Source organism: Chitinophaga sp. NPDC101104, from assembly GCF_050277495.1.
Lineage (GTDB): Bacteria > Bacteroidota > Bacteroidia > Chitinophagales > Chitinophagaceae > Chitinophaga.
Genome location: NZ_JBNNSF010000002.1, coordinates 113,452 through 168,465, shown reverse-complemented (window position 1 = coordinate 168,465; position 55,014 = coordinate 113,452). Strand labels below are relative to the sequence as shown.

The following is a 55,014-nucleotide window of genomic DNA, read 5'->3' as shown; positions in this document are numbered from 1 at the left end:
GGATCGGCCGGCAAAGGAAATTAACAATTTAACAATGCAGATGCCTAATTTTGTAGCCATTATGATCCGGAATCAATCATCAACCATCATTGTTCTGTGCGCCATGCTGGCCGCCTGCCAGCAGCCCGTGGCCAAACAGCCGGGCCGGGCCGCAGTGCCACCTGCCGTAGACAAACTCAATCCCATGGTACTGATCCCCGGTGGAACGTTCCGGATGGGGGCCGACGACGACAGCGGCATGCCCGACGAATATCCCGCGCACACCGTTACGCTCGATTCCTTTTACCTGGACGCCCACGAAGTCACCAATGCGGAATTCGCGGCATTCGTGGCAGCCACCGGGTATGTGACCGTCGCCGAGCGACCAATTTCCAAAGAGGAGCTCATGGCTTCGCTGCCTCCCGGCGCCGAAGAGCCGGACAGTACCATGCTGCTCCCCGGCTCGCTCGTTTTCGTGCCCACGAAAGGGCCCGTAGACCTCCGCGACGTGACGCAATGGTGGAGCTTTGAGCATTATGCAGATTGGAAGCATCCCAAGGGACCAGGTAGTGACATCAAGGGACTGGAGAACCATCCGGTGGTACATGTCTCGTGGGACGATGCGCAGGCATACGCCAAATGGGCGGGCAAGCGGCTCCCGACGGAGGCCGAATGGGAATATGCGGCACGCGGCGGCAAGAGCGGGGCTCCTTATCCCTGGGGGACGGAAGCTCCCCAGACCGGCAAACCCAAAGCCAACATCTGGAACGGACATTTTCCGTACGAGAACACCGAAACCGATGGATTCTACGGGACTTCTCCCGTCAAATCGTTTCAGGCCAATGGCTATCAGCTGTTTGACATGTCCGGCAACGTTTGGGAATGGACGGCCGACTGGTACGATGCGCGCCATTACGCGTCCGAGCCTGCCGAAACGCACAATCCAATGGGCGCCAATGCTCCCCATGATCCCGACGATCCGGCCAACCCGAAGCGCGTGATCCGCGGAGGGTCTTTCATGTGCAGCGATGAATATTGCCGCGGTTACCGGGTTACCGCCCGAATGAAAACCACGCCATCGTCGGGCCTCGAGAATTTGGGGTTCCGTTGTGCACGGAGTATCAGGTGAAGTAGCGTTGATATTGGGATAAAGGCATTAACGTAAACCTGCATCCATAAAGGCGTTGGAGAATACACGACTTCAGATTCCATGAAGGCGTTTGGGAATGTATTACTTCAGTATCCATGAAGGCGTTTGGGAATACACGACTTCAGATTCCATGAAGGCGTTTGGGAATGTACTACTTCAGAATCCATGAAGACGTTTGGGAATACACGACTTCAATAAAAAAAGCAGCCCGCAGGCTGCCTTCTGTCAGATATGCAAAAGCAGGCTTCCGGCTAACCGGAAGCTTGCTTTTTTTATTGTTTCACGATACGGGATGTCATGGTAGCGCGATCGTGTGTCAGCGTTATGATGTAGGTACCAGCGGGTTTGCCTGAAAGGTTGATCTGTTCTTTCTGACTGCCGCTCAAACCGTCGATGGATTTGCGGTAGATTTCGCGGCCGTTGATGTCGGTCACCCGGATATTACCTTTGCCTGGCTTGCTGAGGCTGTAGGCGAAAGTTACGATACCGTCTGTCGGGTTCGGGTAATGCTCGGTTTGAATGGATGCTGCGGCAGGTACCGCGCTAGTCACCCCCTTTGAATACGTGTCTAAGACAAGCCTATAAACACTGTCTTTGACGTTGCCGCTGCGGATCCGATTATTCGGGTCATTCTTTTGTTCCAACGCCCGCATGGCTGCTACGGTCCGCCTGCGGCGGTCGCTGCTGTCTGGAGAAACGGCAAGTAAATAGCCGTTAACTGTTATTTCCGGAACTTCTTTTACCGTCTGCGCAGCATCTGTTTTCGATACCATGGCTTGTGGGCGGCGGGTGCCCGTTACCGTAATGACGGTATTCCTTTTTCCGGTTACGGAGTCGACCCACACTCTTTCTTCACGCACTTCGTCAAATTCACTTTTAGGAACGGTGGTAGACAAAGGCCTGCCTTTAATGCTACGGGGTTGCTTGGTGGTGATGATAATTACGCCTTCTTTGCCGGCGGGTCCATAAATAGCCGATGCTGCGGCATCTTTGAGCACGGTGACAGATTCGATATTATTAGCATCGATACTTTTCAGCGGATTCCCGGACGCATCGGATTTTTGGGGCACACCGTCCACTACGATGAGCGGCTCTTTCCCATCGCCCGGAGGGCCGATGATCAGTACTCCATTAACGTTCTTACCGGATGCGGGCTTGCCTTCCAGGACGTTTGGCCGCACTTGTACACCGGTTTCGGTGCCTGCAAGTTTAGGCCGCTCAACTACCCGGCCCGTGCGGGGAGCAACCGTGTCTTTTATGGATTTGCCTTTCACGGTGATGCTATTATCGGCCGCAGTCCCGAAATTGCCATTAATAGTTTTATACGTGTCTCCTGCACTAACAGCCGAAACTACATCGTCTTTCTCTGCCGCGCCGGGAACAAGCGCCGTTTTCACTTCCTGGAAGGCATCATGCACTACGGCGCCGGCTTTGGTATAGTTAAGCGTCAGCAGCGCTCCGCACACGATGCAGCCCAACACGCCGTAGCGGTAAAGCTGGATGCCGGAGGTACGGGATTTGTTCATCATAAAAATGCGGTTTTTAATGTGGGATAAATTGAAACTGTTGGTGATACCGGCCGCGTACTGCGATGCGTTCACCTGTATAAGACTATACTGATACTCTTTCCGGTTGATACCGCTGCGGAGGATCGCCCTGTCTGCCAGGAACTCCAGGTTCTCGCGGATCGCGCTCTTCATCAGCCAGGCGCCCGGATTGAACCAGTAAAAAACATTATTGACCTCGCCCATCAAGATATCGGCTGTATGCCACTCCTTCACATGCACCTGTTCATGCTTTACGATCGAGAACAATTCGGTTTCCGTATGCAATTCGGGATTCACGTAGATCTTGCGGAAGAAGGAAAACGGCGTCACTGAGCCCTTCATCCTGCGCACTTCCTGGCCGAACAACCGGTCCGGCTCCGTACGAAGGTGCAACACCAGCAACGACCCCATCTGCACCAGGAGCCTGAAAGCCATCACGGCCACGCCCGCCCAGAAAGTATATTCCAGCAAAGTCCACACCGTGAAGGATTCCACCTTTTGCAGGGTAGTCCAGTCGGGCACATGATAAGTCACCTGCGCCGCGAGGGTCACATTCCGCGAAAAGAAATCGTTGACGTCTACCAGCGGGAACATCGACGAAAAGGCGATACCTCCCAGGAGGAAAAAGCGGTTCAGCGTGTAAAACGTCATCCTCCGCAACCCCAGCCGGTACGCCAGGTAGAACAAACAAAGCGCGATATTGGCTTTGAGCAGATAAATAAATAGAGCCGACATGCTAGCGGTTTATAGGTACTGCAATTATTTCGATTCGATCATGCGGATGATCTCCTTCAGATCGTCCGGACTGATCTTTTTATCTTTCGCGAAAAACGTTACGAGATCTTTATAGGAATTCTCGAAATAGTCTTTCACGAAACTGTTCATAAATTTCTTCGCGTATTCGTCTTCCGCGATGGCGGGAGCATATTCATACACGTTACCGATCTTCTTCGCCTCCACGAACCCTTTCTTTTCCAGGTTCTTGATCGTGGATGCCAGCGTGGTGTAAGGCGGAATGGGATCCGCATGCGATTCCAGGAAATCCTTCACGAAACCCTTCCCCGCTTTCCAGATCGCCTGCATCGCGGCTTCTTCCTGTTTAGTCAGTTTATCCATACATTTTCCATTTGGCGCGACGCTCATTTGCTTCTTTGACTTCGGCGTCGCTATGATGAGATTTCAAAGCCGGTAATCCAGCGGCAGCATCACCGCCAGTTTTTCCCAGGCCCAATAATTTTCGAATATCACGTCCATGGGCGCTTCCAGGTTGCCGTTCCCGTCCATCCGCACTTCCGGCGCCAGCAATTTCATGATGGACACCTGCGGCCCGGGCTTATCGTTACTGCGGAGGTACTTTTCGATATATAGCCTTTCTTCCTTTTCCTTCCCGTAAACAACATACAAATGATCGCTGAACCGCAGCACATAATCCCGCCCGCTTTTCTGCAACACACTGTCTACCGGCAACTCCTTCCTCCCCAGGTAACTCACAGACCGCGAGAACATCGGGCTTCGCATGATCCCCGCCACCGAATCCGGCGGCGCCTGTACCACCTGCCCCTGCTCCTTCTGCCTGCGCACCAGCTTCCGCATCGTAAAACCCTCGTCCCGGTAACTCCCCGCGATCAGGCTACGGCAAAAATGCAGCGCCGACCCACGGTATGCCTTTTCCCGGTTCTTCTCCCACCGCTTCTGCTGCGCCTTGCTGCGCGGCTTCATTGGCTCGAACAACGGATTACCATAATACATCGAATAACCCGTACCTGGACTATGCTCAAAATGGATCAACAAAAAACGGATGTGATATCCTAACGAGGGGTTCGATACTTCCAGGAAATCATCGGCCTTCGCCTTCAGTTCCATCGTGCCCCGGTCATATTCAAACTCCACCCGGTCCGGGTTGAGCAGTTTACATTGCTGCGCTGCCGCCCCTTCACCGATAAATACCTTTTTGAACAGCTGCATATAGTACTCCCGGTCCTTGTCCGGCCGCACCACCAACTCTTTCAACACGCCCGGCTTCTCCTTCAGCACAATGTCCAGCGTCCTGTTCTCCACCAGCTCCAGGGGCAAGATCTGCGGCTCATACCCTAAATACGATGCGATCACTTCATATCGCCCCGATGGTACCCCGCCGATCTCGTAATTGCCCGACTCCGTCGTTCTCGCTCCCATCGTTGTCTGGTTCAGGAACACACTGGCGAATGGAAGCGGCTTCCCACCGGCGTCTTTCACCGTCCCCCGCAACGTCACCACCGTTTGCGCATATACGTTGGCAATCAGTAAGAAAAAGGCGGTCAGCAGGAAATACAACTTCATAACTACGATACTATCGTAAATCTACGAATTATTCGTAGAACGCCAAATTTATTTTGAGGAAAGGCATAAAAAAAGGGCGGCCGTTCACCGGTCACCCTTTCATATCCTTTAATATCTATTTTATTCCTTAGGCAGCAACTCTTCCAGCTTCCGGCCCAGCTCTTCCGCCCGGAGGTTCCGCGCGATGATCTTGCCCTGCGGGTCGATCAGCAGGTTCTGCGGAATGGCGCGGATGCCATACAGCTTACCCACTTCGTTCTTCCAGCCCTTGAGGTCGGAAACATGCGTCCAGGTCAGGTTATCGGTACGGATGGCCTGCTTCCAGCGGTCCTGCTTCTCGTCGAACGAAACGCCGAGGATCGTGAAACCTTTGTCCTTATACTGCTGGAAAGCCTTCACCACATTGGGATTCTCCGCCCGGCAAGGCCCGCACCAGCTGGCCCAGAAGTCCACCAGCACGTATTTTCCCCGGAAAGATGCCAGGGTCACCGGCGCGCCGGTAGTGTCGTTCTGCGTGAACTCGATGGCCGGCTGGCCGATCGCGATCTTTTTCGCCAATTCTATCCGGTAAGCAAATTCCTTGGCGGAAGGATAACGGCGAACGGTTTTGGACAACGATTTAAACAACGGCTCCGCCACGTCCACATCCAGCTCATACCCCACCACCTGGTTGAGCACGAACATCCCGATCGGGCTGGAGGGATTATCTTTCAAATACTTCTGCATAATAGCCGTTTTTGATGCGTCGATCTGCTCGATGCGCGTTTCGGCCTTTTGCTTCCTGGCATCGTTCTTCGATTCCCAGGCTTTACGGTATTCTTTCTCCGCCGCTTCCATGTCTTTATCCACGGCGCGGGTGAGGTCGTTGAGCTGATTGAACGCATCCTGGACGGCCGTCCCGTCTGCCGACGCTTTCTGGTCGGGAGCAGGAACATGCACGCGGGTGGTGCCTTTCCCGATGAAAAGCAACGCCACTTCCTTCCGGCCGCCCGGCGCTTCCTTCGAAACGGGGATCACGGAAAAAAGCTGTGCCTGCTGCGGCTCGGGGATTTTTCCCTTAAAGGAAAATTTGCCATCGTTGGCCACGGCGCTGTCGATCACGAACTGACCGCCAATGCGCATCCGGAGGTAAAATTTGGTGGGGGAAGACTGCTCTCCCACTGTGCCTGAAACGGTAAACGGAATTAGTTTGATCTTTTCGTCGGGCTTATCCTGTGCAAACAACATTGCCGCCGGGCTGAAAAGCATGGCTGCAAGTATCCAATTCTTCATGATGTGACTGTTTAGATTCTACCGCAAATTTCTCCAATCCGGGCCCGAAAAGCAAGCCCAATTTGATAAGCGGTCACTTGAGGACTTCCGCCAGCTTCTGTTCCAAAGCCGGTCCGCGCAGGTTGGCGGCGATGATGTTGCCCTGCGGGTCGAGGAGGAAGTTCTGGGGGATGCCGCGTACGCCGTACATGGCGGCCGCTTCGTTGCCCCAGCCTTTCAGATCGGAAACCTGCGTCCAGCTGAGGTTATCCTGTTTGATCGCACGCAGCCAGTCGGATTTCTCCTTGTCCAGGCTCACGCCGAAAACGGTGAAGTTCTTGTTCTTGAATTTGTTGTACGCCGCCACCACATTCGGGTTCTCCTGGCGGCAAGGCCCGCACCAGCTGGCCCAGAAATCGATCAGCACATATTTCCCGCGGAAGGAGGAAAGGCTGACCATTTTACCTTCCGGATCGGCCTGCGAAAAATCGGGCGCCGCCACCGGGCCGGACGTTTTCCCTTCAGACGCGAGGCTCATGGCTACGGTTTTGCCCAGTTTGGACATTTTCACTTTCGGATCGAGCGACTCGAAAATGCCGGCGAATTCGGATTTGGGAAGCCGGCTCTGTAGATCGCCGTACAGGAGGAACAGGCTGGCCATCGCCTGCGGGCGTTCCTTGATGAACTGCCTGGCCGTATTTTGCAGTTTTTTATCGAAAGCATCGGCCTTCGCGCGGAAAGCTGCCTGTTTTTCGGATTCGTCCTGCCCGATGGAACGGGCTTCGTTGTTCAGCGCGATCGCCTCGTTCTGGAGGGGCCGCATGGTTTTATGGTAGTCCTGCATCCAGCGGGTTTGCTGGCCGGCTTTGACGGACTGCGCAACAGGAAAATCCTTCGCGTCCAGATCGATCGTAATTTCCGGCTGATCGCTCACGAGGAGCGACGGAAAGTCGACCCCGGCCAGGAACAACGCGTACATGGCGTCTGCAGCGGGTTTCACGTTCGTCACGAATGCGAATTTACCATCCGCCTTCAACTCGGTAGAATCGGCCCAGTTGCCGTCTTCGCTGACGAAGTAGAGCTTCTGTCCCGGTGCGCCTTTCAGCGTCCCGTTCACTTTCATTTGCGCCTGTGCCGCCGTTGCCGCCGTTACCGACAGCAGGAATACGATCTTTTTCATTTTTTATGTCTTTCTTTCAATATCGAAGTTACGTCTTCGAGGGTAAAACCTTTGGCCTGCAGCAGGATCATGTAGTGGAAAAGCAGGTCAGCCGCTTCGCCGAGGAACAGCTCCCGGTTATCGTCTTTCGCCTCGATCACCAGTTCCACCGCTTCTTCCCCTACTTTCTGTGCTACTTTATTGATGCCTTTGGCGAACAGCGAAGCCGTGTAGGATTTCTCCGTGGGATTTTCCTTCCGGTCGCGGATCACCTGTTCCAGCCGGTTGAGGAAATGGCCGTCGTCTTCATTGGCTTCGTTCCAGCAGGTATCGGCGCCGGTGTGGCAAACGGGCCCGACGGGATTGGCTTTGACGAGGACCGTGTCCTGGTCGCAATCCACCGCCACGCTCACCAGGTGCAGGAAATTCCCGCTTTCCTCGCCTTTCGTCCACAACCGGTTTTTGGAACGGCTGAAAAAGGTCACTTTCTTGTCGGCCAGCGTTTTATCCAGCGCCTCGCGGTTCATGTACCCGAGCATCAACACCTTCCGGGTGATGGCGTCCTGCACGATGGCGGGAACCAGTCCGTCGGGAGATTTCGAAAAATTCACCTCCATGGGTAAATCGTGTTTAAAAATAATAAAAATTTATAATACTAAAACCGGATCTGCACGCCTCTTTGATAGAGGTAATTTTTCAGATCGGGGATTTCCATTTCCTTGTAGTGGAAGATGCTGGCGGCGAGCGCGGCGTCTGCCCCGGCTTTTTCGAACACATCGGCGAAATGCTCCATGGTCCCCGCGCCGCCGGAAGCGATCACGGGCACGTTGAGATCCCGGGAGAGGCGGCCGGTGATATCCAGCGCAAATCCCTGTTTGGTGCCGTCGTTGTTCATGGACGTGAGCAGGATCTCCCCCGCCCCGCGCTCCACGGCTTCGCGCGCCCAGTCTTCGGTGCGGACGTCGGTTTTCACGCGGCCTCCGTTGAGGTACACGAACCAGTCGCCGTCTTCGAAACGGGTGTCGATGGCCAGTACCACGCACTGGGAACCGAATTCCTTCGACAGGTCGTTGAGCAGTTGGGGGTTGCGGAACGCCGCGGTGTTGACGGACACTTTATCTGCCCCGGCGCCCAGCAGCACGCTCACGTCGTCTACGGCTGCGATGCCGCCGCCTACGGTGAACGGGATGTTGATGTGCCGCGCGATGTCGGTCACGAGGGCGTGGAGGGTTTTGCGGCGCTCGTTGGTGGCGGTGATGTCGAGGAACACGAGCTCATCGGCGCTCTGGGCGGCGTAGAGGGCGCCCAGTTCAACGGGGTCGCCCGCGTCGCGGATGTTTTCGAAATTAACGCCCTTCACGGTGCGCCCGTCCTTGATGTCGAGACAGGGTATGATTCTTTTCGTGAGCATAGCTACAGCAGTTTCTTCAGTTCAGACATTTGAATGCGGCCTTCGTAAATGGCCTTGCCGATGATGACGCCGGCGAGCCCCGCGGCGCGGAGCTCTTCCACATCGCCCATATGGCTCACACCGCCGCTGGCCGTGAGGCGGATGCCCGGCAACTCAGCGATGATCTTTTTATACAGTTCGGTGCTGGGGCCTTGCAGCAGCCCGTCTTTGGCGATATCGGTACAGAAAATTTCCTTCACGCCCTTTTCCATGTTGCCGCGGAGGAAGTCGAATACGCTGACGCCCGTGGTTTCCAGCCATCCGCCCACGGCAATTTTCTCATCCTTCACATCGGCCCCGAGAAAAATTTTCTCCGCGCCGTATTGCTCCACCCAGCCGAAAAACAGTTCCGGCTGCTTCACGGCCACACTGCCGATGGTCGCCAGTTTCGCGCCGGCTTCGAACACCACGCGGATATCTTCGTCCCGCTTGATGCCGCCTCCAAAATCCACGACCAGTCCCGTTTTCCCGGCAACGGCCTCCAATACTTTCCAGTTCACGACCTGGCCTTTTTTCGCCCCGTCGAGATCTACCAGGTGCAGGCGCTTCACGCCCGCGTCTTCGAATTCCTTCGCTACTTCGAGCGGATTTTCGTTGTAGATTTTCTTTTGATCGTAATCGCCCTGAGTCAGCCTTACGCATTTCCCGTCGATGATATCGATAGCCGGAATGATGGTAAAAGTGTCTACGGATGCGGATTTCAGTTCTATTTCCATTTTGTAGAATGCGATATTGTCTTTATAAAACAGGCCACCGGAGATATGGTACCCCAATGCTTCGTAAAACCCGGTGGCGGATGCGCGTGCATTGCACCAGAGGCGGGAAACGCCATGATCGCGGCATACTTTTTCGAGATGCGCCATCATGATCTTCCCGAATCCTTTCCCCTGCTGGTCATTGGCGGTGGCGAGCTTGCGGAACTGCGCGCTGCGGCCGTCGATGAAAAGGGAAACGACGGTCACCTGCCGGGCGCCGTCGTACAAGCCGAAATGCAGGCCGTCCGCGTCGTGCGGAAGCGTCACCCGGTCCAGCGGCCAATCCGGGTACATCACGTCGCGCCGCAGCTGCAGCGTGTCTTCCGTGGTGATATTCCTGATCGTTACGCTCACAGTTTCAGGAAGCTTTCGATGAGGCTTTGGCCTGCGTCGGCCGACTTTTCCGGGTGAAACTGCACGGCGTAGAAATTATCTTTCTGCAACGCGGCGCTGTAATTGATCACGTAATTGGCGATGGCGGTCGTATCCGGCCCCAGTTCCACGAAATAACTGTGCACGAAATACATATAAGCGTTCTGCGGCACATGTTCGAAAATCACGGAGTGCAGGCCGGTGATATTGTTCCAGCCGATTTGCGGGATTTTCAGCAGGTTGCCCGCCGGCGATTCGAATTTCTTCACATCGAGGTCGAACACCCCGATGCAATCCGTATCGTTTTCTTCCGAATGGCGGCACAGCAGCTGCATGCCCAGGCAAATACCCAGCACGGGCTGCCTGAGGTCTTTGAGCACCTGGTCCAGCTGCCGGTCGCGCAGGTACTTCATGGCGGTGCTGGCTTCGCCCACGCCGGGGAAGATCACTTTATCGGCCGAGCGGAGCGTTTCCGGATCGTCTGTCACCACGGCTTCCGCGCCCAGCCTTTCGAGGGCGAAGAGGACGGACTGCGTATTGCCGGCGTTATATTTCAGGATGGCAGTTTTCATGGCTATTGTTTGATGTTGCGGACGAACGTCTGAACGGTTTCCTGCAAGTTAGCACTGTTTTCGATGGCTTTCACGAATGCGCTGCCGATAATGGCGCCGTTGCTGTATTGGCAAGCCGTCAGGAAAGTGGCTTTGTCGCGGATGCCGAAGCCCACCAGCACGGGGTTCTGCAGTTTCATCGACTGCAACTTCTCGAAATAAGATGCCTGCAGTTTCATGTCTTTGTCTTTCCCCGTGGTGGAGGAAGACGATACGGCGTAGACGAATCCCCGGCTCAGGGAGTCGATCTTGCGGATGCGGGCTTCGCTGGTTTCGGGCGTTACGAGGAAAATGAGGTGCTGGCCGTATTTTTCGAAAAGCGGTTTGTATTCGGTTTCGTATTCATCCATGGGCAGATCGGGAAGGATAAGCCCGTCCACGCCTGCTTCCTGGCAACTGCGCAGGAAATTCTCCACGCCGTATTGCAACACGGGATTGATGTATCCCATGAGCACCACGGGTATCCGGATTGTGTCGCGGAAGCCTTTGAGCTGTTGGAAAAGGACGGCGAGCTTCATCCCGTTCGCGATGGCGCGGGTGCTGCTGTCCTGGATAACGGGCCCGTCTGCCAGGGGGTCGGAGAAGGGCATGCCGATCTCCGCCATGTCTGCCCCCCCGTCTTGCAGCGCCTGCAGCACGGTGAGCGTATCGCCGATCTGCGGGAAACCGGCGGTGAAATATATGTTGAGCACTTCTTTGGGCTTTTGCTGGAAGAGCTGGTCGATGCGGTTCATGTTGCCGTTATTTCAGGTGTTTGATATAAGTTTCGAGGTCCTTGTCGCCGCGGCCGCTGAGGCACACTACGGTTACATCGTTGGGCTGAAGGCCGAGATCCTTCAACTTGGCGAGGGCGTGGGCCGATTCGAGGGCGGGGATGATGCCTTCGAGGAGACTGAGCTCATAAGCGGCAGCCAGGGCCTCGTCGTCGGTGGCGTTGAGGAATTTCCCCCGGCCGGAGGCGTACAGGTGCGCATGCATAGGGCCAACGCCCGGGTAGTCGAGCCCGGCGGAGATGGAATGCGGTTCCACGATCTGGCCGTCGTCTGTCTGCATCAGCAATGTTTTGCTGGCGTGGATGACGCCGGGCTTGCCCAGTTGGGAGGTAGCCGCGGAAAATCCGCTGTCCACCCCTTTCCCGGCCGCTTCCACGGCTACGAGCTGCACGCTTTCGTCGTCGGTGAAGTGGAAGAAAGCCCCCGCTGCGTTAGAGCCTCCGCCCACGCAGGCGATCACGTAATCGGGCAATTCCTTGCCGGTCTTTTCTTTCAGCTGCTTTTTGATCTCTTCGCTGATGACCGACTGGAACCGCGCAACCATATCCGGGTACGGGTGCGGCCCTACCACGGAACCGATGATATAATGGGTGTCTACCGGGTTATTGATCCAGTCGCGGATAGCTTCGTTCGTGGCGTCTTTGAGGGTTTTCGAGCCGCTTGTGGCGGGCACTACCGTGGCGCCGAGCATTTTCATGCGGGCCACGTTGGGGGCCTGGCGCTGGATGTCTACACTGCCCATGTAAACGATGCATTCCAGGCCCATGAGGGCGCACACGGTGGCGGTGGCCACGCCGTGCTGGCCGGCGCCGGTTTCGGCGATGATGCGCTTTTTGCCGAGGCGTTTGGCGAGCAATATCTGGCCGATGGTATTGTTAACCTTGTGGGCGCCCGTGTGGTTGAGGTCTTCCCGTTTCAGGTAAATCTTCGTGTTGTATTTTTCGGAAAGCCGGCTGGCGAAATAGAGCGGCGACGGCCGGCCCACGTAATCCTTCAGCAGTTGTTCGAACTCTTGCTGAAAAGCAGGCTCCTGCATGATCTTCAGGTAGTTCTCCCGCAGCTCTTCCACGTTGGGATAAAGCATTTCAGGAATATATGCGCCCCCGAATTCGCCGTAGTAGCCTTTTTCGTTGACGTGATATTTGGAATGGGAAGTATTGACGGCAATATCCATAATTCGGTTATTTTTTGATCTGTTTGATGAATGCCTCCACGAGGCGCATATCTTTTATTCCGGGAGCGGATTCAAATTTACTGTTCACATCCGCAGCAAACAAGTGCGGCTCCCGCCATCGGAGGAGCGCATCCGCATCGCCCGGCCCGATCCCTCCGGCCAAAAAGTACGGCTGCTCCGAAGCGTACCCTTCAAAAAGGCTCCAGTCGAATTGCTTCCCCGTGCCGCCATGCCCTTTCCCCGCGGTATCGAACAGCAGGAAATCGAACGCTTCCGTTCCGGCAACCGGCAATTCCGCCGCGCCTTCAGGAATGGATACGGCTTTCATCACTTTGACGGATTTCTTCACTTCCAGGATGAATTCACCCGGAAAATCCCCGTACAACTGCACCATGTCCAGCCCGTAATCTGCGATCGTCCGTTGCAGCGTGGGCAAATCGGGCTGCACGAACACGCCCACCTTCTCCAGTTTCCCATTCCCCGTTTCCCGCACCGTTCTGCCGGAAAGCTTGTCGCCGGCGAAGCGGGGAGATTTGGGATAGAAGATGAAACCCGCGTAGTCCGCACCGATCTCTGCCAGCGCCGCGAGGTCTTCCGCCCGGGTGATGCCGCATACTTTTACTTTCATAGCGCCGCGAGTTGACGGGTGAAGTTTTCGAACGCCTGCGCAGGGTGCTCCGCTTTCATGAAATGCTCCCCGATGAGGAACCCGCTGAAGCCCGCGTTGCGCAGTTCTACAATGGTTTTCGGATCGTCCATCCCGCTTTCGGCCACTTTCGGGTAGCTGCCGGGTATCTGTTTGAGGAGCTCCATCGAGCGGTAAATATCCACCTGGAAGGTTTTCAGGTCGCGGTTGTTGATGCCCACGAGATGGGTATGCGGCGTGATCTTTTCCAGCTGGTCTGCCGTATGCACTTCCAGCAACACTTCCAGGCCCAGGTTGTGGGCGAATTCCGCGAGGTGCTTCACTTCCGCTTTCGTAAGGCATTCGGCGATGAGCAGGACCACATCCGCCCCGATCGCTTTGGCTTCCACGATCTGGTATTCGCCGATCACGAAATCTTTCCGCAAGATGGGAATATTGTTGGCGGCGCGCGCCTGCTGCAGATCGTCCATCGAGCCACCGAAAAACTCGGTATCGGTCAGCACGCTCAGTCCGGACGCACCGTTGCGGGCGTACGCCGTGGTCACTTCCGCCACAGTAGCGCTGGCATTGATCACGCCCTTCGAGGGCGATTTCCGCTTGAACTCGGCGATGATCCCGTTGCGGCCGGGCTGCGTGAGGAAACTTTTCAGGGAAAGCGCCTCCCGCCCGAACATGGGCGAGCGCTCCAGCTCCTGCACGCTCCTGCCTTTCTCGCGTTCCGCTACTTCTCCGTGCTTGTGGGCGACGATCTTGTCGAGGATATTTTTCATTGGAGGGAAACGAGTTTTTGGAATGATTTGTAAGCTGCACCCGATTCCAGCGACTCCACCGCCGCCAGGAAACATTCGTCGTAAGTCGGGTATTTTTCGAGGCAGAACAGGCCCATGGCGGCGTTGGCCATTACCACGGAATGTTGCGCCCAGCTGCCTTCGCCTTTAAGTATCTTCACGAACAGCTTCGCCGCTTCTTCGGTGGAATTGCCGCCGTAAATATCGGCCGCGCTCACTTTCCGCTTGCCAAGCGCCTCCGGCGTCCAGTCCTGTTCGCCTTTGTTGGTGATGATCCGGGTATCGCCCGTCAGTGAAATTTCGTCGTAGCCGTCCATGCTGTGGAGGATGGCGAATTTCTTGTCGGTTTGCTGGAACAGGTAATTGTACACCCGCGCCATTTCCAGGCTATACACGCCGATCAGCTGGTGTTGCGCGAACGCGGGGTTCACGAGCGGCCCGAGCATGTTGAAGAACGTCCGCACGCCGAGCTGCCTTCTCACGCCCGCCACGTTTTTCAGGGCCGGGTGGAACAGGGGCGCATGCAGGAAGCAAATCCCCGCTTCGTCCACTTCCTGTTTCAGCTTCGACGCGTCGCTCTTGAATTTGTACCCGAGGTTCTCCATCACGTTGGAGGCCCCGCTGATGGAAGACACGCCATAGTTGCCGTGCTTGGCCACCTTCCCGCCCGCGCCGGCCACGATGAAGCAGCTGAGGGTCGAAATGTTGAAGGTGTTTTTACCGTCGCCGCCGGTACCCACGATGTCGAGCACATCGTGCTCCAGCTGAACGGGCACGCACATTTCGAGCAAGGCGTCGCGGAAACCGAGCAGCTCGTCGATGGTGATGCTGCGCATGAGGAACACGGTCATGAAGGCCGCCAGTTCGCTTTCGTTGTACACGCCCTTGCCGATACTGGTGAGGATCTCGCGGGCGCCTTCGCGGGTGAAGGTTTTATGTTCGAATAAGTAGTTGAGTATTTTTTTCATCGGGATGATTTTTAAACGTTGAGCAATGCGGTTGTTGGTGGATCAAAGCCCCAGCCAGTTCCGCAAAATCTGCTCCCCTTGCGGCGTAAGCACGCTTTCGGGGTGGAATTGCACACCGCTGACGTCGAACTTTTTATGCTGCAGCGCCATGATGTACCCATGCTCGTCGCGCGCCGTGATCTCCAGTTCGGCCGGCAACGTTTTTTCATCCACCACCCAGGAATGATAACGGCCTACTTCCAGCTCGTCGGGCAGGTTTTGAAAGATGCGCCCGTTGCGCGAAGTCACCTTCACCGGCGTAGCCACGCCATGATACACTTCGGTCAGATTGGTGAGCTTTGCGCCGAAAGCCTCGCCGATGGCCTGTTGGCCAAGGCAAACACCGAAGATGGATTTGGTGGGCGCGTACTGCCGGATGAGCGGCAGCAGCAATCCCGCTTCTTCGGGGATTCCCGGGCCGGGCGACAAAATAATACGGTCGAATTCGTTCACCTTTTCCAGCGCGATCTCGTCGTTGCGGACAACGGTCACTTTCCCGCCGATGATCTTTTCCACGAGGTGGACGAGGTTATACGTGAATGAATCGTAATTATCGAAAACCAGGATGTTCATGTCAAATATTTTGCGCCTTGATGATGGCCTGTTTTAATGCGTTGAGTTTGTTGTTCACTTCCTGCAGTTCGGAGCTGGCGACGGATTTCGCCACCACGCCGGCGCCTGCCTGGTAGTAGAGGGTGTTATTGCGGCTGAGCATGGAGCGGATCATGATGGCGTGGTTAAAATCGCCGTTGAAGCCGACGAACCCGACGCAGCCGCCGTAGAAGCCCCGTGCCGTGGGCTCGTAACTATCGATCAGTTCCATGGCCTTGTATTTCGGCGCGCCAGACAATGTGCCTGCCGGGAACGTGGCGGCCAGGATATCGAAGGGCACTGCTTCTTTGGGCAACTGACCCGTCACTTCGCTCACGAGATGGATTACGTGGGAGTAATATTTGATCTGGCGATAGGTTTCCACTTCCACATCTGTGGCGTGGCGGCTCAGGTCGTTGCGGGCGAGGTCTACCAGCATCACGTGCTCGGCGTTTTCCTTGGGGTCTTCGAGGAGCTCGGCGGCCAGTTTGGCGTCTTGCTCGTCGTTGCCCGTGCGGCGGAAAGTGCCGGCGATGGGATGGATCACCGCTTTGCGGTCTTTGATGATAAGCTGCGCCTCGGGAGAGGAGCCCATCAGTTTATAATCGCCGTAATCGAAGTAAAAGAGGTAAGGGGAAGGATTGATGGAGCGGAGCGCGCGGTACACATTGAACTCGTCCCCGGTAAAGCTCCGCTGGAACCCGCGCGACAATACGATCTGGAAAACGTCTCCGCGGAAGCAGTGCTGGCGGCCTTTTTCGACCATTTCCATATACTGCTCGTCTGTCTGGTTGGAGGTTTCCTCGCCTTTTGCCGCAAACGAATAAGCAGGAACGTCTTTGTTGCGGATAATGGATTCCACGAAATCGATCTCGGAATCCTGCCCGTCCACCAGGTTTTCGATCAGCGTCATTTCGTCTTTGAAATGGTTGATGGCGATCACATACTGGTAGAAGCGGTACCGCATGAGGGGAATGGTGTTGCCGGCGGCGGGGCGTTTCCGGAAGGCGATCTTTTCGAAAAACTGGACGGAATCATAGGTACTGTATCCGTACAGCCCTTTTCCGAAGGCGACGCCGTTGGCATCTTCCGGGAACTCGAAGCTTTTCAGGAACGCATCCATTTCGCGCAGCACTTCGCTGCGGCCACTGAGCTTTTTCCGCTCTACGGGCTGGCCGGGGTATTTGAACTCGAACACGTCGGTGGACGTAACTTCAATACCCGCAATGGGCTTGATGCCGATAAAGGAATAGCTGTTGTCTCCGGCGTTGGAATCGGTGCTCTCAAGGAGGATGGAGCCGGGGAACTTGTCGCGGATGCGGAGGTAAATGCCGACGGGGGTGAATACGTCTGCCAGCATTTGCCTGGATCGTGTTTTTACCTGGATTTTTTTCATTCGAGTTTATTTATTCGGATGCGGCCAAAAACGAAGAAGGCCCGCTGTGTACAGCGAGCCTTCTTTAAAGTATTTGAAATACAAACATGGCACTGCTACACAGCGGAGATATCCATTGCGTGCCACCAAAGTTTGTATGTGTTGTTCATTTTCATGATGAAAGCAAAGATGGAACGTTTTCCCGAAAAATGCAAATTTTATTTTGACCATTTTTAAAGGACGCCTTTTGTGCTGGGAAGCTGCATATTATCCGGGTTCCGCTTTACCGCCATCTTGATGGCCTTGGCGAACGCCTTGAAGATCGCCTCGATCTTGTGGTGCTCGTTTTCCCCTTCCGCCTTGATGTTCAGGTTGGCGCGCGCGCCGTCCGTAAAGGATTTGAAGAAGTGGAAGAACATTTCCGTGGGCATCTCCCCTATCTTCTCCCGCTTGAATGCCGCATCCCATACGAGCCAGTTGCGCCCCCCGAAGTCGATGGCGGCCTGGGCCAGGCAATCGTCCATCGGCAGGCAGAAACCATATCTTTCCATGCCTTTCTTGTCGGCCAGCGCCATGGCGAAAGCCTCGCCCAGCGCGATGCCGGTATCTTCGATGGTATGGTGCTCGTCGATGTGGAGATCGCCCTTCGCCACGATTTTCATGTCGATACTGCCGTGCCGCGCGATCTGGTCGAGCATATGGTCGAAAAAGCCAAGCCCCGTCTGGATATCCGCCTTCCCGGTGCCGTCGAGGTTCAGCTCGATGCGGATGTCGGTTTCCTTGGTGGCACGTACATGGCTCACCGTCCGCAGCCCGATTTTCAGGAATTCATAAATCTTCGCCCAGTCGGTGGTTTCGAGGGCAATCACGTCTTTCAGGTCGGCCCCGTCCACTTCCGCGGCGCCGAGGTTGGCGTCCTGCTTCAGCCAGATGGCCTTCGCGCCGAGGTTTTGCGCCAGCTTCACGTCGGTAATGCGGTCGCCGATCACAAACGAGTTTGCGAGGTCGTATTCCCCGTTGAAATATTGCTGCAGCATCCCGATGCCCGGTTTGCGGGTGGGGAGATTGTCGGCCGGGAAGCTCCTGTCGATATGTTCCCGCACAAACACGATGCCTTCGCCGGCGAAGGTTTGCATGATATGGTTGTGCGCGGGATGGAAGGTTGCCTCCGGGAAGCTGTCCGTCCCCATCCCGTCCTGGTTAGACACGAGCACCAGCTCGTAATCCAGCTCGGCGGCGATCTTGCCCAGATATTTAAACACTTTCGGATAGAACACCACTTTCTCCAGGCTGTCGATCTGGTAGGTGGGCGGCTGCTCCAGGATCATGGTGCCGTCGCGGTCGATAAAAAGTACGCGTTTCATTTAACTGGCGATATTTTGAAGGGCCTGCAATAAGGTTACGTTTTCTTCGGGCGTGCCGATGGTGATGCGCAGGCATCCGGCGCAAAGTTCCACTTTGGAACGGTCGCGGACGATGATGCCCTGGTTGGTGAGGATGCTGTAAATCCCTTTGGCGTCGATCGTTTTCACGAGCAGGAAATTCGCGTCGCTGGGGTATACTTTCTCTACGATAGACAACTTCGCCAGTTCCCCCGTCAGCTTTTCCCTTTCTTCCACCGTTTCCTTGATCCACGCATTTACCTGCTCCACGTTGCCGAGCGCTTCCAGCGCCAGCTCCTGCGAAGCCTGGTTGATGTTGTACGGCGGTTTGATTTTATTGAAGATGTTGATGATATCCTCGCTGGCGAACGCCATGCCCATGCGCAGCGCGGCCAGGCCCCAGGCCTTCGACAGCGTTTGCAGCACCACCAGGTTCGGATATTCGGTCAGTTCCTGGATGAAGGATTTGTGCCGGCTGAAATTGATGTACGCCTCATCCACCACCACGATCCCTTCGAAATTATTCAAAATCATCTCAATGGCTTCCTTATCGATCGCATTGGCCGTAGGGTTGTTGGGCGAGCAGATGAAAATGAGCTTCGTGTTTTCGTCGATAGCCGATTCGATCGCTTCCAGGTCCAGCTGAAATTCTTCCGTGAGCGGGGCTTTGCGGATCTCGATATCGTTGATGTTGGCAGACACTTCGTACATGCCGTACGTGGGCGGGCACAGCACCACGTTGTCTACGCCCGGCCGGCAGAACGCGCGGTACAGGATATCGATCGCTTCATCGGAGCCATTGCCGAGGAAAATGTTCTGCGGCGGCACGCCTTTGATATCGGCGAGGCGGTATTTCACCTTCCATTGCAGCGGATCGGGATAGCGGTGATAATTGGTGGGAAGCGGGGACCCGAAACTGTTCTCGTTGGCATCGAGAAACACGGAAGCTTCGCCTTTGAATTCGTCGCGGGCGGAGGAGTACGGCGTGAGCCGTTTGATATTGTCTCTTAAAAGTGAATTCAGGTCGAACATGGTCGTATTACTTGAAAGATGAATCGTTTTGAATATACCGCACCCGGATGGAAACGGCCTGTTTGTGCGCATCGAGCCCTTCCGCTTCGGCCATGGCTTCGATGGCCGGGGCGATGGTTTGTAAACCTGATGCGGTAAGCCGCTGGAAGGTAATTTTTTTCACGAAGCTGTCTACGCTTACGCCGCTGTACGCCGTGGCATAGCCGTTGGTGGGCAGGGTGTGATTGGTGCCCGAGGCATAATCGCCCGCGGATTCGGGGGAATAGTTGCCCAGGAACACGGAGCCGGCGTTCACGACCCTCGTGGCAAGGGCTTCGTCGTTTTCGCAGGCCATGATCAGGTGCTCGGGCGCATAATCGTTCAACATGTCCATGGCTTCGTCGCGGTCGCGCACCAGTACCAGCTTGCTGTTGTCCAGCGCTTTTGCGGCGAGATCGCGGCGCGGGAGCTTTTCCAGCTGTGCTTTTACTTCCGCTTCCACGGCCGCGATCACCGCTTCGGAAGTAGTCACCAGCAACACCTGGCTATCTGCCCCGTGCTCTGCCTGCGACAGCAGATCCGCCGCCACAAAGGCCGGCACGCAGGCGTCGTCTGCAAAAACCGCCACTTCCGAAGGCCCTGCCGGCATATCGATGGCCGTGCCCGCGGCGTTGACGAGCTGTTTGGCGCAGGTCACGTACTGGTTGCCCGGCCCGAAGATCTTATAGACTTTCGGTACGGTTTCCGTGCCGTAGGCCATGGCGCCGATGGCCTGAACGCCGCCCACGGAAAACACCTGCTTGATGCCCGTGAACCTTGCGGCCCAGAGCACTGCGGGGTGGATAACGCCGTCTTTACCCGGGGGCGTGCAAAGCACGATCTCGCTGCAACCCGCCAGCCGAGCTGGAATGGCGAGCATAAGGATGGTGGAGAACAAGGGCGCGGTGCCGCCGGGGATATACAGCCCTACCTTCTCGATGCCGACCGGTTTGCGCCAGCACTGCACGCCGGGCATGGTTTCGATGACGGTTACGTCTTCGATCTGCGCGCGGTGGAATGCTTCGATGTTGGCGGCGGCGGTGCGGATGGCGTTTTTCAGGTCTTCGCCGAGGAGCTTGTCGGCGATCTCGAACGCTTCCGCCGGCACGGCGATGCTGGTGAGGGGAACTTTATCGAATTGAAGGGTGTATCGGCGAAGGGCTTCGTCGCCATACTTTTTTACGTCTGCCAGCACGGCGGAAACGGTGGCTTCCAGCCGGGAATTATCGAGCACGGGCCTTTGCAGGAGCGCGTTCCAGGTATTTTTTTCCGGGTAGCGGATGATTTGCATGACAGGCGTTTTTTAGATGACCATTTTCTCGATGGGAACTACAAGGATGCCTTGTGCGCCGGCGGCTTTGAGGCTTTCGATGATATCCCAGAAATCGTTTTCGTTCAGTACGGAGTGAACGCTGCTCCATCCGGCTTCGGCGAGCGGCAGCACGGTGGGGCTCTTCATGCCCGGGAGCAGGCCGATGATCTCGGGCAGCTTGTCGTTGGGCGCGTTCAGCAGTACGTATTTGGTATTCTTGGCCTTCTTCACCGCCTGGATGCGGAACACCAGCTTGGCGAGCAGCGTTTTCTGCTCGGCGGTCAGCTTACTGTTGGCTACCAGTACGGCTTCCGAGCGAAGCACGGTTTCCACTTCCTTGAGGCCGTTCATGAACAGGGTGGAGCCGCTGGACACGAGGTCACAGATGGCTTCGGCCAGCCCGATGCCCGGGGCGATTTCCACGGAGCCGCTGATCTCGTGGATCTCGGCCTGGATGCCTGCTTTCTTCAGAAAATCATTCACGATCACGGGGTAGCTGGTAGCGATGCGCTTGCCATGCAAATCCTGCACGGTAGCATATTCCATCGATTTGGGCACGGCCATCGCCAGCCGGCACTTCCCGAAACCGAGTTTCTCTACGGTTTCGAGGGGATAACCCTTTTCCAGCACCACATTCTCTCCCACGATCCCCAGGTCGGCCACGCCGTCTTCCACGTACTGCGGAATATCGTCGTCGCGGAGGAAGAACACTTCCAGCGGGAAATTCGTGGCCTCTGTCTTGAGTTTGTTCACGCCGTTATTGATGTCTATCCCGCATTCTTTCAGCAGTTTGATAGAGTCTTCGTGGAGGCGTCCTGATTTCTGAATGGCAATTCGCAGTTTCATGATGATTCCTGTTTGAAACAAAAAAGGCTTACCGGGAATCGGTAAGCCTTTCATGGTGAATATCTGTTTGCGTACAATTACAGCATCCCCTGCTTACCGGTTTGGCAAGTATGATGATGATGCGTATGTACGTTAATGTTCATGAGTGTTTCTAAGTCGAGTGCAAAGGTAGGAAGTAATTCCAGATTTCAAACCATTCCGTCATTTTTTTGATAAAATCTCTTCCACATACATGTTTGATGAAAATTTTCTAACAACTGGACTGTTTTACGACAGGTCTACCGAATAGAGGATTTTGAGCTGCCGGCGGAAAACGGCCGCCGGAGTGCACCTGAAAACGGCATTCCGCAGCCCGATGAGCACCGGGTTTTGGAGCTGGGCCATAATGCCGAGGGTGCGTGAGCGGCGGATGATCATGCGCGTCCGGGCCAGCCGCCTGTTTTCATATGCCCGGAACGCGTCTTGCGGGTCGGTATGGCGGGACAGTTCGGCCGCCAGGACCACCGCGTCTTCGATCGCCTGGCAGGCGCCCTGGCCCATGTTTGGCGTGGTGGCGTGGGCGGCGTCTCCGGTGAGGACGATATTACCATGATGGAAACGGTGCGTGGTGGGCAGGTCTGCGATATCGCCCCAGATGAGCGGCAGGCCTTCGCTGGCTTTCAGGAGCGTTTGCACCCGCTGCGGGTATCCTGCGAAAATTTCGCTCAATCCCGCCGTGGTCATGGCTTTCATGCGGGCGTCCTGTGCGGGGGCGTTGATGCAGGCGAACCAGTATACCCGGCCGTTGGGCAGCGGAATGATGCCGAAACGGCCCGCCCGGCCCAGGATCTCCTCCACTTCCCGGGCGATGGTGGCCCCCTCCGGCACCACGCACCGCCAGCAGGTATAACCGGCGTAACGCGGCACCACTTCTGGCAGAATGGCGCGGCGCACGGCAGAATGGATACCGTCGGCCGCAATGAGGTAATCGGTTTCGTGCTCGCTGCCGTCGCGGAAATGCAGGCGGATGGGGGATTGGAGGGGATTGGCGGCTTCGCCGGCTGCCGGCGCATTGGCTGTGATCCCCTGCGGCGAACCGGGGAACCCCGGGGTGGCGGCAGGGGATATTTCGAGCGACTCGAGGGCTTTGCCTGTGAAAATCATCGAAGGATCGAGGTGGGACAGCAGTTGTTCGTGAAGATCGGCCCGATGGATAACGAAGTTGTCCTGCCCGTAAGCCCTGCTGACGCGGGTAGTGTCTGCATGCGTGAGCAGGGAATCCTTGTCGGTGCGGAACGACAGTCCATCGAGAAACTGCCCTTTCGCCACGATCCCCTTTTCGATCCCCAGCGCGGCCAAAGCGCGGATGGCGTTGGCGCCCAGCCCGATCCCCGCGCCAACGGGCCTCAGTTCCGGCGCCGCTTCGAAGATGACGGGGTCTATCCCCCGCTGCCGCAGGGCGATGGCGGCCGTGAGCCCGGCGATGCCGCCGCCTATGATCGTGAATCGTTTTTGCATGTGGTAAGAGATAGGATTTCTTGAAGGCCGTCCATGCCGCTTCCAGCATGACCATGAAAGTACCGTCTTCCGGCCCGTGAAGATCACTCATTTCCGCATTCCCCGGCATGATGGATGTCAGGGCCCTGAAAAAAAACAGGGCCGGCGTGGCCGCTTCTTCAGCTGCCGGGCCGGCCCGTTTACGTTACGATCAACAAACAAATAGTCAGGTTTACATGGCGGAAACAATGACGATGCAAAGGTGCGGCAAGGCCGGGACACGGGCAAGCGCCGATTGATCAACCCTGCTGGGGAAATGACGAACGCCGGATATCAGAAAACCGGTACGGAATACCGCAGGTTCGTCTTAAATTGCCCCCTGTTATGGCATTCAGAAATTTTTTCCAGAACGGGCTTGTGGTAAACCTGCTGTTCCTCATCGTGTTAATGGTGGTGAATACGCTGGTGAACCTGCAGAACCCTGGGAATAACATGCAACTGTTCATCTACCAGAACGTGTCGCTGGCGTTCATTTACATCATGTGCGTGGTGCACAACAAGTTCATTTTGCGGTTGCTGATCCTGAAAAACCAGTATTGGCAGTATATCTGGACGGTGGTGGGATGGCTGGCGCTGGTGACGGCGGTGACCTACACCCTGCGCGTATATGTTTTCAGGACGGATATAGAAGTGATGTGGCTGGGCGACCTCGGTTTCGCGGCCTCCTGCCTGCTTATCGGTGTGGGGATGTGGTTTTTGTACCGGGGGGCAACCCTTCAAACGATGGAACTGCGCAACTCCCTGTTGCTCAAAGAAAAAGAATTGCAATACCTGCAAAGCCAGCTCAATCCGCATTTCTTTTTCAACACCCTCAACAACCTCTACGGCGTGAGCCTCCGCTATCCGAATAAAACGCCGGAACTGATCCTGAGCATCAGCGAACTGATGCGCTACCAGCTGGAAAGCTCCCGCAAACAGCTGGTGCCGCTGGAAGACGAGCTCCAGTTCATCCGCAACTACGTTCACCTCGAACGTGCCCGCGTGCGGCAGCGATGCCAGGTTACGTTCAAGAAAAAAGGGCATGAAAAGGACCTCCTCATCACACCGCTCATTCTCATCGCTTTCGTGGAAAACGCCTTTAAGTACGCACCTTCCAGCATGTCGGCCTCGTACATAAAAGTGGAACTGGAAATAAAGGGAGAAACCCTCCTGCTCAAAATCCGCAACACCGTTCCGTCCAACAAACAATCCGTATCTTCGACCGGGGTTGGACTGAACAACGTGCGGCAGCGGCTGGCCCTGGCCTACGCCAAGCGCCACACGCTGATCTCGTACGAGGAAAACAACATTTATTATACTGAACTTCAATTAACGCTCGACCGCCATGCAAACACTCCGTTGCCTGATCGTAGATGACGAACCCGGAGCGCACTACGTGCTGGAAGCCCACATCGAAAAAGTACAGGCCCTGCAGGTGGTAGGCCACTGCTACAATGCCATGGAAACCGCCAACTTCCTCCACCGGGAGAAGGTGGACGTCGTTTTCCTGGACATCAACATGCCCGAACTGAGCGGGCTCGATCTGCTCAAAACCCTCGGCCCCACGCGCCCGAAGATCATCCTCACCACCGCCTACAGCGAATTTGCGCTGGAAAGCTATGAATACGACGTGGTCGATTATATCCTCAAACCCATCTCCTTCCCGCGCTTCCTCAAAGCCGTGAACAAGATCCTCCAGCAGGAAGCTCCCGTCGAGAAACCTGCCGTGGAACCCCTCGTCCTCAAAACAGGCTCCACCCAAACCACGGTTGACCCGGCAGACATTTACTACGTCCAGTCCATGGGCAACTACGTAAAAGTGTACCTGGAAAACAAGTGCCTTATCGTGAACGCAACTACCGCAGAAATGGAGAAACTCCTTCCCGCCAGCTGCTTCGTACGTATCCACAAATCCTATATCATCGCTACCGATAAGGTCGAAGAATGGGGCCCGCGGCATGTGGTGATCCTCGACGAAAGCCTCCCTGTCGGACAAACCTTCAAAATCAACCTGAACAAACTGAAGGAAAAGTAATCAGGATTTCACACGGGTTTCAGTGACTTTAACGTTCTTTCCGTCTACCTCTTCATTATACCTGAATTTCAGCTCCGTAGCCGAAATGCTGAGGATTTCCGCTTCGAAGGAGCCGTCTTCGTCCGTAACGCGCAATGACTTGTCGTTGTTGAAGAGCACCCATGTGCCCGGCGCCTCCTGCGCATCGGAGCATTTCTTCTGTCCTTCGAACAGCTGATATACGCCACCGGTGCTGAATATCACGTAATCATCTTTCGCACATTCAGGCATAAACGCGAACATATCGGAATCGGGAACGCCGTCGCCGGTGACATCCACTGCCGGATTGATGGTTTGCGCGGTCAGGCGCCATTTGGTGCCCACAAGCATTTGAGTGACGCTTCCCGAAGGCCCCGCTTCGTCTTTTTTCTTTTTGCTGCAAGACACGGCGCCTGTCAACATAATAGCACAACTGAAGAGAATGGTGATCTTTTTCATCGTAATTTTTCTTTTCCTGAGGTTAAATAATGTTTGAATTACGACCGCAAAACTAGCTTGCGCCGCCGGTCGGGCGCAGCGGGATAAAACGTAATTCGGCAGCTACGTGAAACACGTAGGCCGCAGGGTCAACCGTTGTCCGGATAAAAAAAAGCCCGGGCGAAACCATCGCCCGGACTTTCAAAATTTATATTCCCGTCAGATCACTTCCCTTTCGGTACCATGATCTGCGTAGCGCCTATTTTCTTTCCGGCGTTTACTTTTTGCAGGAAGTCGTGGATCTTGCCGGCCTCCCGGTTCATGTAACCGCTCACTTCGTGCCCGCGGCCTACATACGTATATAAAATGGCGTCTTTCTGCATTTTTCTGCCGGTGTCATAAATCGTTTTATCGCCGAACATGATCATCCATCCCGGCTGGTCGGCATGGCAGAAGCGATGCGCCGCCGTTCCGAAAGGCACCAGTTCATCCGCCGTTCCGTGCATGAACAACGTCGGCACCCAGTTCGCCGGCTGCACGGGATTGATATCGACCAGCCCGCCGGCAAATACCAGCGCGCCCCTGAACCGCTGCCGCTTCGTGAAGTAATCGTACCGCGCGGGGTCCGATGCCGCGAAGGGATTGTACAGCAAATGCAGGATCGCTTCGGCGCCCGCGCTGCTGCCGGAAAGATAGAGCTTCGACGTATCGACTTTCAATTCTCTCCCCTTCTCCAGCAGGAACTTTGCGGCGTCCGCCACATCTTCTACGGCAGTGGAAATGGCCTTCAGCTTCACCGGCGTCGTCGTTCCACAGCCGAAATCGCTGCCTTTGAGGAAAAGCCGGTAGGAAATGGAGAAAACGTTGTAGCCCCGCTCCTGCATGCTGGAGGCGAAGGCTTTGTCGCCCTCCGGCGAACCGCCGGAAAACCCGCCGCCGTGCACGTGCATGATGGTCATGCCATTTGGTGTTCCCTGCGGTTCATAATGCAGCATGTAGAGCGTGTCCTGGTCTTTGACCGCGTAGTCGATCCGGTCTTGTGCGGAAGCGGCGGTGGCACAGCCGAGCAGTAGCGTCAGTAATCTCATGTTCCAAATGTAAGGATTAGCGGAACGTTTCGCAAACGGGGTCATTTACGGGCTTTTTCCAGATCGGCGATGCGTTGTTCCAGGGCTTCCTGGCGCTTGTGCTGGTCGAGAATATAGAGGGTCAGTTCTTCGATCTTTTTCAGCAGCACGGCCTGGTTTTCGCCCAGTTCAACGCCTTCTTTTCTCACGGTTGCTGCGGAAGGGACATCCGGCAGGTGCTTATGGCGCGCGATGTAAGTGCCTAGTTCCGGCAACGACATCAGCGGGTATTGCTTTTCGAAAACATAGTCAGGCCAATCGGTCACCGTAACTTTTACTTTCCGGGCTTTGATATTGCCGTTGACATTCAGGTCTTTCTGCGCGGCGGTGGTGCCGATGTTGAGGTTCCCGGTCATTTGTCCACCGGCGAGGGTGAGGTAATCGGAGGGTTTGAAGTTGCTGGAATCCCAGATTTTTTTCCATGAGGTTTCCCAATTACCGGCAACCTTCCGGATCGTGTAAAGCGTGCCGTTATTTGCACCCATGGCGATCATGCCTTTTTAATCAGCGTTGCCGGGAACCATATCGCCGAGATACATATAAACACCGTAATTGTTCTCGGGGATACCGTTGGTGGGCGTTATTTTGGTATGCCAGTACATGCCGGGGGCGGGGTATTCATAAGCAAGCGGGTCGGGCGTGTAGGGAGAACCATACCGCGATAGCGAACCGGCGTGAAGCCCGTCCAGCATATCCGCATCGAGGCCGGAAGTGTGACCCATGTTGCCGCCATGCCAGACGTTATGCAATGTGCCATTGTTGTAAAACTGTAAAGTCCCCGCGCCGAGGTTCAACGCATAACTGGTGGTGATAGTGGCCAGATCGGGCCGCCAGATGAACTGTCCGAACGTTTTGTTATTCGCGAGGGCCACCTCCGTTGTCAGCCCCCCGTTTGCGCGGCGTACATTGAACGACCGGAACGCATCTCCCGCCGGATCGATAATAATCTGCTGGTTTGTGGTGTTACCGTTTGTGGTAACGGTTTGCAGGTTTTGGGAAAACGCGGGTGTAACGGCCCCGCATACCATGGTCAACAACCAAAATTTAAGTTTCATATGACAAGGGAATTTTTTGTATTTGCGCAATATAAAAAAATTCCCTTGCCGATCAGATGGGTTTACAGTACTTTTTGCGACTGCAGCCAGGCTACCCAAGCCGCATAAGCCGGCGGTGTGAGATGGATACCGTCTCCGGTGTATTCCGACTTCAGTTCGCCCTGCCCGTCTGCCGCCCATTCGTGGAGGGTGAGGAACGGCAGGCCGAATTCCTTTGCCAGCGCGGCGATCCCTACGTTCAGGGATTTCACTTTTTCCGCTTTGTTCTTCAAATAGTCGGGCAATTTGCTTTCATGCATGGGGAGCACGCTCTGGACGTAGATCTTCGTTTTCGGCGCGCCGCTGCGCAACCGCTCCAGGATGCTGCGGTAATTGGAAAGGACCACGGTTTCGGGGAGACCGCGGCCGAGGTCGTTGATGCCGATGAGCAGGAACAATTTCGCGGGCTTGGAAGCGATGACATCGTCCAGCCGTGCGAGTACCCCGAAGGTGTTGTCTCCCCCGATGCCGCGGTTCACGATCTTTTTGCCCGGCAGCAATTCGTGCCAGGCGCCGCGCTCCGTGATACTGTTGCCCAGGAACACGATAGCGCCGCGCTGCTGGGGGAATGTAGCGAAAAGGGCCATCCGGCCTTTGTAATAGTCGTTGGCATAGGAACTGTCGATCTGCTGCGCGCTCGCGCCCAGTGCCAGCAACAGGCCGGTGGCCATCAAGGTGCTATATTTCATGTGGAATTATTATCGGGTCTGACCGCTGAAATCAACGGGAATGTTAAACGGTTGCAGGAAATGGTCTACCAGTACCGCCGCGCTTCCGCGATCGAGGACGGTTTCCGGGGAAGGCGAGCCGGCAAGCGCCAGCTGGCGCCAGTTATCTGCCAGGATCTGCTGCGTCACGGAAACGCCGGCTTTGCTGAAAATCTCCAGCAGCGTGGCTACGGTAAGCGGGTCTCCCGAGGCGCCCCAATACGTGCGCAGTTGGGGGAACAGGGGGCGCAAACCTTCCACCAGCTCGAATGCCGACACGTCGCGGGCGGGATAGAACCAGGTCTGGTTGGCCCAGTTGAACGGTACCCCGCTGCCCCGGAGCACGCCCGCCGCGCCGATGCGCTGAATGGCGGCGAAATGCGGGCTTTCGGCGGGAACGTCGAGGAAGGGCATGATGTAGGCTTTACTGTCGAGCAGCGACTGCTGGACCGCACGTATATCCGTTACCGATGGGTCGGTCCCGTTACGGAGCGCCACGGCCGCAAGGGCCCCGGCGGCCTGCCCGATGCCCATGACAACGGGTTGCAGGCGGGTGGCGCCGTTCACGATATTGGTGACGCCGATGCTTTTTTCAGCAACGATGAGCCCTCCCACGCCTTCGGGCACCAGCGCGCCGATGGGCACATTGTAAGAGGGCACGCGCATCTTCACGAAATCGATCTGCGGTGCGTCTGGATTTTTATCGTGGTGATGATCGATGGTATAATCTCCGACGGCGATGCCCGTGCGGTAGAGCGGGAGCGCCTGGTCGTAGGGTTTGGAAACGTGGTCCACGGTAAAGAGGGCTTTGCCTTTCACCCGGCGGGATTCGCGGTGGTAGGGGATCATGGGCAGTTTGTCGGCCGTGGGGAATTCATCGTCGGCGATGCCGAGGTGCTTCATGCCCAGTTCCGTTTGCAGGTAATAGACGAACCGCAGGGTGTGGAGTTTCGCGGCTTTGAGGGCTTCCGTCCTTTCCTCGGGTGACTTTTCGATGATGTTCAGGTAATAATCATTGCCGTGTTTGGGCCAGTTGATCATGTATTTTCCATTGGGCAGGCGGCCGTATTGCATCATCATGTCGCAATTGTTCTTCGGCGCGTCGTACGAAGCGGGGTCCGCGATGCCGCAGCAGCGGCGGAAGGGCGCGGGGTCGTAGCCGGCGGGTTTGGGGATGGTTTTGTCGGCGCCTTTCCCGTAATCTTTCAGCACCACTACATAAGTGAGGTCCTGGATGATGTTGTTGGCGGCCGGCGGCGCGAGGGCTTCGCCGGTGGCATCGCGGCTATCCATCCCGATGCTGTACTTCGCTCCTGCCGCGGCCATCACATCGCCGAGCTCGGTCGCGTCTATGACGATGCGCGCCGAAATCTCGCGGGATTTTTTTCCCTGCCGGACGGTGACGGTCCACCGGCCGTTGGCGCGCCGGATGGCCGTGAAGCTCGCCTGGAACTCGATCCGGAGGTTTTTCTCCGCTGCGGCCAGCTGGCGGAGCAGGGCGTTCCCGACGTGGGGCTCGAAGAGCGTGTTGCTGACCCAACCCGTCGCTACTTTGCCTGGCCCGCCGTAATAATCGTAAAGCTTTTTGCGGAATTCGCCCCAAAGCCCGGACGGCATGCGGTGATTGCCGTCTATCGCCGCTACGCCCGCGCTGGTGAGCATGCCGCCGAGCCAGGCAGTTTCTTCGACGATGAGGGTTTGCACGCCCATGCGCGCGGCCTGGATGCCGGCCATGGTGCCGCTGGCGCCGCCGCCTACGATGAGGAGGTCGGTCTGCTGCTGTGCCTGGAGGAATAAGGGAAAAAGCAAGGCCCAGCCGGAAAGGCGGGCTATCTTGCGGAATCTGTTCATCATGTCGTGGATCTGGCGCCTAAATAACAATATTTTTTACCTTCTTGCAATACCTTATTAATATTTTTTCAAAACAATATCTGATTATCCTTCCCCATTTTTATTTTTTTTTAAAAACAATAGCTTTGTATCTTGATAGTTTATTGAGGTTAAACTGAGGACCACTCCCAAATCGCATATATGGGTCAACCGACATTTTTTGAAGAACTGAACGATGAGAACATCGGCGGGGTAGCATATAAGAATCTAAATCTGAAAAAGAAAATCCTGGCGTATTTCACCCAGCACAACGATGCCACGATCGCCGACCTGGCGCGGGAGCTGAACGCTTCCACGCCCAAGGTGACCCATTTGCTGAACGATCTGCTGCAGGAAGGGCTGGTGAATGATTACGGAAAGATCGACAGCACCGGCGGGCGCAAACCCAACATTTACGGTATGGCGCCCGACGCGGGATTTTTTGTGGGGGTGGAAGTGAAGAAATTCCATATCAACATCGGCCTGCTCGATTTCAAGCGCAACCTCGTCAAAAGCGTGGAAAAGATACCGTACGAACTGCAGAATACGGCCGCATCGCTCGACGAGCTTTGCAGCATCATTTCCCGGTTCATCGGCGAGCTGTCGGTCCCCCGCGAAAAAATCATGGGCATGGGCGTGAACCTCACCGGCCGGATCAATTACGCCACCGGTTACAGTTACAGCTTCTTCCATTTCAACGAAGAGCCGCTCAGCAAAGTGATCGAGTCGAAAGTCGGCATCCGCACTTTCCTGGAAAACGACTCCCGCGCCATGGCCTACGGCGAATTCAGCAGCGGCACCGTCAACCAGGAAAAGAACGTCCTGTTCATTAACCTCGACCACGGTATCGGGCTCGGCATTCTCATCAACGGACAGCTTTACTACGGCAAATCCGGCTTTGCGGGAGAGTTCGGGCACATCCCTTTTTTCAATAACGAACTGATCTGCCATTGCGGGAAGAAGGGTTGCCTGGAGACGGAAGCCTCCGGGCAGGCACTCGTCCGGAATTTCCAGGCCAAACTGCGCGAAGGCTTCTCCACCGTTGTGATGCGCAAGCACAAGCAGCCCGACCAGGTAACGCTGGACGACATCATCCAGGCCGCCAACAGCGACGATACCCTCGCCATCGAGCTCGTAGCCGAGATCGGGGAAAAGCTGGGCAAAGGCATCGCCGTTCTCATCAACCTGTTCAACCCCGAGCTCGTGATCCTCGGCGGCAGCCTGAGCACCACGGGCGACATCATCCGGCTTCCCATCAAATCGGCCATCAACAAATATTCCCTCAGCCTCGTCAACAACGATACGCAGCTCATGCTGTCGCGCCTCGGCGAAAAAGCGGGCGTCATCGGCGCTTGCCTGCTGGTGCGCAACAAGTTATTATCCCTCGCCTGATCCGATTTTTCATCGCGCTATTCATAAAACGTTGTACATTTAACGGCCAACTTTTTGATTGAATATCTAGTGAGAATGCTATGAAATCCGAACAGAACACCATGCCCTATTATGTTCTCGATGTTTTTACCAATGAACGTTTTAAAGGCAATCCCTTACCTGTGGTGGTAACCGGCAAACCGCTGGAAACCTCGCTCTACCAACAAATCTCCCGCGAATTCGGCTACCTCGAAACTTCTTTCATGCACTATTCGAAAGAAGACAAAGCCCTCCGCGTCCGCTCCTTCACCCGCAACGGCCGCGAAATTTCCGGCGCGGGGCATAACCTGCTGGGCGCCGTTTGCCTCGCCGTGCTCAAAGACATGAACGTTTTCCGCGTGCAGGAAGGCGTTCCGTCGGTGATCATGAAAGACCGGCGCATCCAGCTCAACATCGAAAACAACAGTAACGACCTCCCCTTCATCGGCATGCTGCAACAGGCGCCCCGCTACGGCAACACCGTGCCCGCGGAAGACATCGCCGCCGCGCTGCACCTGGAGCCGGAAGATGTGAAGCTGTTCGACTGGCAGCCCACCGTTGTGACCACCGAAGTATCGCACCTCATGGTGCCCCTCCGCAATATCGACGCGCTCAACCGCGCCGCGCCTAAAGCCGGCGCGCTGCACAACATCGCCACTGGATACGGGTTCCAGGGCTGTTACTGCTTCGTGATCACGGATAAGGACACTCCACAGATCGCGCAGGCGCGATTTTTCCACCCCGCCGGCGGGGAAGACGCGGCCACGGGATCGGCCGCCGGGCCGCTGGGCGGGTTTCTTTTCCAGAAAGGGTACATCCACAAAGACAAGGAATACGCCATTTTACAGGGCGTGAAGCTCCAGCAGCCCTCCATACTGCGGTTCCGCTTCACCGGAGCGGGGATCTGGGTGAGCGGGGCGTCGACCATTGTAATGGAAGGTATTTTACACGTGTAGCTTTCTGCGTATCTTGCGCAGACATACATGAGCATCCCTACCATGGAAATGGAACTGTCAACCAAGATCGCACAACTGGAGCTGGTCAGCGAAGATCTCCCGGCCGTCGTTATCATACATAATATCCTCACGCAAACGGTGGAGTACATGTCTCCCTGGGGCCAGCGGATCCTCCGCACCAACCTGCAGGAGCTCAAAGACATGGGCATCGCCTATTTCCACCGGTTCTTCAACCCTGCGGAGATGGACGATTACGTACCCCGCATCATGCAGATGATCCAGGAAAACAAAGCGCGTGAATTCGTCTCGTTCTTCCACCAGGTGCGGCCTTCCGCAGACGACGAATGGCAATGGTACCTCGGCGCCACGCGCATTTTCTTCCGCGACGCCGACGGATTGCCTACGCATTGCATCACTTTTGCCCTGCCCGTAGAACAGGCGCATTACATCAACGCGAAAGTGAACCGGCTGCTGGAAGAAAATACTTTCCTGCGCGCCAACAAGCACATCTTCGCCGGCCTCACGCACCGTGAAAAGGAAGTGCTGACGCTCATGGGCCTGGGCCGCAATACCGCAGAAATGGCCTCCCAGCTGAACATTTCCGAGAAAACGGTGTCTACCCACCGCCGCAACATCAAAAACAAGCTGCACGCACAATCCAGCTACGACGTAACGCGGTTCGCGCAGGCGTTCGACCTCATTTAGGGTTTCCCCGGGAGCGGAGAATGTTTATATTGTGGAATGACTGCTTCCTTCATCCAGGTACTGCTGTCTTTGGCGGCAGGTATCGGCCTGATCGTACTGCTGACGGTAAAATTCCGCGTTCATGCGTTCTTCGCGCTTTTCCTCGCCTGCTTCGCCGTAGGGCTCGGCGTGCAACTGCCGTTCCCGAAAATCATTTCCGTCATGAAAGAGGGATTCGGGCACATCATGCAAAGCCTGGGCTTCATCATCGTGCTCGGTACCATGCTCGGCGTGATCCTCGAGCACACCGGCGCCACCCGCGTAATGGCTGCCGCCATCCTGAAGCTCGTTGGCAAGAAAAGGGCCGCCACGGCCATGGGGATCACCGGTTTCATCGTGGGGCTGCCCATTTTCTGCGATAGCGGGTACATCGTGCTGAGCGGGCTGAACCGTTCCGTAGCCGGGCGAAGCGGCGTGCCGTTGCTGGTAATGTCCGTTTCCCTCGCGTCTGGCCTTTACGCCGTGCATTGCCTCATTCCCCCGCACCCGGGCGCTACCGCCGCCGCGGGAACGATCGGGGCAGACATTGGCCGGCTGATGCTGATCGGGTCTGCCGTCGCCATTCCGGCTGCCATTGCCGGTTGCTGGTGGGCTTCCTGGATGGGGAAACGCGTAGCGGGAAACGTTCCGCACGATGCGCATGAAGACGAGCCGCTTCCCGCAACGCCCGCCTGGAAAGCGTTTTTGCCCATCGCCGTGCCCATCTTGCTCATTGCGTTGGGCGCGTTCATGAAAATGGAACATGGATCGGATGTGCTGCAGATATTGGGTGATCCGGTAGTGGCCCTGTCTGTAGGGGTTTTGCTGGCATTGTACACGGGAACGGGATGGAAGAAGGCGGAAGTGAGCCGCCTCATGCTGGAAGCTTCCGAAAAAGCAGGCGGCATCCTCGTGATCATCGGTGCCGGCGGCGCTTTCGGGGCCATTCTCGCCACCACCGACCTCGGCACGCACCTTTCCGGCGCACTGCCGCTCGGCCAGCTCGGGCTTTTCTTCCCGTTCTTACTGGCCGTGCTCCTGAAAACGGCCCAGGGATCGTCTACCGTCGCCATCATCACCGCCGCGGCCATCGTAGGGCAACTGTTGCCCAAACTGGGGCTCGACAGCGATACCGGCCGCCTCCTTTGCATGCTGGCCCTCGGTGCGGGCAGCATGGCGATCTCGCATGCGAACGACGCCTATTTCTGGGTGATCAGCAAATTCTCCGGGCTCGACATGCAGCCCATGCTCAAAGTCTATTCCGTGGCCACCCTGCTGATGGGGATCACCGCTTTCCTCGCCGTGCTGGCGCTTTCCGCGGTGATGATGTAACCGGGAAAACCCTACCTTTGACTTCCCCATTCTTAAAACGGAAATCATGATAACGAACATCACAACGATCGCTTTCGACGCCGACGATACACTCTGGGTCAACGAGCCCTATTTCCAGGAAACCGAACAGAAATGTTGCGCCCTCCTCGAAGATTACCTCCCCCATCACACCGTTTCCCAGGAACTGTTCCGCACCGAAATGCAGAACCTCCCCCTGTATGGTTACGGCGTGAAAGCCTTTATGCTCTGCATGGTAGAAACCATCCTCCGCGTCAGCAACAACACCGCCAACCCGGAAATACTCAACAAAGCCATCGAATTCGGGAAGGAGCTCCTCGCCAAGCCCGTAGAACTGCTGGAAGGCGTGGAAGACGTCCTCAAAGCCCTCAAAGGCAAATACCGCCTCGTGGTAGCCACGAAAGGCGACCTGCTCGACCAGGAGCGCAAACTCCTCAAATCCGGACTGGAACATTATTTCCATCATATCGAGATCATGAGCGAAAAAGGCGAGAAAGACTATAAAAAGCTCCTCCGTCATCTCGACTGCAAGCCCGAAAATTTCCTCATGATCGGGAATTCCCTCAAGTCGGACGTACTGCCCGTGCTGGCGCTCGGCGGCCACGCCATCCACATCCCCTATCACACCACCTGGGCGTATGAAAAGATCGATCACAATGTGGAACACGAGAACCTCCGGCAAGTGATCGCCATTCCTGAAATCTTACCGCTTTTACTATCATGAAAAAACAGTTAGACATCGCAACATGGGCGCGCAAAGACCAGTTTGCGTTCTTCCGCCGGTTCGAAGAACCGTTCTTCGGCGTAACCGTGGAAGTGGATTGTACGGCTGCATATAACAGAGCCAAAGCGGGCGGGCATTCCTTCTTCCTGGAATACCTCCATTGCTCGCTGGTGGCGGCCAACGAAACGGAGCCTTTCCGGTACCGCATTTCCGGGGACGATGTCTGGATCTTCGGCCAGGTGAACGCCTCCCCTACCATCAACCGCCCCGACGGCACTTTCGGCTTCGCGTATATGGATTTCCATCCCGCCATGGCCGATTTCCTGCCCGCCGCCAACGCGGAAATCGCGCGGGTGCAGGCTTCCACCGGGCTAGTGCCGGCCGTTTCCGGCGAAAACGTCATCCACTATTCCTCCCTTCCCTGGATCAATTTTACCGGCATTTCCCACGCACGCAGTTTTTCCTTCCCTGATTCCTGCCCGAAGATCTCTTTCGGCAAAATGACGGAAAAGGCCGGCCGGCGGGTGATGCCGACGTCCGTTCACGTGCATCACGCGCTGATGGACGGTTTCCACGTAGCCCAATACCTGGACCGTTTCCAGGAGCTGCTGAACGCGTAGCGAAATCATTTCTTCCCATAAAAAAAGCCTGTCCGCAAAGACAGGCTTTTTGATTTCCACATAAGCATAATTAAATTTTGCCGAAGATTTTTTCGTTGGCGATGTTGATTTCGTCCCCGGAAATGGTATGCCCCATGTTCGGGTATATTTTGACGGTGATGGCGGCATTGAGGTCTTGATAGACGTTTTCCGTTTCGCGCACGCGCTTCACGGGAACGTGCATGTCGGGATCGCTGCTGCCGATGAAAACCGGCGTTCCGGCAAAATCTCCCGCATAATTGGATCGGTGCACATGATCGCCGATGAGCCCGCCGGTAAACGCCGCGATGCCGCCATATTTCACTGCGTGGCGCGCCGTGAATTCGAGCGTGAGGCAGGCACCTTGCGAGAAACCCGTAAAAAAGATGCCGCTGTGCGGAATGCCGGCGTCCAGGATATCCTGCACCGTGGCGGAAAGCACGTCTATGGCGGATGAGAGCCAGGGCTCATTATCTTCCTGCGGCATGAGGAACGAATGCGGGTACCAGGAATTTCCGTTGGCCTGCGGCGCCAGCAACGCGTAATCTCCCACGGCCAGCAGTGGTGCCAGCGTGAGAATGTCATCGGCTGAGCCGCCGCGCCCGTGTACCAGGACCAGCGCCCGCGATGCCTGTTTGAGCGGGATCCCTGATGTGATGATTCGCTTGGTATGCATAGCAGGACCGGTTTAGCGGAATTGATCGGGGTTGACGGAAACTTCGGGCAGCGACGCCAAAAGCTCCGCGCGCATGGGCTCGTATTGCGGCGGCAGCTTGAGCGCCTCGCCCAGGTGCGCTAGCGGTTCGTCGATCGCGAAGCCCGGTCCGGCCGTAGCGATCTCGAACAATACGCCGCCCGGTTCGCGGAAATATATCGAAGTGAAATAGTTGCGGTCGAGGATAGGCGTGGGATTGAAGGACCGTTCCATGAGCTTCGCGCGAACGGCCGTTTGCGCCTCCCGGTCGGGCGTTGCGAAAGCGATGTGATGTACGGTGCCGCCTCCGCTGAGGGCGCGCAGGCTGTCGGGCGTACATAGCACGTCGACGTAGCTCCCCGGTGCGTCGTTGGCTGCGAAGCGGAAGCGGTTCTCGTGTTCGGAGATGAGCGTATGGTCGAGGAGGCCCGTGAGCAATTCGGCCGTTTTCTCGTAGCCTTCTTCCCAGATTTCCGCGGAAAAGAAGCCCCTGATCGCGTGTTCCAGGGGAATGTGGCCGTAGGAGAACGGCGGACGGGGATCGGCGTCGACGAAAACGAGCTCGAGGCCGAGGCCGTCGTGGTCTTCGAAATAGATGAAAGTTTCGCCGAAGCGTTCCTGCGGCGGTTTTGCGTTTACGTTAAAGCGTTGGAGTCGTTGCTGCCAGTAGTCCAGCGACGCAGTCGGAACGGAAAAAGTGGTGGTATTGAGCATTCCCTTTCCCCTTCTGCCTTTGGCGATGCCGGCGAAGGGAAAGAAGGTGAGGATGCTGCCGGGGGCGCCGGCTTCGTCGCCGTAATAGAAATGATATACGTCGGGTGCGTCGAAGTTCACTGTTTTTTTCACGAGGCGGAGGCCAAGGATGCCGCAATAGAAATCGATGTTGCGCTGGGAGCTGTCGCACATGGCGGTGATGTGATGGATGCCGGTGACGAGTTGTTGCATGACAATGGTTTTGAGCCTCAAATGTAGTGTAGCCTGTGGCCCTGGCGATGTATGGATCGTGGGATGTGGTGGTCCCATTTCTCCTGGTGCCGGGGGCTCGGGCTTATATGGTTAACACGGGGATGGGGGATTTGTTGATGGGAAGGTGGTGTTAAGGGTTGGTGAAGGTAAAAATTTTGTTTAAGTTTTACTTAAACAATCAAACTTACTCCTACATTTGTAAAAATGATTTTATTATGCGCCGAGATATGGAATACACAAAGCTAAACATACCGAGAATTAATATTAATGTCCCCAAGTATTATCAGAACGTAGGTCGTGGATGGAGAAGACATACGATTGGTTTATTTAAATTCAAAGAGTTCGTAACCCGAAGCATTTCGGAAAAGGTTCAATATATCATCAATATGGGGACGGATTCTTTTGTTGTTGAAAATTCAGACTTAAATGACAAAATCATCATCTTCGAAAGGATAAGAACACAAAGCAAATGGGCACCTGATTTTTATAACGAAAGATATATATATCACACCATTACTCCTCATATCTATCAACCTGCTTCCATTTCAAAACCAATAGCAAAAAAACTTTCAGAAAAATTCCCTTTAAGCGAATTAATTAATCGGGAATTCTATGACCCTTATGCATATTACTCACATCATTATTGGAATAAAATAATGGAATTGCTGGAGATCGCTTACTCGTTGAATAAACGTTATAAGCCATCTTTTCATGAAATTGTGCAGGCAGTTCAAATCCTCATTAAAAAATTCATTAAAAATATAAGGCGGGGATTACATCGCCTTACATACATGGATTTGCGCTTTCTGCTGAGAACCATCGTCCGAACAATGCGGCTAACACCATTTGACGGAAAAAGTGACGATAACGCTTTTTTTCACCTGTTCAACATGAAGAAAATATGCGTCAATAACTTTTTCAACTCTTTCAAATGTTCACTAAAACCAAATTATTGCAATATATCGAGCGTATAATCTCGAAGTTGGAAACACGCAACCCAATGTCTGACGAAGACCGGGAAATTTATAAAGAAGCACTCATCCTCCGGGAACTCATTCAGAAGTCGACGAACTTCAACCTGAGAGATTTTATTAATTTCTTCGGTGGATTTCTCCCGGACGATTTCGATTCATAAAAACCTAAAGAACAGATCCTAATGGAAGTTGGAAAAGCCATTGTAGCCATCCGCGCGAAACTGAACATGAAAGCCACCGAACTGGCCAATAAAATCGGCATATCGAAAACTGCCCTTTCCCAGATCGAAACCGGGAAAGCCCGTCCAAATGCGGCAACGCTGAAAAAAATCGCAGAGGCTTTCGGAACGGACGTATCATTCATTTACCTGGCTGCCATCGATCCCGATAAAGATATCAGCCAGGAAAAGCGCAAATTGTTCAATGAACTTTTCCCCGACTTTCATGCCACCATGCTATCTTTTATCGATAAGGACCAGCAATAAATAATCCATTTTACTAAAAACCCCGGGGCGCAGGCGCCCCGGGGTTTTCTTTTGCGGCTTTCCATACCGGATGATTTGTTAACCAGTTACTTATCTTTAGGGAATGGAAACGGCCCACAACATCCGGCGAACCGCCGATAGCGCCCTGCTCGCCAGCCTCCGTGAAATCGACGGAACGGCCGACTGGCATCGCGCTCCGCTGTACGCGGTGGTCCACCTGCGGACCGGTTCCGCCGTTTGCGAAACCGGAAATGCCCGGTTCATCCTGCATGCCCCCGTTCTCCTGTTCTTCACGCCCTACCAGGAATACACTTTCTATGGAGAATTTTCCGGCAGCCATCTCAGTTTCCATGGCGATTTTTATTGTATCGAGAAACACCGGCACGAAGTAGCCTGCAACGGCGTCCTGTTCAACAACATTTACACGCCGCCGTTCGTGCCGCTAGACGGTGAACAGGCGGCTTCGGCCGACAATTACCTCCGCCTGCTCCGCGATGCCATGTCTGGCACCGACGATCTCGCGCGGAAAGATCTCGTCATCGCCCATCTGAAAATCCTCCTCATTATCGCCACCCGCGTTAAAAGCCGCCAGATCGAGGAAACCCTCACACACCTCCCGCCAGACGCCGGTCCCCGGCTCCAACAGTTCCACCAGCTGCTCGAAGCGCATTTCACCCAATGGAAAAAACCGTCGGATTATGCTGCAGCGATGCACATCACCGGCAAAGCCCTTTCCCGCCTCACCGCAAAATACCTTTCCAAAACCCCGTCTGACCTCATCGCCGAGCGCGTGGTGCAGGAAGCCAAGCGGGCGTTGCATTTCTCGCACCAGAGCGTAAAAGAGATCGCCACCGCACTGGGGTACAACGATCCCCTCTACCTGAGCCGCCTCTTCCGCAGGCAGACGGGTGTTTCGCCGCGGGAATTCCGGCAGCAGGTGGGTGTTTCGATCCTTGTCTGATCCGTCCATGTTTTGGCGACTTCCCGCTATTTTTACAGGGAGGCAACAGCCGTACCTTCGGTTCATGAAATTCCTTGCTTCTTTTCTCGCTTTCGCCGCCCGCCTTGACAAAAGCGGCGTCCGCATGTTGCGTATAGCTGTTTCCGTTATATTGATCTGGATCGGCGCGTTGAAATTCGTACCGTATGAAGCGGAGGGCATCACTCCCTTTGTGGCCAACAGTCCGTTTATGCGTTTTTTCTATCAACATCCCGATGAATACGGGCAGCACCGCAACAAGGAAGGGGAAGTTCACCCGGCGAACATCGCCTGGCACGAAGCGAACAATACTTACGGCTATGCTTATGGATTAGGGATACTGCTGATGGCCATGGGTGCACTGCTGCTCCTGAACCGCGCAAACCCGCTGTTCGGGACGGCGGGCGCACTCCTCACGATCATCATGGGCGTGGGCACGTTGTCGTTTCTCGTAACGACGCCCGAGACCTGGGTCCCCGATCTCGGCGGTGCCCATCATGGGTTCCCGTACCTTTCTGCGGCGGGGAGGCTGGTGCTGAAAGATCTTATTATGCTCGCGGGGGCCGTGGTTTTGCTGGCAGATTCCGCGAAGGCGGCGCTTTTGCGCCTGCGCAACAGGTAGCAGGGTCAGTCGAATTCGAAGGTAAACGGTTACATATTGCGAATAGCTGCTTTCTTTTAGCGGCTGCCGGGGAACGATTTTGCGGGGGGATTTGCGTATATTAGTTAACTAAAATTATCCCTTTTACCGCCATGCACGTGCTTACCTATCAAACCGAAAGCGACAAGAAAAGACTGAATCGCCAATTTTTAAACAGGAAGAAAGAGTTCCGGTTTGAGCTGATCATCTTTGGCGGCATCTGGCTTATTGCACCTTTTCTCATTAATCGCCCCAACCAGCAACCCCTGATTGAAAGCATGGGCTACGGTATGGCCTTATTGTATTTTGGGCTTGCCTTTCTCATTGTGCTGGCCTGGTCATATTTCAAAAACTTGCATAACGCCGTAACCGCTTGCCAGACCGATATGAAAAGAATGATCATAACGGAAGTAACCGGCATCGTTTCAAAACCTATGTTCCGGAAAGACCATTTCCGGCTGAAACTGGCAGATAAATACCTCCGGAAACTCTATCTACCCAAAAAAGACATCGACAATTTCAATACCGGAGACCGGCTCCGTATCGAAATCAGCGAATTCGGGAAACAGGTTATCCGGATTACGCCCGCCACAGAAAGAATTGTCAGCATTATTTCCCGGAAAAAGGAAGAATTACCGAGCGCCAGCAAACGCCCCTATTTGCAGGCATTGTTCAACGGCGAGCCGGCCAGGGCATCGGTTTTGCAAGTAATCAAATCTTTATTTATCCCAACGAAAGACCGCATAGTTTCTATGCTGATCATCGATATCAATATACTTGTTTTCGTCCTGATGTTGTTAGGTGGTGTAAGCATACATGCACCACAGGGCATAGACATTGTGAACTGGGGTGGCAATTACGGCCCGCTGACGATCGGTGAAGGCCAATACTGGCGTATGTTCACCTGCAACTTTGTCCATATCGGCATCGTGCATTTGCTGATGAATCTCATCGGGTTTGTGCTGGTGGCATATTTCCTGGAATCGGTGTTGGGATGGAAATTGTTTCTGTTCACTTATATTTTCACGGGTTTGTTATCCAGCGTTGCCAGCCTCTGGTGGCACAGCGATGTAGTGAGCGCCGGGGCCTCCGGGGCTATTTTCGGCATGTACGGCATGTTGCTGATGCTGTTATTGACCGCCAACAAAAGGACCCGCACCGCTTTCAGCGGATTAACCAAAACCACGCTCCTTTTCGTTGGGTACAACTTGCTGATGGGGATTGCCGGCAGTACAGACAATGCGGCGCATATCGGCGGCCTGCTTTCCGGGTTCCTGCTGGGCGGGATTCTGCTCATGACGGGAATTTTGAAGAAGTTAGTCGCCAGCAAGACGGCACTGCAAAATAGTCCTGTCATGTAAATGTATGTAGCGATATCGACCGGTCATGTACGTCCCAAACATCCGTATAATTTGAAAAAAGGGGGGATAATGGGCCGGAAGCATCAAAAATCAATTAAAACTGTTGTAATTCAAATAGAAAAAGGGGAAAACTATCACATGATAATTTTCCCCTTTTTGTGTTGCCCAACATGGATTCGAACCACGACACTCAGAACCAGAACCTGATGTACTACCCTTATACTATTGGGCAAGAATTCTTCTGAAAGAGGGTGCAATATTACAAAACATTTTGGTAATCTCCAAAATTTTAGTCGCAAGTTTCTTTTGGGGCGAACCCTCCGCCCGGGGGAATTGTTGTTATTCGCAAAGCCTCCACATGCTGCCGACCCACCGCTCTTTTTCCCGCAATACCGTGGAAACCGTTATCGTACTGCTGTTGCTGCTGGCGCTGTTCGTTGCCGTTTACGACGTGCTTCGCGTGTTTTTCGGTGTTTTCACCTTCGCCATCATCTTCGCCGTTTCCCTCGCACAACCGTTCGAACGGCTTTGCAGGCGCACCGGGCAGCGGCGCACCCTCGCCGCCATTATCTACAGCATCCTGTTGCTGGCCATTGTGGCATTGCCTTTCATCCTGATCATCAGCGCCCTCGGCAAACACGCCTCGCAGTTGCTGTCGTTCGCCGGCGAAGTGCGCGAGCATGGCCTCCCGCCCCTCCCCGGCAACATTTCTTCCCTGCCTGTCGTAGGCAACGGCATCGCGGAGTTCTGGCAGCACCTGCGCGACAATCCCCGCGAAGCGCTCGTAGGGCACGATCGCCAGATCAACCTCCTCCTGCACCGGCTGCTCACCGGCGGCGCGGGGATCGCCGGGGCCACGCTTCAGTGTGTACTAGGCATCCTCGTGTCTGCCATGCTCCTGGCGGCGGGGCCCAAAACCCTGCTGCCGCTTAAAAATATCCTGCGCCACCTGCTGGGCCGCAGCGATGCGCAAACCCTCATCCAGGCAAGCCTGAGCGCCATCCGCGGCGTTTCCATCGGCGTCATGGGCACCGCATTCATCGCCAGCGCATTGTCGTACATCGGGTTCGCCATCGCCGGCCTGCATTTCAAAATGCTCTTTACCGCCATCGTCTTTTTCCTCGTGCTCATCCAGGTTGGCCCCCTGCTCGTTTGGCTGCCGCTGGTGATCTGGGCGGCCATGCAGGGACATACCGGCCTGGCCGTGTTCCTCGCGGTTTACGGCGGCTTCGTGCTGGCGGCGGATGCCATATTGAAACCGATCCTCATCGCCAAAAGCGGCGGACGGCTGCCTTTTCTCGTGTTGTTCACCGGCGTAGTAGGCGGTCTTGCGGCCTGGGGATTCACCGGTATGTTCAAAGGCGCCATCATCCTATCGGTTGCGTATACACTGTACGATTCGTGGCTGGAGCGGAAACGGCAGCACAACGGGCCGGGGAGGCTTCCGTCAACCGGCACCTGAACTATCGCCACCAGTCCCCTGTTATTTCCTTCGATATCCTTTCACCCTAAAGCCCGTTTTGCGCATGTACCGCTCCGCCATATCCATTTTTTCTGCCATCTTCATACTGCTGAACACCGCCGCCAGCGCGCAATCCATGAAAGTACTCGACAGCGCGGCCTACATCCACCGGTTCTGGGATGCCAAGGCGGTCCGCATCGGCACCGTGCCGCTGGTGCTCTTCGCCGGCAGCGCCGCCTTGTGGGGAGAACGTCAAAACGTGCGCGAATTGCGGAACCGGTACATCCCAACGTTCCGCCATCATTTCGACGATTACATGCAATATGTGCCCGCGCTCGCCGTGATCGGGCTGAATGCCGCCGGCGTGAAAGGGAAGAACAAACCCGGAAGGGCGTTCGTTTCATATGCGTTTTCGGCTGTTATTATGGGCGCCGTCGTCAACGGGATCAAATACACGGCGAAAGTGGAACGGCCCGATGGATCGGAGCGGAACTCCTTCCCTTCCGGCCATACCGCCAATTCTTTCATGAATGCGACTTTCCTGCACAAGGAATACGGTCAGTACCGACACCCGCTCTACAGCGTGGCGGGATACACCCTGGCCACGGGAACGGCCATCGGCCGGCAGCTCAACAACCGCCACTGGGTGTCTGATGTGGTGGCAGGCGCAGGCATCGGCATCCTTTCCACCGAACTGGGATATTTGATCGCCGACAGGATTTACAGGGAAAAGGGCGAAAGGCCGGTTATTCATAAAGACCCGATCCCGGTAGACGGCAAGCCCAGCTTCCTGGAAATCCGCATGGGTTATGCGGTAGCCACTACGAAAGACCTCACGGGAAACGTCAATGGCATATCCGCCAAACGCGGATTTAACATGGGGGCCGAAGGCGCGTGGTTCTTCCACCGCAACGTGGGCGCCGGCGCGGAATTCGCGTTCACGTCTTTTCCTATCAACGACGATGGCCTGCTCATCACCGATCCCGACGTAACCATCATCAGCGATGGGCATTATACGCAACCCATGGGCATCCGGTACCTGCATGCCGGCCCCTTTTTCAGCATCCCCCTTCCCCGCAACTGGTTCATAACGGCGAAAATACTGGGCGGCACCTCCCTGGGATCCGACGGTAACGTGATGCTGCGGCTGAACAGCGACTGGCAAGACCTCCTCCAGCGAAGCGATTTCCCTTACCTGCGCTACAAACCCGAAGGAACTTTCAGCTGGTCGACGGGGATGGGCATCCAGAAAAGGATTTCGCGGAACATCGGCATCAAGGCGTACGGCGCTTATTTTGATTCGGATCATGATTTCGGGATCGACGTCGTGGACGACGTGACCGACGACGGGAAATTCCTCTTCAAACATCTCGGCACGGAAAAAGTGCGCTTCAATCATTTTACTTTCGGATTGGGCCTTACGGCTTTTTTGTGGTGATTCCGCGGATGGGCGGCCTGTACCTCACGTCTCCGCCTACACTTCATGCGCCTGGATTTCACTTTAAACCCGTCATCCATCCTTTCAACCCATCCAACCTTCATATCACATTCCCCCACCCCGGGTGATCCGTTGGCGAAGATAATTTTGCGCCAAATCATCATCATGAAACGGATCACTTCACTCGCGTTCGCCGCGCTGGCATGCTGCATGGCTTGTTCGAAAAGCGGCGACAAAAACCCCGACAACCCCAATCCCGGCAATCCCGCAAACGAAGGCGTGCCCACGATCGTATCGGTGCCCGTGCTACGCGGAGACACCACCATCTCCATGGGCCCCACCACCAATTACGCCATCGTCATGAAAGGACTGCCCACCATCCGCCCCGTATTTCCCAAACTGGCGCTCAAACCGAAAAAAGTACGCGGATACGTGACAGACGCGTCCGGCAACCCTATCGAAGGCGCAGAACTAGGTTTGTTGAAAAAAGTATCGGGTTTCCAGCAACTGGTAACTACAACTACCAACGACAAAGGATATTATGAGATCGAGTTCGAAGGCGCCGCGGAATTCAAGCACGCGTTCGCCGTTATCAATTATGTCGGGAAACCCGTGCCCATCAGCCTTTTCACGGCAGACAGCGTAGCCAGCGTCTACACCTACGACAAAGGCGGCGTGGAACACTGGATGGCCCTCGGCCACGGTACCGCCAATGCCGCCGATGCCGCCCATCGCCCATGGTATTCCAACAACTACTTCGGCGGATCGATCTACCTGAACTGGGATGTTTACGACGGACCGTTCAGTACCGATGGCGCGCTGCCCAAGAATGCCGAAATCATCCTGAAACTGACGCCCGCCGGCGGTATGCTCTACGACGCCAGCCGGACTTTCACCATCCGCCAGAAATTGGGCAACAACTTCCTGAGCTGCAATATCAACAATATTCCTATCGGTATTTACAAGATAGAAGCGAAACTGGCCGATGGCCGTCCGCTGAAAATGGAGGTACATGGCCCTTACAGATCAGACACTTATGGCCTGCAATACGATACGGATACCAAAGCCTGGTATGTTTCCTTCGTACCGGGTTTCAACGCCACTTCCAAGCCGATGCCCAACCGCGGCGAGTGGGACCAGGCCAATGTGTATGTAAGATTATAGCAAGGAGATACTATAAACGCCGACCGGCATCCTGCTGCAGTGAATACTGTTTCGGGATGCCGGTCGGGTATTTTTAACGCAGCGGTTGTGTTAGATCTTCTGTTTGTTCTGCTGCGGACGGCCGTGCCATTTCCGCTTTTGCTGCTGCTTGCGGTTGTTCGCCTGCTGGGAAGAAGACTGGCGCAGCTGTACGGCGGGAGCCGGGGCCGCGGGCGCTTCCTGGGCCGGGAAAGGATGATCGCTGACAACGGGGATCTGCTGCTTGATGAGCTTTACGATATCCTTCACATATGCCCTTTCTTCATCGTCGCAGAAAGAAAGCGCGATACCGCTGGCGCCACCGCGACCGGTACGGCCGATACGGTGAACATACGTTTCGGGCACGTTGGGGATCTCGAAGTTGATCACATGCGACAGGTTGTCTACGTCGATACCGCGCGCGGCGATGTCTGTAGCTACCAGGCAACGGATGCGGCCCGCCTTGAAATCGGTGAGGGCGCGCTGGCGCGAGTTCTGGGACTTGTCGCCGTGAATGGCGCTGGCGGTGATGCCGGACTTGCTCAGTTCTTTGGCGACGCGGTCTGCGCCGTGCTTGGTACGGGTGAAGACGAGCGCGCTCACGATCGAGGCGTCTTTCAACACATGTACGAGCAGTTTGCGTTTGCTTGCTTTATCGGTGTAATACAGCTGCTGCTCCACTTTCTCCGCTGTGCTGGAAACGGGCGTTACGGCCACTTTTTCAGGGTTGGAGAGGATGGAGTTCGCCAGGCCGGCGATTTCGTCGGGCATGGTGGCGGAAAAGAACAGGGTTTGTCTTTTCTGCGGCAACTTGGTGATCACGCGCTTTACGTCGTGAATGAAACCCATGTCGAGCATGCGGTCGGCTTCGTCGAGCACGAACTGGCGGATGTAATGCAGGTTGATATGCCCCTGCTGCCAGAGGTCGAGCAGCCGGCCGGGCGTGGCGATGAGGATATCCGTTCCGCGTTTCAGTCCTTCGATCTGCCCTTGCGCGGAAACGCCCCCGAAAATAACGAGGTGGCGGATGCCGGTGTGCGCGCCATAATCCCGGATATTCTCCGCGATCTGGATCGCCAGTTCACGCGTGGGCGTAAGGATGAGCGTTTTGATATGACGGTCGGGCGCCTGGGCTGCCTCCTTTTCCTTATAAAGCAATTGCAGGATCGGAATAGCGAACGCTGCGGTTTTGCCGGTACCGGTCTGGGCGCACGCCAGCAGGTCCCGTTTCTCCAGCACTACAGGTATCGCCTGTTCCTGGATGGGTGTTGGTGTTGTATAGCCTTGTGTTTCCAGTGCGCGAAGTATGGGTGTAATGAGGCCTAATTTCTCGAATGACAATTGATATGATTTTATGTAACGTTGATAACTGCCTGGATGTCAAATTAAAGGGAAGGAAAAACTCGAATTGTATCTCCAGGAGCATAAAAAAACTGTACAAAGATACGGAAAATCCCCCAATGCGCCGGTTTCGCATTAGGATTGTTTATTATACCTCTCAGGCAGCCAATCATTCGCTTCATCGGAAAAGCCTTTCCCGCGCGGGTTTTAATCGGTAGCTTACCTATATTCAAAACCATGCTTTTTTATGAAAACCAGGCTTTTGCTCACCGCGCTGGCCGCCTTGTCCCTGGCCGCCTGCTCGAAGAAAAACGACCCTCCGCCCCAGGAGCCCGATTCCCCCCAACCCGTTCCCGTACTCACCAAAGTCGTGAAAGGGCATCTCCTCAAATCGTGCGACATCGCCCTCGTTCCCGGCGCCAACTTCCGGATAGAATATACCTGGAACACCGATAATTCCCTGAAAAAGTACAAATCCATCAATCCCGCCACCCAGCAATCCGCCGATGTGGATTTCCATTACGAAAACGGCATGCTGGCCCGCATCACCACCCAAAATTCCCTGTCAGAAGGCGTGTACGTCTTCAAAAACGGTAAAATAGACCGGATCTCCAGCCGCCATCTCATCAACCCCACCGGTAGAAATTACTACTTCACCTACAACGCCGCCGACAACACGCCCGCCCGCATCCGGTACTATAACTTCAACGAAGCCGGCGAACAGCTCGTTACCGAAGTCAACTATACGTACGACGCGCAAAAGCGCCCGGTGGAAATCACCAGCACGCAACCCAACGGCAACAAACGCATCATCCGATTCCAGGAATGGAGCGCGCCGTTCCTATTCAGCCCCTGGATATTTTCCGAATCGGAAATGGACCTCGAAAACTATGAACTCTACAATGTTCCGCTGATGTTCGTCCTCGACCGGATGCCCGCCAAATTCTCCGAGCACCAGCAAGCCGCGGGCGCTGCGGAAACCATGACGCGCCGGTGGGAAATCAGCTATACGGTCCAGCAGGAGAAACTGACCTTCCGCCGCGCAAAGGTTTTTTATCCCAACAATCCGCAACTCGACCGGACGGTAGAGCATACTTTCCATTACTGATGCATCACGCTATATAACACGAAGGCCCGCCGGAACCGGCGGGCCTTTGTGTATATTCAATGTGTTTTATCCGTTTTTCAGCAGGATCCCACGGTCTTTCCGCATGCGCTGCAGCAGATTTTCTACCGTATTGCGGATGGGTGCCGGCAGTTTGTCGAACCCCGGCGCGTAGCGCAGCGACCGGCCATTATCGAACTCATTTTCCACGGCGCGGACGGCGAATTTTTCGTTTTTGTACACCACGAACACTTTCACGCGGCGGATACCGTTGCCATCTTTGGTCATGTACACGATGATGGGATCGATGCGGCCGTCGGCGTCGAGATCGCGGAAGGAGCAGTAACTCGTGGTGAACCAGATATGGGTTTCCTCCATCTCTTTTTCGATGAAATCGTTCAGGGTCCATTTCTCGAGGTAGCCGCCATGGTCTTCGAGGAGGCAGACGGCCTGGAGCGCGGTGTTGACGGTATCTTTGGCGGTTATTTTCGCCTGGTTTTCGCAGAGGAGGATTTTCCAGCTGCCGGAATTATCCATGTAACTGAAACCCTTGTACACGGGGATTTTTGTTTCGTATTCCGCGTCGATCTCCTCGCGGGGGATAATTTTCACTTCCTGCGCGAAGGCGAATGCAGGGAAAAACAGTAAGATGGATGTAATGAAGCGACGCATCCGGCGAAAATAAGAAATCCCCTCCATTCCCTCCCACGATCATCCATTCTGATGATTACGGTCATTGAACCAGGCAAAGCTGCCGTTTACTTTTGTATCGAAATGTGAGAATAGCCTTTTTAACGAGATGATCCGCCCAACCGGGCAACCGAACCTTCACTGACAGTCTTTCCCCACCAGCCTTTTCCATTACCAATTTCCTTATTCACTGCTTTGGGCAGCCATACCGGCGTCTGCGCTATCGACACCACGGCCGTATTCTTTTGGCCTGGCGCTTATTGTTTGCCTTTCGCACAAAAAAAGCCGCTATGAAAAATTCAATTCTCGCCTGCGCCGCAGGCCTGCTATTGCTTTGTGCTTGTACCAAAGAGCCCCTGGAAGAATGGATCCTGCCCGAAAACGGGAAAGCATCGTTGCCTTTTGAATATAAAGACACGAGCTTTGTGATGACCCAGCGGGTAGACAGTGCCAACATGCTGCGCCTCGTCAATGCCTTTCGCGCCAAAGGCTGCAACTGCGGCGAGGTATACATGCCGCCGGCACCTCCCCTCACCTGGAACATCCGGCTGGAAAAGGCTTCCTGGCTTCACAGCAAAGAGATGAAAGACAGTGTCTACATGAGCCATACCGGCCGAAACGGCAGTACCGGCGGCGACAGGATACGTAAGATGGGATTCAACTGGCATCGATATGCAGAAAATATTGCGCTGGGCATTCTGACGGAAAAGACGGTCGTGGAAGGTTGGATGGGCAGTAAAACGCACTGTATGGCGATGATGGACCCCATGCTGAAGGAAACCGGCATCGCGCGATCGGGCAACTACTGGACGCAGGAGCTCGCGCTGAGCTATTAACGATAATAGCCGGAACCGTCAGCCGCATAAAAAAAGTCCGGCGCCGCAGCAGCCGGACCTCCACTATATCACCTAAAAAAATCATTTTCGCTTCCGTAACATCGATGCCGTCATCATTTTGGCCATCATCGGTTGCAGGGCGCCGAAATCATTGAAATTATACCGGATCGCCACCTTGAACTCGATGGAAAAATTCCCCACGCGGATGGCTTCGCAGCTACCGGCTTCGCGCCACACCGACCCCGTTGCCGTTCCCCTCACATACTTGCGGCCAAACACCGTCGTCACCTCCGTGATATTCACCGATCCCGGGGAAGGGATCCATTTCAGCCCGTCCGGCGGACATTCGACGTAAAAGGTAGCCGCGTTCTGGGGCAGTTTCATCCCCAGTACCTTTCCCGCATTTTCAACGTCATGGTCCATGCTGTAATAAGGATGGGAGCCGGCAGAATATCCTTTCCCGAAAACCTGCAGCGTATAACCGTCTACCGGCTCTACATCGTCGATAATTCCGTTGATGATCAAATCGCCTTCGTGGACCATCACGTTATTGCGCAGGGGAATCCCTTCCGACAGCACGTTGTTGTACGTGGAAAGCCAATACGTCCCATCGTCGATCGTGATGTCCTGCACAAGCGTCAGCACGGGGGCCGATCTGCCTGGCCGCAGCTCCGGCGGCACCCAGTCGTGGATTTCCACGGAAACGCTGGCGATATTGTCGAACTGCAGGGTTTCCGGGGCTTTGAAGAGGGCTTTCAGTCCGCGGGGCTCCAGCGTCCCGCCTGCTTCTCCGGTAACTTTCCAGTTTTTCACGTTGTTGGGATTTTCCAGCGCTTTCGCGGCGGTGATCGCGATTTCCGGATGTTCGCCGATGGGGCGGCCGGGCTCGTTCATCATCGAGAGCACCTGCAATTCGGTCGTTTTCCCGATACTGAGATAATCGAGGTCGGCATGCAGCCAGAACAGCGCGTAGAGCGCCCAGTCGGAGAAATGGTCTGTTTCCACTTTCACCACTTTGTTCGCTTTGTCTACCCGCGATTTAGCCATGAACCGCCAGCCGCCGGCTTTGTCCTGGTAAGCGAGGAACAGCGCGTCCGGGTGAATGGAATCCGCCAGCAGCGCGTCGGTATATGGAATGGTCAGCGTGATGGGTTTGGCGAATTTGATGCTTTCCGGCCCGAGGCGGAACGATTTGCCGGGGCTCCCCGGCAGCGTGTTCGTCACTTCCTGCAACGTGAGCTCCGTATTGGCAGCCAACGCGCCGGCAGGAATATCTACCGTGATCCGGCCGCCTGTAGCGACGATGGTACCGCCTGCCGCCCCGACCGTCTTTTTGATCGCAGTGCCGACGGGTGTTCCGTGCGGACGAATATCCGGTTGCTGGGGTTGCGGCTGGGGCTGCGGACCGGGCTGTCCGCCCGGCGGGCCGGACTTCCTGCAGGCAGCGAATGCGGATGCCAGGAAAAGTACCCAAATGAGGTGCTTCATATGCTTGTAATTGATGATTTCCGATGGATGGGGTTTGGGGGTAATCTGGCACGAAACTCCGCAATCATCGGAAGCGAGTCAACCCATTTCCGTTGAAATGTCGGTTGATGGATGTAAAATGCGGCCGGCCGGCTTAAGGCAACGCATGTTGTACGATCCTCCGGAAATTCCTTATTTTTACGGCCCGATACCTATACACGAAACGAAAAAAGATTTTTATTAACCCGACCGGCCCCCACATAAATCAATCTATGCAGTTCGATCCTACATTCGATTATAGCTCAACCGATCTTTACGTAGAAGAAAACGTGGTACGCCTGCGGTTTTCCGGTTTGATCAAATGCATTTTTACCATCGCTGCCGATGCGGCGCTTCAACGCGATATCGTTGGCATGGGCGCCATATGCGATGAATTGGCCGAAGAGCTGGATTTCTATTTGGGACTTACCTGCGATCAATACTTCCGACTTCAGCTGTTGACAATTGAGCAAGCCGACATGATGAAAAACCTGCTGGCGTTTTTCTCCGACCGCTCTGGGGAGGGTTTCCCCGACTTCCGGGACGACCGCCAGCTGGATTCCCATCCCGATTGGGCGATCGCACGGCGAATGGCAGCTGCAATCATTCAAGCCATGCGGCTGGATCATCTTGCCATCAAATTCGAACGGGACGAAACGTATGAAACTGCGCCAAACGGACAGCAGCGATTGATGCAATCCACCCAAACTTTTCTTGTTCCGAAAGCATGAGTGCCTTACATCCCGACCAGAGGTTTTCTAAAAATTCGGTAAATTGAGAAGCAGCCAATTCCTGAGCGGGATGGCTTTCTTTCAAGCAAAACAACCGTATCTTTTATGGGATTCTTCAAAAAACTTTTCGGCAAAGCCGAGCCTGATAACCCGTCCGCAACCATCGAAAAAGACCGAGTGCCGGTGTTCCCCATGATCAAAGACGCCCGCTGGCAAGGGGTTCCGCACGCCGTTCATCATCCCTTCGTAAAAATCGGCGATCAACTTGAGCTCGTTATCGTTTTTGCCCAGGACGCGGGCGACAAATTCCAGTACCTCACACCAAAAGACCTGGAAGATCCATCCATAAAATCCAATTTCGAAAAATGGCAGCAAAACATCGATGACTATCCACATGAATTCGATCTGCCGGAAAGCATGGCCGGCCGGATCATTTTCGATTCCGGCGAAGACCATTCCGCTGAAAAAATCCTCTCACCTGCATTTCTCGCCGAAGCCTGCAAAGCGTTAAACACCGACCAGCTCATTATTTCCACGCCCCGCAGGCGATGCCTCATGATCACCAGCTATCACGAAACTTTCCTCATGCTGGAAAATTTCTTCTGGTTCCATTTCCTGGCCTGGCGCGAAGAAGAATACGGCAACGAAGTCATCACTGAAATGGTTTTCACCGCCGACGCTGAAAAAGTACGATATGCGGTGCCACTGGGCTTCCGCATGAACCTGTACGAAAAAGACGGGCAGCGAAAACTGACTTATTCCACGATGGACGATCTTTTCGACGAAAACGGGCAGATCAATTTCCAGTGGATAATCGAGAAGAATAAAGTACCGGTGTTGTATTAGACTTCAAATCCATTCAAAGCTGCTTCGCGATGCTCCCCAGCGCCGTGAAGTTTGCGCGGATGTTGATGAACCCGAGGAAATTCCCGTTTTCCGGATCATACCTGAACTCCAGCGGCACCCATACTTCCGGGAACACCCGGAGGCGCACCGTAGCATTGAGCGAGAGGCGGTCGCGTTCCTCCTCCGGGTACAGCTGCGCGAAATTGCGATAATAAGATCCCGAAAACTTGATCTCCAGGTAACTCCGCTTGGTCGTTTTCGCTTTGAAAACCACGTTCATGCCCGTTTCCAGGTTAAACAGCATGCGCTTGAGGTCTCTGCCCGACTTGAGCGTATCGTCTACGAACTGAAGGCCTGATTTGATATCCAGCTCCCAGTCGTGCGTCGTTTCCGGCGATTGCGTGAGGCCTTTGAGGAATTGGGTATGCAGCACCAGGTTGGAAAACACGAATTGATCTTTGTAGGTAGTATCCGTTACACCGACGGTCCAGAGCACTTTCTTCTGGAGATCGTCCTTCAGTTGGCTGTAAATCGCTTTGGCCGTATCCGTGAAATTGTAATCGCCTTTTTCGTTAAGCTCCTGGCGGAGAGGCTCGTCGGCCGCTTTCAAAATAATTTCCTTCAGTTCGGGGCTCAGTGATTTGAAAGGTGTACCCTGGTTGACGAATGCATCCAGTTCCAGCAGCAACGCTCCTTTCACATTCATGTCCTGAATTTTGCTGATTTCCTTTCCAGCGGCAGTGTTGGCGGCATACAACTGCTGCACGCGCTCGTTGTTTTCCACTGTTTTCAGGAATGCTTTGCTGACGGTTTCATCGCGCTTGTTGACGATGGCGAAAGTGATGCCGGATGTAAAACCATTGAACCGGAACGAACTGTCTAACCGGAGCCCTACCGCATAGTTGAGGTTCCTGAGGGTGGTGTAGTTGCGGTAGTTTTTATCGATCAGCAGCGTGGTGTCCAGTTTGGCCATAACGGCGAAGGGCGTGCCTTTGATGCGGATTTCCTTGTCGGGGCTGGTCAATCTTTCCAAACCCAGCTGGAAGAAGCTGTTCAGCACGTCCTTATAATTCCCGGAAGCCAGCGAATCGGCCGTGAATATGGGGTTGGGCGATTTTTGCTGGGCCATGAGCTGTACGGACAAGCAAAGCATCAGCAAAAGAACGAGTCCGGCGCGTTGCGTTTTCATATGAATATTCGTCGGTTATTTGATCAAGAAGTTGGCCATCATGAGGCCTGTCGGGAAATTTTTCGGATTCGCGGGGATGGTGGCCGTGCTGAGCTTGACGGCAGCGGCGCCCGTGCAAACGCCGTTGATGGTGACCACATCGCCCGACTGCACATCCGAAAAAACGATGCTGCCGGTTTCGCTGATGCTTTGCATGTTGATGAGCACGCCGTTGCGGAACAGGATGGCCGTAGCCTGGCCGATGCCGCCAGTAAAAGTAAAATCGATGGACACGTTCTGCGAAACGGCCGTCTTAACGGCAACCAACGCTTCGGTGCTCAAATTTCCGGCCGGTGCTGCTGCGGGTACCGACCTGGAGACTGGCGCTTTCCCGGGGATGGATTTGGCCTTTGCTCCTTTTTTAGGGCTGGCTTTGGCGGATGCTGCTTTTTTGCTATTTGCCATGGCT

General features: G+C 55.1%; 57 protein-coding genes and 1 tRNA gene (1 of these 58 only partly in view). 23 read left to right on the top strand and 35 right to left on the bottom strand.

The genetic code is table 11. From position 1 onward, the window contains the following. Positions 1-61: 61 nt before the first annotated feature. Entirely contained in the window at positions 62-1,108 is a 1,047-nt protein-coding gene (locus ACQKLP_RS19360; protein ID WP_427324514.1) for a formylglycine-generating enzyme family protein, read from the top strand. A gap of 293 nt (positions 1,109-1,401) precedes the next feature. Here ACQKLP_RS19360 and ACQKLP_RS19355 read toward each other — a convergent pair whose 3' ends face one another. The 21 genes from ACQKLP_RS19355 to ACQKLP_RS19255 all read right to left on the bottom strand — a co-directional run bounded on the left by ACQKLP_RS19355 (position 1,402) and on the right by ACQKLP_RS19255 (position 23,034). Next, complete coding sequence (locus ACQKLP_RS19355; protein ID WP_427324512.1) at positions 1,402-3,411, bottom strand: T9SS type A sorting domain-containing protein; 2,010 nt, start codon at positions 3,409-3,411, stop codon at positions 1,402-1,404. 24 nt (positions 3,412-3,435) lie between these two features. Next, positions 3,436-3,792, bottom strand: coding sequence for a BlaI/MecI/CopY family transcriptional regulator (locus ACQKLP_RS19350; protein ID WP_126246902.1), 357 nt, complete (start codon positions 3,790-3,792; stop codon positions 3,436-3,438). Positions 3,793-3,855: 63 nt separating this feature from the next. Continuing rightward, positions 3,856-4,995: a carboxypeptidase-like regulatory domain-containing protein gene (locus ACQKLP_RS19345; RefSeq protein ID WP_427324510.1), complete on the bottom strand. Its 1,140-nt coding sequence runs from the start codon at positions 4,993-4,995 to the stop codon at positions 3,856-3,858. 120 nt (positions 4,996-5,115) lie between these two features. Beyond that, positions 5,116-6,267, bottom strand: a complete 1,152-nt coding sequence (locus ACQKLP_RS19340; RefSeq protein WP_427324508.1) for a redoxin domain-containing protein — start codon at positions 6,265-6,267, stop codon at positions 5,116-5,118. A gap of 73 nt (positions 6,268-6,340) precedes the next feature. After that, a complete protein-coding gene (locus ACQKLP_RS19335; protein WP_427324506.1) occupies positions 6,341-7,426 on the bottom strand; it encodes a redoxin domain-containing protein in 1,086 nt (361 codons plus the stop codon). After that, a complete protein-coding gene (gene hisIE / locus ACQKLP_RS19330) occupies positions 7,423-8,022 on the bottom strand; it encodes a bifunctional phosphoribosyl-AMP cyclohydrolase/phosphoribosyl-ATP diphosphatase HisIE (protein WP_427324504.1) in 600 nt (199 codons plus the stop codon). The genes ACQKLP_RS19335 and hisIE overlap by 4 nt, the downstream gene beginning before the upstream one ends. 38 nt (positions 8,023-8,060) lie before the next feature. Next, the gene (gene hisF / locus ACQKLP_RS19325) at positions 8,061-8,816 is read right to left on the bottom strand and encodes an imidazole glycerol phosphate synthase subunit HisF (RefSeq protein WP_427324503.1); all 756 of its coding nucleotides are present in this window, start codon (positions 8,814-8,816) and stop codon (positions 8,061-8,063) included. Positions 8,817-8,818: 2 nt separating this feature from the next. After that, positions 8,819-9,964 (bottom strand): 1-(5-phosphoribosyl)-5-[(5-phosphoribosylamino)methylideneamino]imidazole-4-carboxamide isomerase, encoded by a 1,146-nt coding sequence (gene hisA, locus ACQKLP_RS19320; protein WP_427324501.1) that lies wholly within the window; start codon positions 9,962-9,964, stop codon positions 8,819-8,821. Further along, the gene (gene hisH / locus ACQKLP_RS19315; protein ID WP_423737636.1) at positions 9,961-10,554 is read right to left on the bottom strand and encodes an imidazole glycerol phosphate synthase subunit HisH; all 594 of its coding nucleotides are present in this window, start codon (positions 10,552-10,554) and stop codon (positions 9,961-9,963) included. Before hisH ends, hisA begins: the two co-directional genes overlap by 4 nt. Before the next feature lie 2 nt (positions 10,555-10,556). After that, on the bottom strand, positions 10,557-11,327 hold the full coding sequence (gene trpA / locus ACQKLP_RS19310; RefSeq protein ID WP_427324499.1) for a tryptophan synthase subunit alpha: 771 nt from the start codon (positions 11,325-11,327) through the stop codon (positions 10,557-10,559). 7 nt (positions 11,328-11,334) lie between these two features. Next, complete coding sequence (gene trpB / locus ACQKLP_RS19305; protein ID WP_427324498.1) at positions 11,335-12,540, bottom strand: tryptophan synthase subunit beta; 1,206 nt, start codon at positions 12,538-12,540, stop codon at positions 11,335-11,337. A gap of 7 nt (positions 12,541-12,547) precedes the next feature. Next, entirely contained in the window at positions 12,548-13,168 is a 621-nt protein-coding gene (locus ACQKLP_RS19300; protein WP_427324497.1) for a phosphoribosylanthranilate isomerase, read from the bottom strand. After that, a complete protein-coding gene (gene trpC / locus ACQKLP_RS19295; RefSeq protein ID WP_427324495.1) occupies positions 13,165-13,956 on the bottom strand; it encodes an indole-3-glycerol phosphate synthase TrpC in 792 nt (263 codons plus the stop codon). The genes ACQKLP_RS19300 and trpC overlap by 4 nt, the downstream gene beginning before the upstream one ends. Next, complete coding sequence (gene trpD / locus ACQKLP_RS19290) at positions 13,953-14,942, bottom strand: anthranilate phosphoribosyltransferase (RefSeq protein ID WP_427324494.1); 990 nt, start codon at positions 14,940-14,942, stop codon at positions 13,953-13,955. The genes trpC and trpD overlap by 4 nt, the downstream gene beginning before the upstream one ends. 42 nt (positions 14,943-14,984) lie before the next feature. After that, positions 14,985-15,554: an anthranilate synthase component II gene (locus tag ACQKLP_RS19285; protein ID WP_427324493.1), complete on the bottom strand. Its 570-nt coding sequence runs from the start codon at positions 15,552-15,554 to the stop codon at positions 14,985-14,987. A 1-nt stretch (position 15,555) separates the two neighbouring features. Further along, positions 15,556-16,968: an anthranilate synthase component I family protein gene (locus ACQKLP_RS19280; protein ID WP_427324492.1), complete on the bottom strand. Its 1,413-nt coding sequence runs from the start codon at positions 16,966-16,968 to the stop codon at positions 15,556-15,558. 212 nt (positions 16,969-17,180) lie between these two features. Beyond that, positions 17,181-18,311, bottom strand: a complete 1,131-nt coding sequence (hisB, locus tag ACQKLP_RS19275; RefSeq protein WP_427324491.1) for a bifunctional histidinol-phosphatase/imidazoleglycerol-phosphate dehydratase HisB — start codon at positions 18,309-18,311, stop codon at positions 17,181-17,183. Next, on the bottom strand, positions 18,312-19,361 hold the full coding sequence (gene hisC / locus ACQKLP_RS19270; protein WP_427324490.1) for a histidinol-phosphate transaminase: 1,050 nt from the start codon (positions 19,359-19,361) through the stop codon (positions 18,312-18,314). 7 nt (positions 19,362-19,368) lie between these two features. Continuing rightward, entirely contained in the window at positions 19,369-20,670 is a 1,302-nt protein-coding gene (gene hisD / locus ACQKLP_RS19265; protein WP_427324489.1) for a histidinol dehydrogenase, read from the bottom strand. A gap of 12 nt (positions 20,671-20,682) precedes the next feature. After that, on the bottom strand, positions 20,683-21,537 hold the full coding sequence (hisG, locus tag ACQKLP_RS19260) for an ATP phosphoribosyltransferase (RefSeq protein ID WP_427324488.1): 855 nt from the start codon (positions 21,535-21,537) through the stop codon (positions 20,683-20,685). Positions 21,538-21,804: 267 nt separating this feature from the next. Continuing rightward, positions 21,805-23,034 carry an FAD-dependent monooxygenase gene (locus tag ACQKLP_RS19255; protein ID WP_427324487.1) on the bottom strand — a complete coding sequence of 410 codons (1,230 nt, stop codon included), beginning with the start codon at positions 23,032-23,034 and terminating at the stop codon, positions 21,805-21,807. A gap of 363 nt (positions 23,035-23,397) precedes the next feature. Here ACQKLP_RS19255 and ACQKLP_RS19250 point away from each other — a divergent pair, with 363 nt between their 5' ends. Then, positions 23,398-24,429: a sensor histidine kinase gene (locus ACQKLP_RS19250; protein WP_126246884.1), complete on the top strand. Its 1,032-nt coding sequence runs from the start codon at positions 23,398-23,400 to the stop codon at positions 24,427-24,429. Further along, positions 24,398-25,087 carry a response regulator transcription factor gene (locus ACQKLP_RS19245; RefSeq protein ID WP_341841029.1) on the top strand — a complete coding sequence of 230 codons (690 nt, stop codon included), beginning with the start codon at positions 24,398-24,400 and terminating at the stop codon, positions 25,085-25,087. Before ACQKLP_RS19250 ends, ACQKLP_RS19245 begins: the two co-directional genes overlap by 32 nt. On the opposite strand, the gene ACQKLP_RS19240 is transcribed toward ACQKLP_RS19245, so the two are convergent. The 6 genes from ACQKLP_RS19240 to ACQKLP_RS19215 all read right to left on the bottom strand — a co-directional run bounded on the left by ACQKLP_RS19240 (position 25,088) and on the right by ACQKLP_RS19215 (position 30,325). Then, positions 25,088-25,564 carry a lipocalin family protein gene (locus ACQKLP_RS19240; protein WP_427324486.1) on the bottom strand — a complete coding sequence of 159 codons (477 nt, stop codon included), beginning with the start codon at positions 25,562-25,564 and terminating at the stop codon, positions 25,088-25,090. It abuts the gene before it with no gap. A 203-nt stretch (positions 25,565-25,767) separates the two neighbouring features. Next, the gene (locus ACQKLP_RS19235) at positions 25,768-26,631 is read right to left on the bottom strand and encodes an alpha/beta hydrolase family protein (protein ID WP_427324485.1); all 864 of its coding nucleotides are present in this window, start codon (positions 26,629-26,631) and stop codon (positions 25,768-25,770) included. Positions 26,632-26,672: 41 nt separating this feature from the next. Next, positions 26,673-27,155, bottom strand: coding sequence for a hypothetical protein (locus ACQKLP_RS19230; protein WP_427324484.1), 483 nt, complete (start codon positions 27,153-27,155; stop codon positions 26,673-26,675). Between the two features lie 15 nt (positions 27,156-27,170). Beyond that, the gene (locus tag ACQKLP_RS19225) at positions 27,171-27,725 is read right to left on the bottom strand and encodes a hypothetical protein (RefSeq protein ID WP_427324483.1); all 555 of its coding nucleotides are present in this window, start codon (positions 27,723-27,725) and stop codon (positions 27,171-27,173) included. Between the two features lie 62 nt (positions 27,726-27,787). Then, positions 27,788-28,453 carry an SGNH/GDSL hydrolase family protein gene (locus ACQKLP_RS19220; protein WP_427324482.1) on the bottom strand — a complete coding sequence of 222 codons (666 nt, stop codon included), beginning with the start codon at positions 28,451-28,453 and terminating at the stop codon, positions 27,788-27,790. Positions 28,454-28,462: 9 nt separating this feature from the next. Beyond that, complete coding sequence (locus ACQKLP_RS19215; protein ID WP_427324481.1) at positions 28,463-30,325, bottom strand: FAD-dependent oxidoreductase; 1,863 nt, start codon at positions 30,323-30,325, stop codon at positions 28,463-28,465. Between the two features lie 177 nt (positions 30,326-30,502). On the opposite strand from ACQKLP_RS19215, the gene ACQKLP_RS19210 reads away from it, so the two are divergent. The 6 genes from ACQKLP_RS19210 (at position 30,503) to ACQKLP_RS19185 (ending at position 36,123) form a co-directional block, all read left to right on the top strand. Then, positions 30,503-31,732, top strand: a complete 1,230-nt coding sequence (locus ACQKLP_RS19210) for an ROK family transcriptional regulator (RefSeq protein WP_427324480.1) — start codon at positions 30,503-30,505, stop codon at positions 31,730-31,732. 80 nt (positions 31,733-31,812) lie between these two features. Next, positions 31,813-32,706, top strand: a complete 894-nt coding sequence (locus ACQKLP_RS19205; RefSeq protein WP_427324478.1) for a PhzF family phenazine biosynthesis protein — start codon at positions 31,813-31,815, stop codon at positions 32,704-32,706. Between the two features lie 27 nt (positions 32,707-32,733). Continuing rightward, positions 32,734-33,411: a response regulator transcription factor gene (locus ACQKLP_RS19200; protein WP_427324476.1), complete on the top strand. Its 678-nt coding sequence runs from the start codon at positions 32,734-32,736 to the stop codon at positions 33,409-33,411. 36 nt (positions 33,412-33,447) lie between these two features. Continuing rightward, the gene (locus ACQKLP_RS19195) at positions 33,448-34,761 is read left to right on the top strand and encodes a GntP family permease (RefSeq protein ID WP_427324475.1); all 1,314 of its coding nucleotides are present in this window, start codon (positions 33,448-33,450) and stop codon (positions 34,759-34,761) included. A 46-nt stretch (positions 34,762-34,807) separates the two neighbouring features. After that, positions 34,808-35,503: an HAD family hydrolase gene (locus ACQKLP_RS19190; protein ID WP_427324474.1), complete on the top strand. Its 696-nt coding sequence runs from the start codon at positions 34,808-34,810 to the stop codon at positions 35,501-35,503. Continuing rightward, positions 35,500-36,123 carry a CatA-like O-acetyltransferase gene (locus ACQKLP_RS19185; protein WP_427324473.1) on the top strand — a complete coding sequence of 208 codons (624 nt, stop codon included), beginning with the start codon at positions 35,500-35,502 and terminating at the stop codon, positions 36,121-36,123. Before ACQKLP_RS19190 ends, ACQKLP_RS19185 begins: the two co-directional genes overlap by 4 nt. 70 nt (positions 36,124-36,193) lie before the next feature. Here ACQKLP_RS19185 and ACQKLP_RS19180 read toward each other — a convergent pair whose 3' ends face one another. Both ACQKLP_RS19180 and ACQKLP_RS19175 read right to left on the bottom strand, forming a co-directional pair. Beyond that, a complete protein-coding gene (locus ACQKLP_RS19180; protein WP_427324472.1) occupies positions 36,194-36,817 on the bottom strand; it encodes an alpha/beta hydrolase in 624 nt (207 codons plus the stop codon). Between the two features lie 12 nt (positions 36,818-36,829). Next, positions 36,830-37,780 carry a ring-cleaving dioxygenase gene (locus ACQKLP_RS19175; protein WP_427324471.1) on the bottom strand — a complete coding sequence of 317 codons (951 nt, stop codon included), beginning with the start codon at positions 37,778-37,780 and terminating at the stop codon, positions 36,830-36,832. A 236-nt stretch (positions 37,781-38,016) separates the two neighbouring features. Between ACQKLP_RS19175 and ACQKLP_RS19170 the strand changes: the two genes are divergently transcribed. From ACQKLP_RS19170 to ACQKLP_RS19145, 6 genes are all read left to right on the top strand, one after another. Further along, a complete protein-coding gene (locus ACQKLP_RS19170) occupies positions 38,017-38,775 on the top strand; it encodes a hypothetical protein (RefSeq protein WP_427324470.1) in 759 nt (252 codons plus the stop codon). A gap of 26 nt (positions 38,776-38,801) precedes the next feature. After that, entirely contained in the window at positions 38,802-38,936 is a 135-nt protein-coding gene (locus ACQKLP_RS19165; protein ID WP_427324469.1) for a hypothetical protein, read from the top strand. 21 nt (positions 38,937-38,957) lie between these two features. Then, positions 38,958-39,260, top strand: coding sequence for a helix-turn-helix domain-containing protein (locus ACQKLP_RS19160; RefSeq protein ID WP_427324468.1), 303 nt, complete (start codon positions 38,958-38,960; stop codon positions 39,258-39,260). Positions 39,261-39,363: 103 nt separating this feature from the next. Beyond that, entirely contained in the window at positions 39,364-40,221 is an 858-nt protein-coding gene (locus ACQKLP_RS19155) for a helix-turn-helix domain-containing protein (RefSeq protein WP_427324467.1), read from the top strand. Between the two features lie 64 nt (positions 40,222-40,285). Further along, positions 40,286-40,861 (top strand): DUF417 family protein, encoded by a 576-nt coding sequence (locus ACQKLP_RS19150; RefSeq protein ID WP_427324465.1) that lies wholly within the window; start codon positions 40,286-40,288, stop codon positions 40,859-40,861. A 404-nt stretch (positions 40,862-41,265) separates the two neighbouring features. Then, positions 41,266-42,240 carry a rhomboid family intramembrane serine protease gene (locus ACQKLP_RS19145; RefSeq protein WP_427324464.1) on the top strand — a complete coding sequence of 325 codons (975 nt, stop codon included), beginning with the start codon at positions 41,266-41,268 and terminating at the stop codon, positions 42,238-42,240. Between the two features lie 161 nt (positions 42,241-42,401). Here ACQKLP_RS19145 and ACQKLP_RS19140 read toward each other — a convergent pair. Then, a tRNA-Gln gene (locus ACQKLP_RS19140) sits at positions 42,402-42,472 on the bottom strand. 126 nt (positions 42,473-42,598) lie between these two features. Here ACQKLP_RS19140 and ACQKLP_RS19135 point away from each other — a divergent pair. The 3 genes from ACQKLP_RS19135 (at position 42,599) to ACQKLP_RS19125 (ending at position 46,304) form a co-directional block, all read left to right on the top strand. Next, positions 42,599-43,702 carry an AI-2E family transporter gene (locus tag ACQKLP_RS19135; protein WP_427324463.1) on the top strand — a complete coding sequence of 368 codons (1,104 nt, stop codon included), beginning with the start codon at positions 42,599-42,601 and terminating at the stop codon, positions 43,700-43,702. Between the two features lie 64 nt (positions 43,703-43,766). After that, entirely contained in the window at positions 43,767-45,140 is a 1,374-nt protein-coding gene (locus ACQKLP_RS19130) for a phosphatase PAP2 family protein (RefSeq protein WP_427324462.1), read from the top strand. Positions 45,141-45,305: 165 nt separating this feature from the next. After that, on the top strand, positions 45,306-46,304 hold the full coding sequence (locus ACQKLP_RS19125) for a carboxypeptidase-like regulatory domain-containing protein (protein WP_427324461.1): 999 nt from the start codon (positions 45,306-45,308) through the stop codon (positions 46,302-46,304). A 90-nt stretch (positions 46,305-46,394) separates the two neighbouring features. On the opposite strand, the gene ACQKLP_RS19120 is transcribed toward ACQKLP_RS19125, so the two are convergent. Then, positions 46,395-47,663, bottom strand: a complete 1,269-nt coding sequence (locus ACQKLP_RS19120) for a DEAD/DEAH box helicase (RefSeq protein WP_427324460.1) — start codon at positions 47,661-47,663, stop codon at positions 46,395-46,397. Positions 47,664-47,910: 247 nt separating this feature from the next. Here ACQKLP_RS19120 and ACQKLP_RS19115 point away from each other — a divergent pair, with 247 nt between their 5' ends. Beyond that, positions 47,911-48,771 (top strand): hypothetical protein, encoded by an 861-nt coding sequence (locus ACQKLP_RS19115; RefSeq protein WP_427324459.1) that lies wholly within the window; start codon positions 47,911-47,913, stop codon positions 48,769-48,771. Positions 48,772-48,837: 66 nt separating this feature from the next. On the opposite strand, the gene ACQKLP_RS19110 is transcribed toward ACQKLP_RS19115, so the two are convergent. Further along, complete coding sequence (locus ACQKLP_RS19110) at positions 48,838-49,440, bottom strand: M949_RS01915 family surface polysaccharide biosynthesis protein (RefSeq protein ID WP_427324458.1); 603 nt, start codon at positions 49,438-49,440, stop codon at positions 48,838-48,840. Between the two features lie 308 nt (positions 49,441-49,748). On the opposite strand from ACQKLP_RS19110, the gene ACQKLP_RS19105 reads away from it, so the two are divergent. Further along, positions 49,749-50,294 carry a CAP domain-containing protein gene (locus ACQKLP_RS19105; protein ID WP_427324457.1) on the top strand — a complete coding sequence of 182 codons (546 nt, stop codon included), beginning with the start codon at positions 49,749-49,751 and terminating at the stop codon, positions 50,292-50,294. A gap of 81 nt (positions 50,295-50,375) precedes the next feature. Here ACQKLP_RS19105 and ACQKLP_RS19100 read toward each other — a convergent pair whose 3' ends face one another. Continuing rightward, positions 50,376-51,782: a hypothetical protein gene (locus tag ACQKLP_RS19100; RefSeq protein WP_427324456.1), complete on the bottom strand. Its 1,407-nt coding sequence runs from the start codon at positions 51,780-51,782 to the stop codon at positions 50,376-50,378. 251 nt (positions 51,783-52,033) lie between these two features. On the opposite strand from ACQKLP_RS19100, the gene ACQKLP_RS19095 reads away from it, so the two are divergent. Both ACQKLP_RS19095 and ACQKLP_RS19090 read left to right on the top strand, forming a co-directional pair. After that, positions 52,034-52,531: a hypothetical protein gene (locus tag ACQKLP_RS19095; RefSeq protein WP_427324455.1), complete on the top strand. Its 498-nt coding sequence runs from the start codon at positions 52,034-52,036 to the stop codon at positions 52,529-52,531. A 105-nt stretch (positions 52,532-52,636) separates the two neighbouring features. Continuing rightward, entirely contained in the window at positions 52,637-53,377 is a 741-nt protein-coding gene (locus tag ACQKLP_RS19090; RefSeq protein WP_427324454.1) for a hypothetical protein, read from the top strand. A 13-nt stretch (positions 53,378-53,390) separates the two neighbouring features. Here the strand turns inward: ACQKLP_RS19090 and ACQKLP_RS19085 are convergent, their stop codons facing one another. Next, positions 53,391-54,566, bottom strand: a complete 1,176-nt coding sequence (locus tag ACQKLP_RS19085) for a hypothetical protein (protein ID WP_427324453.1) — start codon at positions 54,564-54,566, stop codon at positions 53,391-53,393. A gap of 15 nt (positions 54,567-54,581) precedes the next feature. Next, entirely contained in the window at positions 54,582-54,839 is a 258-nt protein-coding gene (locus tag ACQKLP_RS19080; protein ID WP_427324452.1) for a hypothetical protein, read from the bottom strand. On the opposite strand from ACQKLP_RS19080, the gene ACQKLP_RS19075 reads away from it, so the two are divergent. Beyond that, positions 54,832-55,014: the 5' portion of a hypothetical protein gene (locus ACQKLP_RS19075; protein WP_427324451.1), read on the top strand. The gene runs 147 nt beyond the window's last position; the window shows 183 of its 330 coding nt (coding positions 1-183); the start codon lies at positions 54,832-54,834; the stop codon falls past the right edge of the window. The two genes, ACQKLP_RS19080 and ACQKLP_RS19075, sit on opposite strands and share 8 nt — an antisense overlap.

What these genes read in the sequence shown, in the direction of transcription:
- ACQKLP_RS19135 (WP_427324463.1), top strand. Translation starts at nt 42,599, where the DNA reads ATGCTGCCGACCCACCGCTCTTTTTCCCGCAATACCGTGGAAACCGTT.
- ACQKLP_RS19280 (WP_427324492.1), bottom strand. Translation starts at nt 16,968, where the DNA reads ATGAAAAAAATCCAGGTAAAAACACGATCCAGGCAAATGCTGGCAGAC.
- ACQKLP_RS19255 (WP_427324487.1), bottom strand. Translation starts at nt 23,034, where the DNA reads ATGCAAAAACGATTCACGATCATAGGCGGCGGCATCGCCGGGCTCACG.
- ACQKLP_RS19340 (WP_427324508.1), bottom strand. Translation starts at nt 6,267, where the DNA reads ATGAAGAATTGGATACTTGCAGCCATGCTTTTCAGCCCGGCGGCAATG.
- ACQKLP_RS19200 (WP_427324476.1), top strand. Translation starts at nt 32,734, where the DNA reads ATGAGCATCCCTACCATGGAAATGGAACTGTCAACCAAGATCGCACAA.
- hisD (WP_427324489.1), bottom strand. Translation starts at nt 20,670, where the DNA reads ATGCAAATCATCCGCTACCCGGAAAAAAATACCTGGAACGCGCTCCTG.
- ACQKLP_RS19110 (WP_427324458.1), bottom strand. Translation starts at nt 49,440, where the DNA reads ATGCGTCGCTTCATTACATCCATCTTACTGTTTTTCCCTGCATTCGCC.
- ACQKLP_RS19240 (WP_427324486.1), bottom strand. Translation starts at nt 25,564, where the DNA reads ATGAAAAAGATCACCATTCTCTTCAGTTGTGCTATTATGTTGACAGGC.
- hisF (WP_427324503.1), bottom strand. Translation starts at nt 8,816, where the DNA reads ATGCTCACGAAAAGAATCATACCCTGTCTCGACATCAAGGACGGGCGC.
- ACQKLP_RS19230 (WP_427324484.1), bottom strand. Translation starts at nt 27,155, where the DNA reads ATGGGTGCAAATAACGGCACGCTTTACACGATCCGGAAGGTTGCCGGT.
- ACQKLP_RS19245 (WP_341841029.1), top strand. Translation starts at nt 24,398, where the DNA reads ATGCAAACACTCCGTTGCCTGATCGTAGATGACGAACCCGGAGCGCAC.
- ACQKLP_RS19210 (WP_427324480.1), top strand. Translation starts at nt 30,503, where the DNA reads ATGGGTCAACCGACATTTTTTGAAGAACTGAACGATGAGAACATCGGC.
- trpD (WP_427324494.1), bottom strand. Translation starts at nt 14,942, where the DNA reads ATGAAAAAAATACTCAACTACTTATTCGAACATAAAACCTTCACCCGC.
- ACQKLP_RS19160 (WP_427324468.1), top strand. Translation starts at nt 38,958, where the DNA reads ATGGAAGTTGGAAAAGCCATTGTAGCCATCCGCGCGAAACTGAACATG.
- ACQKLP_RS19235 (WP_427324485.1), bottom strand. Translation starts at nt 26,631, where the DNA reads ATGAGATTACTGACGCTACTGCTCGGCTGTGCCACCGCCGCTTCCGCA.
- ACQKLP_RS19215 (WP_427324481.1), bottom strand. Translation starts at nt 30,325, where the DNA reads ATGATGAACAGATTCCGCAAGATAGCCCGCCTTTCCGGCTGGGCCTTG.
- trpA (WP_427324499.1), bottom strand. Translation starts at nt 11,327, where the DNA reads ATGAACCGCATCGACCAGCTCTTCCAGCAAAAGCCCAAAGAAGTGCTC.
- ACQKLP_RS19170 (WP_427324470.1), top strand. Translation starts at nt 38,017, where the DNA reads ATGCGCCGAGATATGGAATACACAAAGCTAAACATACCGAGAATTAAT.
- trpB (WP_427324498.1), bottom strand. Translation starts at nt 12,540, where the DNA reads ATGGATATTGCCGTCAATACTTCCCATTCCAAATATCACGTCAACGAA.
- hisG (WP_427324488.1), bottom strand. Translation starts at nt 21,537, where the DNA reads ATGAAACTGCGAATTGCCATTCAGAAATCAGGACGCCTCCACGAAGAC.
- ACQKLP_RS19150 (WP_427324465.1), top strand. Translation starts at nt 40,286, where the DNA reads ATGAAATTCCTTGCTTCTTTTCTCGCTTTCGCCGCCCGCCTTGACAAA.
- ACQKLP_RS19195 (WP_427324475.1), top strand. Translation starts at nt 33,448, where the DNA reads ATGACTGCTTCCTTCATCCAGGTACTGCTGTCTTTGGCGGCAGGTATC.
- hisC (WP_427324490.1), bottom strand. Translation starts at nt 19,361, where the DNA reads ATGTTCGACCTGAATTCACTTTTAAGAGACAATATCAAACGGCTCACG.
- ACQKLP_RS19205 (WP_427324478.1), top strand. Translation starts at nt 31,813, where the DNA reads ATGAAATCCGAACAGAACACCATGCCCTATTATGTTCTCGATGTTTTT.
- ACQKLP_RS19225 (WP_427324483.1), bottom strand. Translation starts at nt 27,725, where the DNA reads ATGAAACTTAAATTTTGGTTGTTGACCATGGTATGCGGGGCCGTTACA.
- ACQKLP_RS19125 (WP_427324461.1), top strand. Translation starts at nt 45,306, where the DNA reads ATGAAACGGATCACTTCACTCGCGTTCGCCGCGCTGGCATGCTGCATG.
- ACQKLP_RS19300 (WP_427324497.1), bottom strand. Translation starts at nt 13,168, where the DNA reads ATGAAAGTAAAAGTATGCGGCATCACCCGGGCGGAAGACCTCGCGGCG.
- ACQKLP_RS19350 (WP_126246902.1), bottom strand. Translation starts at nt 3,792, where the DNA reads ATGGATAAACTGACTAAACAGGAAGAAGCCGCGATGCAGGCGATCTGG.
- ACQKLP_RS19130 (WP_427324462.1), top strand. Translation starts at nt 43,767, where the DNA reads ATGTACCGCTCCGCCATATCCATTTTTTCTGCCATCTTCATACTGCTG.
- ACQKLP_RS19220 (WP_427324482.1), bottom strand. Translation starts at nt 28,453, where the DNA reads ATGAAATATAGCACCTTGATGGCCACCGGCCTGTTGCTGGCACTGGGC.
- ACQKLP_RS19155 (WP_427324467.1), top strand. Translation starts at nt 39,364, where the DNA reads ATGGAAACGGCCCACAACATCCGGCGAACCGCCGATAGCGCCCTGCTC.
- ACQKLP_RS19335 (WP_427324506.1), bottom strand. Translation starts at nt 7,426, where the DNA reads ATGAAAAAGATCGTATTCCTGCTGTCGGTAACGGCGGCAACGGCGGCA.
- hisH (WP_423737636.1), bottom strand. Translation starts at nt 10,554, where the DNA reads ATGAAAACTGCCATCCTGAAATATAACGCCGGCAATACGCAGTCCGTC.
- ACQKLP_RS19095 (WP_427324455.1), top strand. Translation starts at nt 52,034, where the DNA reads ATGCAGTTCGATCCTACATTCGATTATAGCTCAACCGATCTTTACGTA.
- ACQKLP_RS19355 (WP_427324512.1), bottom strand. Translation starts at nt 3,411, where the DNA reads ATGTCGGCTCTATTTATTTATCTGCTCAAAGCCAATATCGCGCTTTGT.
- ACQKLP_RS19190 (WP_427324474.1), top strand. Translation starts at nt 34,808, where the DNA reads ATGATAACGAACATCACAACGATCGCTTTCGACGCCGACGATACACTC.
- ACQKLP_RS19175 (WP_427324471.1), bottom strand. Translation starts at nt 37,780, where the DNA reads ATGCAACAACTCGTCACCGGCATCCATCACATCACCGCCATGTGCGAC.
- ACQKLP_RS19345 (WP_427324510.1), bottom strand. Translation starts at nt 4,995, where the DNA reads ATGAAGTTGTATTTCCTGCTGACCGCCTTTTTCTTACTGATTGCCAAC.
- ACQKLP_RS19185 (WP_427324473.1), top strand. Translation starts at nt 35,500, where the DNA reads ATGAAAAAACAGTTAGACATCGCAACATGGGCGCGCAAAGACCAGTTT.
- ACQKLP_RS19105 (WP_427324457.1), top strand. Translation starts at nt 49,749, where the DNA reads ATGAAAAATTCAATTCTCGCCTGCGCCGCAGGCCTGCTATTGCTTTGT.
- trpC (WP_427324495.1), bottom strand. Translation starts at nt 13,956, where the DNA reads ATGAAAAATATCCTCGACAAGATCGTCGCCCACAAGCACGGAGAAGTA.
- hisB (WP_427324491.1), bottom strand. Translation starts at nt 18,311, where the DNA reads ATGAAACGCGTACTTTTTATCGACCGCGACGGCACCATGATCCTGGAG.
- ACQKLP_RS19250 (WP_126246884.1), top strand. Translation starts at nt 23,398, where the DNA reads ATGGCATTCAGAAATTTTTTCCAGAACGGGCTTGTGGTAAACCTGCTG.
- ACQKLP_RS19180 (WP_427324472.1), bottom strand. Translation starts at nt 36,817, where the DNA reads ATGCATACCAAGCGAATCATCACATCAGGGATCCCGCTCAAACAGGCA.
- ACQKLP_RS19145 (WP_427324464.1), top strand. Translation starts at nt 41,266, where the DNA reads ATGAAAAGAATGATCATAACGGAAGTAACCGGCATCGTTTCAAAACCT.
- ACQKLP_RS19360 (WP_427324514.1), top strand. Translation starts at nt 62, where the DNA reads ATGATCCGGAATCAATCATCAACCATCATTGTTCTGTGCGCCATGCTG.
- ACQKLP_RS19285 (WP_427324493.1), bottom strand. Translation starts at nt 15,554, where the DNA reads ATGAACATCCTGGTTTTCGATAATTACGATTCATTCACGTATAACCTC.
- ACQKLP_RS19165 (WP_427324469.1), top strand. Translation starts at nt 38,802, where the DNA reads ATGTCTGACGAAGACCGGGAAATTTATAAAGAAGCACTCATCCTCCGG.
- ACQKLP_RS19115 (WP_427324459.1), top strand. Translation starts at nt 47,911, where the DNA reads ATGAAAACCAGGCTTTTGCTCACCGCGCTGGCCGCCTTGTCCCTGGCC.
- ACQKLP_RS19085 (WP_427324453.1), bottom strand. Translation starts at nt 54,566, where the DNA reads ATGAAAACGCAACGCGCCGGACTCGTTCTTTTGCTGATGCTTTGCTTG.
- hisIE (WP_427324504.1), bottom strand. Translation starts at nt 8,022, where the DNA reads ATGGAGGTGAATTTTTCGAAATCTCCCGACGGACTGGTTCCCGCCATC.
- ACQKLP_RS19090 (WP_427324454.1), top strand. Translation starts at nt 52,637, where the DNA reads ATGGGATTCTTCAAAAAACTTTTCGGCAAAGCCGAGCCTGATAACCCG.
- ACQKLP_RS19100 (WP_427324456.1), bottom strand. Translation starts at nt 51,782, where the DNA reads ATGAAGCACCTCATTTGGGTACTTTTCCTGGCATCCGCATTCGCTGCC.